This is a genomic window from Enterobacter cloacae complex sp. IR53030 (assembly GCF_049238365.1).
Classification (GTDB): Bacteria; Pseudomonadota; Gammaproteobacteria; order Enterobacterales; family Enterobacteriaceae; genus Enterobacter; species Enterobacter kobei.
The window spans coordinates 114,558-171,999 of sequence record NZ_JBMKHA010000001.1 but is presented as its reverse complement, the minus strand read 5'-3'; the positions used below and the strand labels follow the sequence as shown (position 1 = coordinate 171,999).

The following is a 57,442-nucleotide window of genomic DNA, read 5'->3' as shown; positions in this document are numbered from 1 at the left end:
GGCGTACGCCAACATAGAGAAAACGTTTATCCGGGCTGACGACCATTGGCTGTACTTGCCCCGGAACATCAACAACCTGAACCAGCGTGAGCGAACCTTCTGCATTCAAACGCCAGACGTGGATCTGCTGACTTTCAGGACTGGCGGTATAAACGGTTTGTTTCATGAATACTCCTTTCCTCACTGCGCGTGAAAGTGATTATTTTTAACGGTGAATGCTGAATTTTAGCCAGGAATTTTGCAGCGATTTACTCTCGGTGTAACATCGCCTGAGACCTAAAATTCAACATTAACCCGGAAGAACAAATGACCTCGCGTGTGATTGCCCTGGATTTAGACGGAACATTACTGACCCCTCAGAAAACCCTGCTCCCCTCCTCCCTTGAAGCGCTTAAACGAGCCCAGGAAGCCGGGTATCAACTCCTTATCGTAACGGGTCGACATCACGTTGCCATTCATCCTTTTTATCAGGCACTGGCGTTAGATACACCTGCAATTTGTTGTAATGGCACTTATTTGTATGATTATCAGGCAAAAAAGGTTTTAGCCTCCGACCCGCTACCGGTTCCTCAGGCGCTGCAACTGATTGATCTGCTGGATGAGCATGCCATTCATGGCCTGATGTATGTGGACAACGCGATGCTGTACGAGCGCCCTACCGGCCATGTGGTGCGCACCAGTAACTGGGCACTTTCGCTGCCGGAAGCGCAGCGTCCGGTCTTTACCCAGGTGTCCTCCCTGCGCCAGGCCGCTCAGGATGTTGACGCTATCTGGAAATTCGCCCTGACGGATGAAGACACCACCAAACTGAATACCTTCGCGAAACAGGTTGAACAGACCCTGGGTCTGGAATGTGAATGGTCCTGGCACGATCAGGTAGATATTGCCCGTAAAGGCAACAGCAAGGGCAAGCGCCTGACGCAGTACGTAGAATCTCAGGGAGGGTCGATGCGTGACGTGATTGCCTTTGGCGATAACTATAACGATATCAGTATGCTGGAGGCTGCCGGTACCGGCGTGGCGATGGGCAACGCCGATGACGCGGTGAAAGCGCGCGCTAACGTGGTGATTGGCGATAACACCACCGATAGCATCGCGCAGTACATTTATACCCACCTGCTGTAATCAGGCAGTGATCGAGACGCTCTTGATTTGCGCGTAAAGCCACAGGCCGGGCTTGATACCTAACTCGTCCCGGGCCCACGGGCTGATGCGCGCCCAGAGCGTCCTGCTTCCCACCTCAAGCTTCACTTCCACCTGACCGTTATCATCAAAACACTCCGCCACTTTGGCGCGCAGAATATTACGAATGCTGGTTTGCAGCGGCGGTTGCAGCACCAGCGAGACGTCCGATGCCTGAATGCGAATACGCAGCGCGGACTGTAACGGCTTGTCGACCTTGTTCACCCACAGATGCTGGTCGCCCAGCGCCAGCGCGGTCATCGCATAATGCGGGTGGTGTTCCAGCACGCTCACTTTCAGGATACTGCTCTGCTGCTCCTTTGGAAGCCAGGGATGCATCACGCTGCTTCCCCACACCTCTTCCAGGTTGCCAAAGGCCTTTACGCTGCCCTCTTCCAGTACCAGCACTTTGTCGGCCAGATGGAGGATCTCATCCAGCGAGTGGCTGACGTAGAGCATGGGAATGTTAATCTCGCGGGTCAGGCGCTGCAGGTAGGGCAGCAGTTCACGTTTACGCGGAATATCCAGCGAAGCCAGCGGTTCGTCGAGCAACAGCAGCTCGGGTGCGGTCAGCAAGGCACGGCCAATCGCCACACGCTGTTTTTCTCCACCGGAAAGCGAGGAAGGCAGCCTGTCGAGCAGAGGCTCAATACCTAACAGCGTCACCAGCTTATCAAACTGCCCGGCCATACTTTTCGCCATACCGTAGCGCAGGTTGCCGCGCACGCTGTAGTGCGGGAACAAGCGCGCGTCCTGGAAAACATAGCCGATGCGACGTTTATCCGGCGAGAGGTATATTTTGTTCTCCACGTCATTCAGAACGCGGTCATTCAGAACAATTCGCCCTGACTGCGGGCGTGTCAGGCCGCTAATCGCATTAATCAGAGAGGTTTTTCCCGCACCGGAGACGCCAAAAATGGCGGTGATGCCGCTTGCAGGCAGCGTCTCGTTAAGCGTCAGCGTGTGGTTCCCCAGCGTCTGGGTGAAATTCAGTTCCAGCATCCTTATTTCCCCATCCGTTCGCGACTCAGCCGCGCCAGCCATTCAGACACCAGCAGCGAAGCCAGGGCCAGGACGATTGAAATGATGCACAGTCGCGCCGCCGCGCCTTCTCCGCCGGGTGTTTGAATCAGGGTGTACATGGCTGACGGAATCGTTCGCGTCTCGCCGGGAATGTTCGATACAAACGTGATGGTCGCGCCGAACTCGCCCAGCGAACGGGCAAACGCCAGTACCGTGCCAACTATAATCCCCGGCAGCGTAAGCGGGAGCGTGATGGTGAAAAAGACGCGCCAGCGCCCGGCACCCAGCGTGCGGGCCGCCTGTTCGAGCTTCATGTCCACCCCTTCCAGCGCGAGGCGGATCGCCCTCACCATCAACGGAAATGACATCACCGCCGCGGCCAGTACCGCACCGCGCCAGCTAAAGGCGAACGTCAGCCCAAACCAGTCGTAGAGCTTCTCGCCGATAAAACCGCGTCGCCCCATCGAAATCAGCAACAGATAGCCGACCACCACGGGCGGTAAAACGAGCGGGAGATGAAGAACGCTGTCGAGCAGCGCTTTGCCGGGAAACCGGCAGCGCACCAGTAACCAGGCAAAGAAGATCCCAAAGGGCAAACTCAGCGCAACCGCCAGGGAAGAGACTTTAAGGCTCAGCATAACAGCCTGCCATTCAGGATCGGTCAATATCATCAGTGAGTCGTAAATCCATAACGTTTAAAGATTGCGGACGCTTCTGGCCCCTTCAGGTAATCGCGAAAGGCCGTCACGGTCGCGTTTTTATGTCCATCAACAATCGCGACAGGATATTCCACTTTCTTGTGGGAGTCTTCCGGGAACGTTGCAACCACTTTCACACCCTTGCTGGCAACGGCATCAGAGCCATAAACAATCCCCAGCGGGGCTTCGTTGCGTTCCACCAGCGCCAGCGCACCGCGTACATCTTCCGCCGGCGCCAGTTTCGGCGACAATGTCTCCCACGCGCCCAGTTTTTGCAGCGCTTCTTTGGCGTAGATCCCCGCCGGAACATGCTCCGGATCGCCCACCGCCAGACGGCCACCGTTAAGCAGGCTCATCCAGTTGGTCTCTTTGTTAATGGTAATATCCGCCTGCGCGCTGGCTTTTGGTGCCACGACAACCAGGCTATTCCCCAGCAGCGTTTCGCGGGTTGCCGGATCAATTGATTTCTTCTCCGCCGCGTAATCCATCCATTTCTGATCGGCTGAAATGAACAGATCCGCCGGTGCCCCCGCTTCTATCTGGCGCGCAAGCGTAGATGAAGAGGCGAAAGAGGAGACAACATCGACGTTTTTCTCTTTTTTATACGCCGCCGCAATATCCTGCAGCGCGTTGGTCAGCGACGCCGCCGCAAAAACCGTAATTTTTCCGTCGTCCGCCAGCGCCTGCCCGGCAAGTGAAAGCGTCAGCGTTGCCCCAGCGAAAAGACGTACCCATGAACGTGCCATTTGTAGCTCCTGTATATAGCGTTATATAGACGATAATATAACGATATCTTCATGGAGATCCCAGCGCTATATCGTACCGCTCAAGGGGTAAGCTGGACTGATTCTTAATACTATCGGAGAAAATGAGAAAAGCTTGAGAGCAAAACGCCCGGGCTAGCCGGGCGTTTTGAAGGGAATCAATGCTGCTTTTTAGCCTGGTCTTTGTGACCAATGTTCGAAAAGAGGTTGAACACTTCACCCAGGCCGTAGATGGCACCGAGGATGATGGCCATCACTACTGGCACCATGATCACGGCGAATACCAGACTTTTCAACAACTCTAACATGGTTTTCTCCAGATATTGTGAAGGGCTTATTCTACCCTGAAAAGTAAGAAAAACATCCCCTTTTGTGCGGTAGCCTTTGCGCCCCGCACCATTTGGGTCACAATATCCTTTTTGCCAGGACACTGTTATGCAGGCCGAAATTCTTCTTACTCTCCGACTACAGCAAAAGCTTTTTGCCGACCCCAGACGTATAGCCCTGCTTAAACAAATAGAACAAACGGGCTCGATTAGCCAGGGGGCAAAGAATGCCGGAATCAGCTATAAAAGCGCCTGGGATGCCATCAATGAAATGAACACCCTGAGCGAACACCCGCTGGTCGACAGAGCCACGGGCGGTAAGGGCGGTGGCGGCGCCAGGGTGACTCGCTACGGCCAGCGCCTGATTCAGCTTTACGATCTTCTGGGCCAGATCCAGCAAAAAGCGTTTGATGTTCTGAGTGATGACGATAGCGTTCCACTGGACAGTTTGCTGGCCGCCATTTCCCGCTTCTCGTTACAAACCAGCGCCCGCAACCAGTGGTTTGGTACGGTGACGGCGCGCGATAATCTTCAGATACAACAGCATGTTGAGATCCTGCTTGCCGATGGAACAACGCGTCTGAAAGCCGCAATCACCGCGCAGAGTGCAGAGCGCCTTGGCCTGGATGAAGGTAAAGAGGTGCTGGTGTTACTGAAAGCGCCATGGGTCAATATCACGCGTAACCCCGACACGGCACAGGCAGCGGATAACCAGCTATCGGGCGCAATCAGCCATATTGAACGCGGCAAGGCGCAATGCGAAGTGCTTATGACGCTGGCGGACGGACAATCACTCTGCGCGACGGTACCTTGCAGCGAGGCGGACGGCTTAGAAGAAGGTGCTGTCGTCACCGCATATTTCAACGCAGACCGGGTGATTATCGCCACATTGTGCTGAGCGCATTGACAACCGCGCTGACAGTGAGTATCCCTGACATCTGTTGCTGCAAAAAATGGGATAAATCATGGCATTATTGCATATTTCGCAAGGTACGTTTCGTCTTAGCGATACCCGGACGCTGGCGATTGCTGATTTGACAATACGCGCGGGTGAAAGCTGGGCGTTTGTTGGCACTAACGGCAGCGGTAAATCCGCGCTGGCCCGTGCGCTGGCGGGGGAGCTCACCCTCCTCAAAGGGGAATACCATAGCGACGTTACGCGCCTGACGCGCCTCTCTTTTGAACAACTGCAAAAGCTGGTGAGCGACGAATGGCAGCGCAACAACACCGATTTACTCAGTCCTGGAGAAGAAGATACCGGCCGCACGACGGCGGAAATTATCCAGGATGAGGTGAAAGATCCTGCCCGCTGTCAGCGCCTGGCTGAACAGTTCGGCATTACCGCCCTGCTCAACCGACGCTTCAAATATCTTTCTACCGGCGAAACGCGGAAAACCCTGCTTTGCCAGGCGCTGATGAGCGAGCCTGAGCTGCTGATCCTCGACGAACCGTTCGACGGCCTTGACGTCCAGTCCCGGGCGCAGCTGGCGCATCTGCTGGGCTCGCTTAATCAGCAGGGATATACCCTTGTGCTGGTACTTAACCGCTTTGATGAGATTCCGGATTTTGTCCAGCATGCCGGTGTGCTGGCCGACTGTCATCTGACCGAGACGGGCGAAAAGTCGGCGCTGCTTAAGCAGGCGCTGATCGCCCAGCTCGCGCACAGTGAACAGCTCGACGGCATCACCCTTCCGGAACCCGATGCCCCGTCAGCCCGCCACGCGCTCGATCCTCACCAGCCACGCATCGTGCTGCGTGATGGGGTCATTTCTTATGACGACCGCCCGATCCTGAACCATCTTAGCTGGACGGTGAATCCGGGCGAGCACTGGCAGATTGTCGGCCCGAATGGCGCGGGAAAATCCACGCTGCTGAGCCTCATCACCGGCGACCATCCGCAGGGCTATAGCAACGATCTCACGTTGTTTGGCCGTCGTCGCGGCAGCGGTGAAACCATCTGGGATATTAAAAAACATATCGGCTACGTCAGCAGCAGCCTGCATCTGGATTACCGGGTCAGTACCACGGTACGTAACGTGATCCTCTCCGGGTATTTTGACTCCATCGGAATTTATCAGGCGGTGTCGGACAAGCAGCACAAGCTGGCCCAGCAGTGGCTGGATATTCTGGGGATGGATAGCCGGGTGGCTGACGCGCCGTTTCACAGTTTGTCATGGGGGCAGCAGCGCCTGGCATTGATCGTTCGCGCGCTGGTAAAACACCCGACACTGTTAATTCTGGATGAGCCCCTGCAGGGTCTGGATCCGCTAAACCGCCAGCTGATTCGTCGCTTTGTGGATATTCTCATTGCCGAGGGTGAAACCCAACTGCTGTTTGTTTCACACCATGCCGAGGATGCCCCTTCCTGTATCACCCATCGTCTTGAGTTCATTCCGGACGGCGAGCGCTATCGCTATCTTCTCAGCCACATCGACTAACCGTGGAGGGCCCCGCCCTCCTCTTTTCAGATAACTTGCATCAATACAATACTATCTCTTTGATCTAGAATGGTCTGAGTGATTGAAAAAGCGAGTTTGAAAACGAGTGTAAACGATTCCACTATTTTATCCCATGTCACACTTTTAGCGTCTCTGTTATGCTATGGTTATTACATACCATAAGCCTAATGGAGCGAATCATGCGAGTTCTGGTAACAGGTGGTAGCGGTTACATCGGAAGTCATACCTGTGTGCAACTGCTGCAAAATGGTCACGATGTGATCATCCTCGACAACCTGTGCAATAGTAAGCGCAGCGTGCTGCCGGTGATTGAACGTCTTGGCGGGAAACAACCCACTTTCGTGGAAGGCGACATCCGCAACGAAGCGCTGATGACCGAAATCCTTCACGACCACGCCATTGAAGCGGTGATCCACTTCGCCGGTCTGAAAGCCGTCGGTGAATCCGTTGCGAAGCCGCTTGAGTATTACGACAACAACGTCAACGGTACCCTGCGTCTCATCTCCGCCATGCGTGCGGCGAACGTTAAAAACTTTATCTTCAGCTCCTCCGCCACCGTCTATGGCGATCAGCCAAAAATCCCCTACGTTGAAAGTTTCCCGACAGGCACGCCACAAAGCCCGTACGGCAAAAGCAAGCTGATGGTGGAACAGATCCTGACCGATCTGCAAAAAGCGCAGCCGGAATGGAGCATCGCCTTGCTGCGCTACTTCAACCCGGTCGGCGCCCATCCGTCTGGCGATATGGGTGAAGATCCGCAGGGCATCCCGAACAACCTGATGCCGTATATCGCTCAGGTGGCGGTAGGCCGTCGTGAGTCGCTGGCGATTTTTGGTAACGACTACCCAACCCAGGACGGCACCGGCGTGCGCGATTATATCCACGTGATGGATCTGGCCGACGGTCACGTTGCGGCCATGCAACAGCTGGCAGATAAACCGGGCGTGCATATTTACAACCTCGGCGCCGGGGTGGGCAGCAGCGTGCTGGACGTGGTTAACGCCTTCAGCAAAGCCTGCGGTAAGCCAGTGAACTACCACTTCGCACCGCGTCGTGATGGTGACCTGCCCGCTTACTGGGCGGATGCCACTAAAGCCGACAAAGAGCTTAACTGGCGTGTGACCCGCACGCTTGATGAAATGGCACAGGATACCTGGCACTGGCAGTCACGCCACCCGCAAGGCTATCCGGACTAAGGATCTTTCATGACTTCGTTTAATCCCGTCGATCATCCGCATCGTCGTTTTAACCCGTTAAGCGGACAATGGATTTTGGTGTCTCCGCATCGCGCCAAGCGCCCCTGGCAGGGGGCGCAAGAGACGCCTGCGAAACAAACGCTACCGCAGCATGACCCGGATTGCTTCCTGTGTCCGGGCAACACGCGCGTCACCGGAGATAAAAACCCGGACTACAAAGGCACCTTCGTCTTCACCAACGATTTTGCTGCGCTAATGACCGACACGCCGGACGCGCCCGCGAGCCATGACCCGCTGATGCGCTGTGAAAGCGCGCGGGGTACCAGCCGCGTGATCTGCTTCTCGCCCGATCACAGCAAAACGCTGCCGGAGCTGAGCGTTGAGGCACTGAAAGAGGTGATCGGCACCTGGCAGGCGCAAACCGCTGAGCTGGGGCAGACTTACCCATGGGTGCAGGTATTTGAAAACAAAGGTGCGGCGATGGGCTGCTCCAACCCGCATCCGCACGGCCAGATCTGGGCGAACAGCTTCCTGCCTAACGAAGCCGAACGCGAAGACCGCCTGCAAAAAGCCTATTTCGAGGAAAACGGCTCACCCATGCTGGTTGATTACACCCAGCGTGAGCTGGCCGATGGCAGCCGTACCGTGGTGGAAACCGAACACTGGCTCGCCGTCGTACCTTACTGGGCCGCCTGGCCGTTTGAAACGCTGCTGTTGCCGAAAGCGCACATACAGCGCATGACCGATCTCAGCGACGCACAGCGCGACGACCTTGCGCTGGCGCTGAAGAAACTGACCAGCCGTTACGACAACCTGTTCCAGTGCTCTTTCCCATATTCCATGGGCTGGCACGGCGCACCGTTTAACGGCGAAGAGAACCAACACTGGCAGCTGCATGCCCATTTCTATCCGCCACTGCTTCGCTCTGCGACGGTACGTAAGTTCATGGTGGGCTATGAAATGCTGGCGGAAACCCAGCGTGACCTGACGGCGGAACAGGCAGCCGAACGTCTGCGTGCCGTGAGTGACGTCCACTATCGCGAATCAGGAGTCTAAAAAATGAGTCTGAAAGATAAAACACAATCCCTGTTTGCTGAGAAATTTGGCTACCCTGCCACCCATGTTATTCAGGCGCCTGGCCGCGTCAATCTGATCGGTGAACATACTGACTACAACGACGGTTTTGTGCTGCCGTGTGCCATTGATTACCAGACGGTTATTAGTTGCGCAAAGCGCGACGACCGTAACGTCCGCGTGATAGCGGCGGATTACGGTAACGAAACCGACGAGTTTTCCCTTGATGCCCCCATTGTGACGCACGACAGCCAGCAGTGGTCTAACTATGTGCGCGGCGTAGTGAAGCATCTGCAGAAGCGTAACAAGAACTTTGGCGGTGCGGATTTAGTGATCAGCGGCAACGTGCCACAGGGCGCGGGCTTAAGCTCCTCTGCCTCTCTGGAAGTCGCCGTGGGGACCGTGTTCCAGCAGCTTTATCATCTGCCGCTGGACGGGGCGCAAATCGCCCTTAACGGTCAGGAAGCAGAAAACCAGTTCGTGGGCTGTAACTGCGGCATTATGGACCAGCTGATCTCCGCGCTGGGCAAAAAAGAGCACGCGCTGCTGATCGACTGCCGCTCGCTTGGCACCAAAGCCGTTCCGCTGCCCAAAGGCGCGGCTGTTGTGATTATCAACAGTAATTTTAAGCGCACGCTGGTGGGCAGCGAGTACAACACCCGCCGCGAGCAGTGTGAAACCGGTGCACGCTTCTTCCAGCAGCCCGCCCTGCGCGACGTGACGCTTGATGAATTCAATAAGGTTGCGCATGAGCTGGATCCGGTTGTCGCCAGACGCGTTCGTCACGTGCTGACGGAGAACGCCCGTACCGTTGAAGCCGCGTCCGCGCTGGCGAAAGGCGACCTGAAACGCATGGGAGAACTGATGGCTGAATCGCATGCCTCCATGCGCGATGACTTTGAAATCACCGTCCCGCAAATTGATACCCTGGTTGAGATCGTCAAAGCGACCATCGGCGATAAAGGCGGCGTGCGCATGACCGGCGGCGGCTTCGGGGGCTGCATCGTTGCGCTGGTACCGGAAGAGCTGGTCCCTGCCGTACAGGATGCCGTGACGAAGCAGTACGAAGCAAAGACAGGTATTAAAGAAACCTTCTATGTATGTAAAGCATCACAAGGAGCCGGACAGTGCTAAACGAAACACCTACTCTCGCACCGGATGGTCTGCCGTATCGCCTGTTAACCCTGCGCAACCGCGCAGGGATGGTGGTTACGCTGATGGACTGGGGTGCAACCCTGCTCTCCGCCCGCGTACCGATGCCGGACGGCAGCGTGCGTGAAACGCTGCTCGGCTGTGCATCGCCTGAGCAGTATGTTAACCAATCGGCTTTTCTGGGAGCGTCCGTCGGCCGCTATGCCAACCGCATCGCTAAAAGCCGTTTCGAACTCGACGGCGTGGCGTACCCTCTCCTTCCAAGTCAGGGTGAGAACCAGCTTCACGGCGGACCGGAAGGGTTTGATAAACGCCGCTGGAAAATTGTCCGTCAAAATGACAGCGAAGTGCTGTTCTCGCTGGATTCACCTGATGGCGATCAGGGCTTCCCGGGCAACCTTATCGCCTCCGCACGCTTCACGCTGACCGACGACAACCGAATCGCCATCGAATACCGTGCCACGGTCGACAAGCCGTGTCCGGTTAACCTGACTAACCATGCCTACTTTAATCTGGACGGCAACCAGTGCGACGTGCGCAACCACAAGCTGCAAATCCTTGCGGACGCGTACCTGCCGGTTGACGAAATGGGCATACCTTATCAGGGCCTGAAGCAGGTGAACGACACCAGCTTCGACTTCCGCAATGCGAAAGCTATTGCACAGGATTTCCTGAGTGATGACGATCAGCGCAAGGTGAAAGGCTACGACCACGCTTTCCTGTTGCAGGCCAAAGGCGATCTCAGCCAGCCCGCCGCGCAGGTCTGGTCTGCTGACGAGAAGCTGCAGATGACCGTTTATACCACCGCCCCTGCCCTGCAGTTCTACTCAGGTAACTATCTAGGCGGCACAACGGCACGCGAACACAATGAATACAGCGACTGGCAGGGTCTGGCACTGGAGAGCGAGTTCCTGCCTGACAGCCCGAATCATCCGGAATGGCTGCAGCCAGATTGCGTTCTGCGCCCGGGTGAAGAGTACGTGAGCGTCACCGAGTATCATTTCATTCCGCGCGCTTAACGACAGGCCCTCACATCGAGGGCTTTTTTCTGCTCCCCTTGCTGAAAATAGCGCCGATCGCAGACAAAATCATAACCCTGGATTCACAAGCATCTTACACTCGGAGACTATTTTCGCTATGGTTAGGGTTAAGCGTTGCTGCTGGCCTGGCCACAGCAATATAATGAGAATTGTTATCATTCTAAAAATGCTTGAGGAGTAAGAGATGGCTATTACTAAGCTGGTCCTGGTGCGTCACGGCGAAAGCCAGTGGAACAACGAAAACCGCTTTACCGGTTGGTACGACGTTGATCTGTCTGAGAAAGGCGTAAGCGAAGCAAAAGCAGCAGGTAAACTGCTGAAGGAAGAAGGCTTCAGCTTTGATTTTGCTTACACCTCTGTGCTGAAACGTGCCATCCACACGCTGTGGAACGTGCTCGACGAACTGGATCAGGCCTGGCTGCCGGTTGAGAAATCCTGGAAACTGAACGAGCGCCACTACGGTGCGCTGCAGGGTCTGAACAAAGCCGAAACCGCTGAGAAATACGGTGACGAGCAGGTTAAACAGTGGCGTCGCGGCTTCGCGGTAACCCCACCAGAGCTGACCAAAGATGACGAGCGCTACCCGGGCCACGACCCGCGTTACGCGAAACTGACTGACGCTGAGCTGCCAACCACCGAAAGCCTGGCGCTGACCATCGACCGCGTTGTGCCTTACTGGAACGAAACCATTCTGCCACGCCTGAAAAGCGGTGAGCGCGTGATCATCGCCGCTCACGGTAACTCCCTGCGTGCGCTGGTGAAATACCTGGACAACATGGGTGAAGACGAAATTCTTGAACTGAACATCCCAACTGGCGTACCGCTGGTGTATGAGTTCGACGAAAACTTCAAACCAATCAAACACTACTATCTGGGTAACGCGGATGAAATCGCAGCGAAAGCCGCGGCTGTCGCGAACCAGGGTAAAGCGAAGTAATTTTCGCCAGACATAAAAAAAGCGCGGAGCCTTCCGCGCTTTTTTATTTCTGCCTCAGGACTTAACCGCGTCGTGCTTTGACCGCGTTCGCCAGCTGACGCAGGAGGGTGTCGGTATCGTCCCAGCCGATGCAGGCATCCGTGACGCTCTTGCCGTACACCAGCGGCTCGCTGCCTTCCAGGTTCTGGTTACCTTCGACCAGATGGCTTTCAATCATCACGCCAATCACCGCCTTCTCACCGCCGGCAATCTGCTGACAGACATCAGCCCCGACGTCCATTTGCTTTTTAAACTGCTTGCTGGAGTTGGCATGGCTGAAATCGATCATCACCTGCGGTGGCAGCCCGGCTTTTTCCAGCCCGACTTTCACGTCGGCCACATGTTTTGCACTGTAGTTTGGCTCTTTGCCGCCACGCAGAATGATATGGCAATCCCCGTTACCGCTGGTGTTCACGATGGCGGAATGACCCCATTTGGTCACGGACAGGAAGCAGTGCGGTGCACCCGCTGCGTTAATGGCGTCGATAGCCACCTTAATGGTGCCGTCGGTGCCGTTTTTAAAACCAACCGGACAAGAGAGACCGGATGCCAGTTCGCGGTGAACCTGAGATTCCGTGGTACGGGCACCAATTGCGCCCCAGCTCATCAAATCAGCCAGGTATTGTGGCGTGATCATGTCCAGGAACTCACCGGCAGCAGGCAGGCCACTGTCGTTGATCTCCAGCAGCAGCTTGCGCGCAATACGCAGACCGTCGTTGATCTGGAAGCTGTTATCCATGTGCGGATCGTTAATGAGCCCTTTCCAGCCAACGGTCGTACGCGGTTTTTCAAAATAGACGCGCATGACGATTTCCAGCTCATCCTTCAGCTCTTCGCGCAGCTGAAGCAGCCTTGCCGCATACTCTTTTGCCGCAGCAGGATCGTGGATAGAGCATGGACCAATCACCACCAGAAGACGATCGTCATTACCTTTCAGGATCTTATGGATCGCTTTGCGAGCATGAGAAACCGTGTTTGCGGCATTTTCAGTGGCGGGGAATTTCTCAAGGAGCGCTACAGGAGGTAATAACTCATTGATCTCTTTAATGCGTAAATCGTCGTTCTGATAATTCATTTTCTTTCCAGCTCTGCCATATCTTTAGTAATGAAAGCAATCCTTTCAATCTATCTTGTCGACCAGGAAGTGTAAACACGGTTTTACACTTCACGCAGATAATTCCTGGAATTCGCCTAAAAATCGCCACAAAATAGCGAAAAATGAGATCTAACCTAAGCTTTTTAACTGTAACAACCAATTTTATACGCCTAAACGCGATTCCCTACTGACGTAAGTCCGTAAGGCGGAATCTTTCGCCTCTAAAAAGATGCACTGTTGGAGAAAGTTATCCAGCGTAACGACAAGAACAGGAGCACCATGATGAAAATGACAAAACTGGCAACCCTCTTCCTGACCGCCACTCTCACCCTGGCAAGCGGCAGCGTCCTGGCTGCTGAAACGGGCACCTCAGACAGCAACGGTGATGCCAATGCGGCAGCAGAAGCAGGCCAGGTCGCCCCTGATGCGAAACAAAATATCGCCCCAAATAATGTCGATAACAGCCAGATCAATACCGGCAACACCAATACCGGCGGCACCATGCTGCATCCGAACGGCAGTGATTCCGGCACCATGAATCACGACAATATGAGTTCAAATGAAGTTCATAAGAACTCAATGTGTAAGGACGGCAAATGTCCCGACCCTAACGACAAAGTGGGTAACGATGCCAATACCAAAACCGATGGCACAACCCAGTAAGTCGTCAGTGCTTTAAATGCGAAAGGAGAGCCCAGGCTCTCCTTTCTTTTTGGAGTAACCTGTTAAAAACGCTACACTAAAAAATAACGAAACAGGAAAGCAGACATGGCGCACACCCACTCACACGCATCTTCTCCCGGAAATGACAACGTAAAACGACTCATGCTGGCCTTCGGCGTTACGGCCACGTTTATGGTTATCGAGGTCATTGGCGGTCTGGTCTCCGGCTCGCTGGCGCTGCTGGCTGATGCCGGGCACATGCTGACCGATGCCGCAGCGCTACTCTTCGCTCTGCTGGCAGTGCAATTTGCTCGTCGTCCTCCGAACGCACGCCATACCTTCGGCTGGTTGAGGCTGACTACGCTTGCCGCGTTTGTTAACGCCATCGCGCTGGTGGTCATTACTATTCTTATCGTCTGGGAAGCCATCCAACGCTTCAGGCACCCGCAGCCAATAGCCGGAACGACAATGATGGTGATTGCCGTCGCGGGGCTGCTGGCAAATATTCTGGCATTCTGGATTTTGCATCGCGGCAGCGGGGAAAAGAACCTCAACGTGCGCGCTGCTGCCCTGCATGTGCTGGGGGATTTGCTCGGCTCAGTCGGGGCGATAGTCGCCGCGCTGGTGATCCTCTATACCGGCTGGACGCCAGTCGACCCGATTCTCTCCGTGCTGGTATCGTGTCTGGTTTTACGTAGCGCCTGGAGTCTGCTGAAGGAGAGCGTCAATGAACTGCTTGAAGGGGCACCCGCATCAATGGACATTGACGAGCTGAAGCGTAACCTGCGCCGTTCTGTCCCGGAAGTGCGCAATGTTCATCATGTGCATGTCTGGCAGGTAGGTGAAAAACCGGTGATGACGCTACACGTTCAGGTGATCCCACCTCACGATCACGATGCATTACTGGAACGCATTCATCACTTCCTGGAACATCATTACGAGATTGGCCACGCCACCGTCCAGATGGAGTATCAGGCCTGTAACGGGCCGGACTGCCACCTTAACGAGGAGCAGCCCGACCATTCACATCATCATCACCATTAGCGGGAAAGCGCGTGAGAGCCTCGCTCACGCGCGCTCTTAATCCACATACGGCTGCCATTCAGGGCAATGAAGGTCAGCAGCAGATATTCCAGCGACATCGCATAGACGCCCTGCAGCGCGAAAATGACCACGCTGATAACGTTGATGATGACCCACAGCAGCCAGTTCTCAACGTATTTACGGGTCATCAGGATCATCGCCGCAATTGACAGCACCATCATGCAGGAATCCCAGAACGGGAAAGCATCCGGCTGAAGTTCTGGCATCGTTACGCTCAGGCCGATACCGGACATAGCCGAAACGGCCACGCGGGTCAGGAAGGCAAACACCGGGTTGATATAAACGGTCATGAAACCAATAGCAACCACGCAAGCGACAAACCAGGCAATGGCTTTTGGCAGGGGTAGCCAGCGGATCTGTAGCTCAGCCTCCTGCTGGCTGTTCTGCCGCGACCATGCGTACCAGCCGTAAATATTGGCGGCGAAGAAGAACAACTGCAAAAGCAGGCTGGCGTACAGCTGGATCTGGAAGAAGATAATCGCAAACAGCGTAACGTTAATCAGCCCGAACGCGTAATTGCTGATTTTCTCCAGGCTTGCCAGCCAGATGCAGAGTAAACCCGCCAGCGTGCCGACGGCCTCAATCCATGACAGGTCATAGCCACCTGCACCAATCGGTATATGAACCAGAATGTTCTGCGTGCTAAAAAAATCCATCTTTTCCCCGGAACGTTTTGAATTAAGTACGTAGTGTAGCCGCAAAATCCAGCATGCGGTTAAGCGGAATTAACGCACCTTCGCGCAGCGCAGCATCGACATGAATTTCATGCGCGGCGCCGCCCGTCTCCAGCCCTTCGGCAATCGCTTTCAGACCGTTCATCGCCATCCACGGACAATGCGCGCAGCTGCGACACGTCGCGCCCTCGCCTGCCGTTGGGGCTTCAAGGAGCTCTTTCTCCGGCACGGCCTGCTGCATCTTATAAAAGATACCGCGATCGGTCGCCACGATGAGCTGCTTGTGCGGCAGCGTTCTTGCCGCGTTGATAAGCTGGCTGGTTGAACCCACGGCATCCGCCATGTCGACAATGGACTGGGGGGATTCAGGGTGAACAAGAATGGCGGCGTCAGGATAAAGCGCCTTCATGCGTGCCAGCGCCTGGGTTTTGAATTCGTCGTGCACAATACAGGCCCCCTGCCAGCAGAGGGCGTCAGCGCCTGTCTGCTTCTGAACATAATTGCCGAGATGTCGGTCAGGTCCCCAGATAATTTTCTCACCCAGGCTGTCCAGATGCTCAATCAGCTCAACGGCGATGCTGGAGGTGACGACCCAGTGTGCCCGCGCTTTTACCGCCGCGGAGGTGTTGGCATAAACCACCACGGTACGGTCAGGATGGGCGTCGCAGAAGGCGGTGAACGCGTCAATCGGGCAGCCAAGATCGAGCGAACACTCGGCATTCAGCGTCGGCATCAAAATGGTTTTTTCCGGGCTGAGAATTTTCGCCGTTTCGCCCATAAAACGCACGCCAGCAACAAGCAGCGTGGAAGCAGGATGTTTTGCGCCAAAGCGCGCCATCTCCAGAGAGTCAGAGATGCAGCCCCCGGTCTCTTCCGCCAGTTGCTGGATTTCCGGATCGGTGTAGTAATGCGCCACCATCACCGCGTCTCGCTCTTTCAGAAGACGTTTGATCTTCTCGCGGTAGAACTGTTTTTCGTCCTGGCTTAGCGGAACAGGTTTTGGCGGAAACGGATAGATGGCGGCTTCGGGATCAAACATCACACTCATTATGGCTTCTCGTTTTACGGGCTTAACAATATTGCCTTTCTTTTGCCTGACATAGCAAAACGCATGGCAATTGTGTTTTGTATACTAAACAAGATAGCGAATCTGGAGTGAAAAGTCACCGGGAATAGAGGTGTGGAGCATTTATAGAATTGCAGATAGCAAAAAGGCGCCTTTAGGGCGCCTTTCTACATTGGTGGGTCGTGCAGGATTCGAACCTGCGACCAATTGATTAAAAGTCAACTGCTCTACCAACTGAGCTAACGACCCCTTGCGGGATTTTTTCTTCGAAGTGGTGGGTCGTGCAGGATTCGAACCTGCGACCAATTGATTAAAAGTCAACTGCTCTACCAACTGAGCTAACGACCCCTTGCGGGATTTTTTCTTCGAAGTGGTGGGTCGTGCAGGATTCGAACCTGCGACCAATTGATTAAAAGTCAACTGCTCTACCAACTGAGCTAACGACCCATTCGGGTGCTGACTTCGAAGATTTTTACTCGGTACCACGTTTAAGTGGTGGGTCGTGCAGGATGACTCGGCTTCGCCTCGCCCTTCAGGCCGTTGCTAAAGCAACGTTATCCTTCACGTTTAATATCTGAGTAAGACATTAAAATTGGTGGGTCGTGCAGGATTCGAACCTGCGACCAATTGATTAAAAGTCAACTGCTCTACCAACTGAGCTAACGACCCGAGTGGTGGGTGATGACGGGCTCGAACCGCCGACCCCCTCCGTGTAAAGGAGATGCTCTACCAACTGAGCTAATCACCCACTCTGTACTACCGGAACTGCTTAAGTGGTGGGTCGTGCAGGATTCGAACCTGCGACCAATTGATTAAAAGTCAACTGCTCTACCAACTGAGCTAACGACCCACTTTTACGCTGTTTTCACGTTGTTTGATATCCCGTGGCAACGGCGGCATATATTACTGATTTAAGAATTCTGCGCAACAAAAATTTCGATGAAGATCACTTAACTGCTTACGAATCATGCTGCACGACCAGAAATAACGCGATTTCTGGTCATGCGATAATCATCCCATCGAATTCAGACGTTTTTGCGCCTGTTTGGCACCTTCGGTACCAGGGAATTTGGCGACCACCTGCTGATAAACCGCTTTGGCTTTCGCAGTGTCACCTTTGTCCTGCATGATCACGCCAACCTTATACATCGCATCTGGCGCTTTCGGCGATTTTGGGTAATTTTTCACCACGGAGGCAAAATAAAACGCCGCATCATCCTTTTTACCCTTGTTGTAATTCAACTGACCAAGCCAGTAATTGGCATTTGGCTGGTAGGTTGAATCAGGGTATTTCTTAACAAAGTTCTGAAACGCAGCAATCGCGTCGTCCTGACGAGATTGATCCTGCACGAGGGCAATGGCCGCATTGTAATCCGTATTCGCGTCACCGCTCTGTACAGGCGCGCCTGTGGAAGCGGAAGCATCCGCAGACGGCGCGGGCGCGGATGTCGCCGCTCCGCTCTGATCGCCTGCTGCGGGTTGTGCTGCTGCACCACCACCGCTGCTCAGGCTATCTATCTGCAACAAGATTTGCTTCTGACGTTCCACAACCTGGTTAAGCTGATACTGACTTTCCTGAATCTGACCGCGGAGTGAGTCAATATCGTTTTGGTTATCGGAAAGTTGTTGCTGGAGTTGGGTTAAAAGCTGACTGTGAGCGTTAGAAATACGCTCGAGTTGAGTGACCCGGTCTTCTACCGAGCCTGAGCCGACACTACTGATTGGTGCCTGAGCAAAAGCGGCCCAGGGGGCCGCTATTCCAACCAGTAACGACAGACTCAACAGATGATGTCTGAAGTTACTGCTCATGCCATTCTCTTAGTAAACCAGTACGGCACGACGGTTTTTGGAGTAAGCCGCTTCGTCGTGACCCAGTACTGCAGGTTTTTCTTTACCGTAAGAAACGATGGAGATCTGATCAGCAGAAACGCCTTTACCCTGCAGGTACATTTTAACAGCGTTAGCACGACGTTCACCCAGGGAGATGTTGTACTCTGGGGTACCACGTTCGTCCGCGTGACCTTCTACGGTGACTTTGTAAGATGGGTTGCTACGCAGGAAGTTAGCGTGAGCATCCAGCATCGCAGCGAAGTCAGAACGGATGTCGTATTTATCCAGATCGAAGTAAACGATGTTGTTCTGCTGCAGCTGCTGCATCTGAAGACGCGCCTGCTCTTCAGAAGACATGTTGCCATTGCCGTTCGCGTCCATACCGGTACCGGCACCCATCATGCCTTCGCCGCTCTGGTCATTGCTTGCGTTCTTGTTAGAAGAACACGCTGCGATTGCCATTACAGGCAGAGCGATCATCAGCCCCTTCAGCACTTTGTTCAGTTGCATTTCTATGATTCCTTTAGTAATCAATTAATTATTATTTACAGATACGGCGACCAGGCAGGTGATTTTACCTGTCCATCAGTGGCCGGAATACGCGCTTTGAAACGCCCATCTGTAGAAACCAGATTCAGCACAGATCCCATCCCCTGAGAAGAGCTGTAGATTACCATAGTGCCGTTAGGTGCCAGACTTGGCGTTTCATCCAGGAACGTTGACGACAGAACTTGAACGCCACCCGCTACCAGATCTTGTTTGGCAATGTGCTGCTGCCCACCGTTGGAGCTGACCATTACCATGAATTTACCGTCGCTGCTCACGTCTGCGTTCTGGTTCTGCGAACCTTCCCAGGTAATACGCTGCGGAGCACCGCCGTTGATGTTTACTTTATAGATTTGTGGACGGCCAGCCTGGTCAGAGGTAAACGCCAGGGTTTGACTGTCCGGGAACCATGAAGGTTCGGTGTTGTTGCTGCGACCATCGGTCACCTGGCGGATCTGGCCAGAGCCAATATCCATCACATACAGGTTCAGGCTACCGGTTTTAGACAGCGCAAAGGCCAGTTTAGAGCCGTCCGGAGAGAAGGAAGGCGCACCGTTGTGACGTGGGAACGACGCTACCTGACGCACAGCACCGTTAGCCAGCGTCTGGATAACCAGCGCAGAACGACCGCTCTCGAAAGTCACGTATGCCAGTTTAGAACCGTCCGGAGACCAGGCTGGAGACATCAGCGGCTGGGAAGAACGTTTCACCAGGAACTGGTTGTAGCCGTCGTAGTCAGAGACGCGCAACTCATACGGGAACTGACCGCCGTTGGTCTGCACCACATAAGCAATACGGGTACGGAACGCACCTTTAATGCCGGTCAGTTTTTCGAATACCGCATCGCTGGCCGCGTGAGCCGCGTAGCGCAGGTACTGTTTAGTGACCTTGTAGGAGTTCTGTGCCAGAACGGTACCCGGTGCACCGCCGGTATCTACCAGCTGCCAGGCCACGTTGTAAGAGCCGTCCGGGTTAGGGGTAACCTGACCCACAACGACCGCATCAATACCCAGCGCAGACCATGCAGCAGCCTGTACTTCCTGTGCACTGCCCGGCTGCTGAGGCAGACGAGAACGATCTAACGGGTTGAATTTACCGCTGTTACGCAGGTCAGCCGCCACGATGCCACCGGCATCTTCAGGTGCAGCGCCAGGACCGGCCCACTGGAACGGAACAACACCGATTGGGCGTGCCGAGTCCACCCCCTGGGTGATCTCGATACGTACTTCTGCGTGCAGCACAGCTGCCCACAGCATTAAAAAACTAAATGCTACACGTAATGCCTGCTTCATCATATCTCCCTTATCCGGGTAACCTTACCCACGATAATTTAGCAGAATGTTAACAAACTCAAATAGACAAAACTACACGATCCTGGCTATGACAATAGTCGGTTTTCTATACTTCCCAAAGGAAAGACGATCACAGCTTAAAGTCTAGTTTGGCATCTTTTATCTTATCGTAAACAGCCTCACTCGGCGGTTTAGGAATGTTCGCCGATCTTGCTGCGGCTAACGCTGCCTGGCAAAGCGCAGGATCGCCCCCTTCAGAAGTGACGCTTTTCAACCGTCCATCTGGGGCAAGATTGATATGCAGCACGCACTGTTTGCCCTGATACAGGCCCGCATCAAACAGACGGCTTTGGATCGCCACCTGAATCTGCTTCGCATAAGCGCTGATATCTGCACCCGTTGCCCCGCCGTTGGCGCCGGAGGTCCCGCTGTCTTTAGACGGCTGACCGTTCCCTTTCGCCCCGCCACCCGCTTTTGGTGCGTTCTTACCTGAACTCAGGTCGCCCAGCAAATCGTCGACGCCGGCAGCCGCAGCCGCTTTATCTGCAGCGGCCTTTTTGGCAGCGGCTTTTTCAGCCGCAGCTTTCTTATCGGCAGCCGCTTTTTTATCTGCTGCAGCTTTCTCGGCAGCCGCTTTTTTATCAGCAGCAGCTTTTTCAGCCGCAGCCGCTTTTTCAGCCGCGGCCTTCTCGGCAGCTGCCGCTTTCTTCGCAGCGTCAGCCGCTGCTTTCTTCTCTGCTTCCTGAGCGGCTTTCTTCGCCGCTTCGGCTTCAGCTTTCTTCTGAGCGTCAGCAGCCGCTTTCTTCGCCGCTTCGGCTTCGGCTTTCTTCTGAGCATCAGCAGCGGCTTTCTTCGCGGCTTCGGCTTCAGCTTTTTTCTGGGCATCGGCAGCCGCTTTCTTCGCTGCTTCAGCCGCTAATTTTGCCTGGGCATCAGCCTTCGCTTTGGCATCCGCTGCGGCTTTAGCGGCCGCTTCTTCCGCCTGCTTTTGCTGCTCCTGCGCTTTTTTCGCAGCCTCTTCAGCTTGCTTCTGCTGTTCCGCCTGCTCTTTCGCCGCTTCCTGCGCCTGCAAACGTTCTTTCTCAAGCTGCTTCAGACGTTCCTGCTCCGCGGCCTGCTTTTCACGCAGCTCTTCCGCTTGCTGTTGCGCCTGTTTTTCACGCTGTTCTTCAGCCCGTTTTGCACTCGCCTTCTGCTGCTGTTGGCGATTATAGTTTTGCACTACCGCACCGGGATCCACCATAACGGCATCGATGGAAGACCCTCCACCGCCGCCTGATGCATCAATATGCTCATCGAACGAACTCCAGATCAGCGCTGCAAAAAGAATCACGTGCAGCACTGCGGAGACGATTATCGCTCGCTTAAGCTTGTCGTTCTGTTCGGTTGCCTTTGACACTATCGGTTCCCAAAAACTACGCGGATGATCAAATAGGTTGAGTCATTAAGCCAACTGACTTAACACCCGCACTATGTAGCAAGTTCAGCGCTTTAATAATTTCATCGTAGGGTACGTCTTTCGCGCCACCGATTAAGAAGACCGTTTTCGGATTTGACTCCAGGCGACGCTGCGCCTCAGCTATCACCTGCTCCGGTGGAAGCTGATCCATACGATCTTTTTCTACCACCACGCTGTACTGCCCTACGCCGGAAACTTCAATGATGACCGGAGGATCGTCATTGGTGCTCACCGCCTGTGATTCTGTCGCATCCGGCAGATCCACCTCCACGCTCTGGGTAATGATTGGCGCTGTTGCCATGAAGATCAGCAGCAGTACCAACAGGACATCCAGCAGTGGAACGATATTGATTTCGGACTTGAGCTCGCGACGACCTCGTCCACGCGATCTGGCCATGGTTTACCCCTTGTTGCTCTCGGTGCTGGTAAACGCCTGACGGTGCAGAATCGCAGTGAACTCTTCCATAAAGTTGTCGTAGTTCAGTTCCAGTTTGTTCACGCGCTGGTTCAGGCGGTTGTAAGCCATTACCGCCGGGATTGCCGCAAACAGACCGATAGCGGTCGCAATCAGTGCTTCAGCGATACCCGGTGCAACCATCTGCAACGTCGCCTGCTTCACCGCACCCAGCGCGATAAAGGCGTGCATGATCCCCCATACTGTACCAAACAGGCCGATATACGGGCTGATGGAGCCGACAGTACCGAGGAAAGGAATGTGCGTTTCAAGATTTTCCAGCTCACGGTTCATGGAGATACGCATCGCACGAGAAGCGCCTTCCACAACCGCTTCCGGCGCATGGTTATTTGCGCGATGCAGGCGAGCAAACTCTTTGAAGCCGCTATAGAAAATTTGTTCGGAGCCGGTCAGGTTTTCACGGCGCCCCTGGCTCTCCTGATACAGGCGAGAAAGCTCAATACCCGACCAGAACTTATCTTCAAACGCTTCCGCTTCACGGCCAGCAGCATTGAGGATACGCGTTCTCTGGATGATGATGGCCCAGGATGCGATTGAAAAACCAATCAAAATCAACATGATAAGTTTAACCAGAAGGCTTGCCTTCAGGAACAAATCAAGGATATTCATGTCAGTCACTGCTTAAACTCCGCGACAATAGACTCAGGAAGCGCACGAGGCTTCATTATGGTTGGATCAACACAAACAATCAGTACTTCAGCTGAGTTCAGTACGGTGTTCTCTGCGTTGACTATCCGCTGCGTGAAAACCAGTGAGGTCCCGCGCATTGATGTAATTTCAGTTTGGACTTCGAGCATGTCGTCGAGTCTGGCAGGCGCAAAATACTCAAGCGTCATCTTGCGTACCACGAAGGCAACTCGCTCAGCCAACAGCACCTGTTGACTAAAGTGATGATGGCGCAGCATCTCTGTGCGTGCCCGTTCATAAAAAGCAACGTAGCTGGCGTGGTAAACCACACCACCGGCATCGGTATCTTCGTAATAGACACGAACCGGCCATCGAAACAGCGTTGTATTCACTTTACATCCCAGTAATACAAGAAAAGTTGGAGCTTTCAAACTTCGCTACTATACGCGCGGGAAAGATGGTTTGGAATGGGAGAAAGTAAACGGAGAGTAAATTTTTATGGGCTCGGGTAAGCCCATATCGTTATAGGACATTTCTTATTCAGAAGAAGAAGAAAATCAAACCGGCGAAGAGAACCAGATCGGCAATCAGCGGGCAGAAAATGCCCTGCCAGTGTACCGCTTTCGGACGAAAGCCCACGCCGTGGATCACCCCAGCACACACTGCCCACATAATGAGGAAGCCATGCCAGATTTCCAGTTCGCTGGTTTTTGCCGCGAAACGCGACGGGTCCCAGAAGATGCAGCCTGCCAGCAGTAATGCCATCACTAAAGAAAGCGCCCGTAACGGGCGCTTATCCATTACCGCGTAAAGCGTCGCGATAATATTCATCAGTGTTTTTCTTCACCCGCTTTCGTCGCTTCAACATGCTCAAGCGCCAGGGCGGTGATGACACCAAAAGCACAGGCAAGAAGCGTCCCTAAAATCCATGCGAAATACCACATATTCAGCTCCTTACTTAGTACATAGAGTGGGTGTTGCTTTCGATATGTTCTTTGGTGATACGACCGAACATTTTCCAGTAACACCAGATGGTGTAAGCCAGAACAATCGGAACGAACACGCAAGCAACGTAAGTCATTAAGTTCAGCGTCATATGGCTGGAGGTTGCATCCCACATGGTCAGGCTAGCATTCAGCATGGTGCTGGATGGCATGACGAATGGGAACATGGCAATACCCGCCGTCAGGATGATGCACGCCAGGGTCAGCGAGGAGAACAGGAACGCCAGCGCGCCTTTCTCCAGACGAGACGTCAGCATGGTCAGCAGCGGCAGCAGTACACCCAGAGCCGGGATCGCCCACAGTGCAGGCATGTTATTGAAGTTCACCAGCCATGCGCCAGCCTGACGCGTCACTTCTTTGGTCAGCGGGTTAGACGGTGCCGTATGGTTGATCGCAGACGTCACGACATAACCATCAATACCATACACCACCCATACGCCTGCCAGTGCGAAGCAGACCAGCGTCACCAGTGCAGCAACCTGAGCCGTCGCACGGGAACGCAGGTGCAGTTCACCCACAGTACGCATCTGCAGGTATGTTGCGCCCTGCGTGATGATCATCGCTACGCTCACCACACCCGCCAGCAGACCAAACGGATTCAGCAACTGGAAGAAGTTACCGGTGTAGTAAAGACGCATGTATTCGTCCAGGTGGAACGGTACACCCTGCAACAGGTTACCGAACGCCACGCCGATCACCAGCGGTGGAACGAAGCTACCAATGAAGATGCCCCAGTCCCACATGTTGCGCCAGCGGGTGTCTTCAATCTTGGAACGGTAGTCGAAACCGACCGGACGGAAGAATAAAGAGGCCAGCACCAGAATCATCGCCACATAGAAGCCGGAGAACGCAGCCGCGTAGACCATCGGCCAGGCAGCAAACAGCGCGCCGCCTGCGGTGATCAGCCACACCTGGTTACCGTCCCAGTGCGGGGCGATGGAGTTGATCATGATTCGACGCTCGGTGTCATTACGACCGAGGAAACGAGTGAGCATCCCCACCCCCATGTCGAAACCATCGGTGACAGCGAAACCGATCAGCAGAACGCCAATCAGCAGCCACCAGATAAAACGCAATACTTCATAATCGATCATTTGATGACTCCTGTCTTAGCGTGCCGGCTGAGTAGTCGCAGTGGACTGCTCGTAGTGATAGCGACCGGTTTTCAGGCTGCTTGGGCCAAGGCGCGCGAACTTGAACATCAGGAACAGTTCAGCCACCAGGAACAGGGTGTACAGACCGCAAATCAGCAGCATGGAGAAGATCAGGTCGCCTGCAGTCAGGGAAGAGTTCGCTACCGCCGTTGGCAGTACCTCACCAATGGCCCATGGCTGACGGCCATACTCCGCAACAAACCAGCCGGATTCGATAGCGATCCACGGCAGTGGAATACCGTACAGCGCCGTGCGCAGCAGCCATTTTTTCTCGCCGATGCGGTTACGAATGACGGACCAGAAGGAAGCCGCAATGATCAGCAGCATGATGATGCCGCAGCCCACCATGATACGGAATGCGAAGTACAGTGGCGCAACACGCGGAATCGAGTCTTTGGTCGCCATCTGGATCTGCGCTTCCGTCGCATCAGAAACGTTCGGGGTATAGCGTTTCAGCAGCAGACCGTAACCCAGATCTTTCTTCACGTCGTTGAACTGGTCACGTACCGCCTGATCGGTCGAACCGGCACGCAGCTGTTCCAGCAGCGAGTAGGCTTTCATACCGTTACGGATACGCTCTTCGTGCTGAACCATCAGCTCTTTCAGACCAGTGACCTGCTTATCAACAGAACGGGTGGCGATGATACCCAGCGCGTAAGGGATCTGAATCGCGAAGCGGTTTTCCTGCGCGTCCTGATCGGGAATACCGAACAGCGTAAAGGCAGCAGGCGCGGGTTGAGTTTCCCATTCAGCTTCGATTGCAGCCAGTTTGGTTTTCTGCACGTCACCCATTTCGTAACCGGATTCATCACCCAGAACGATAACAGAGAGGATGGCAGCCATACCGAAGCTTGCAGCGATAGCAAAGGAGCGCTTAGCAAAGGCGAAGTCACGACCGCGCAGCATGTAGTAAGAGCTGATGCCCAGAATGAACATCGCGCCGCACACGTAACCAGAAGCCACGGTGTGAACGAATTTCACCTGTGCAACCGGGTTCAGGACCAGCTCGGCAAAGCTGACCATCTCCATACGCATGGTCTCGAAGTTGAAATCAGACGCGATGGGGTTCTGCATCCAGCCGTTCGCCACCAGGATCCACAGCGCGGACAGGTTCGAACCTAATGCCACCAGCCAGGTGACGGCCATATGCTGGACTTTACCCAGACGGTCCCAGCCGAAGAAGAACAGACCTACAAAGGTGGATTCGAGGAAGAAGGCCATCAGACCTTCAATGGCCAGCGGCGCACCGAAGATGTCCCCTACATAGTGGGAATAATATGACCAGTTAGTCCCGAACTGGAACTCCATGGTCAGACCGGTGGCCACGCCCAGTGCGAAGTTGATACCAAACAACTTGCCCCAGAACTTGGTCATATCTTTATAAATCTGTTTGCCGGAGAGGACGTAAACCGTTTCCATAATGGCCAGCAGGAACGCCATACCGAGCGTCAGCGGCACAAACAGGAAGTGGTACATCGCGGTCAAGGCAAACTGTAAGCGCGACAGTTCGACTACGTCTAACATTATGACTCCTTGCTCATCGCATGAAGACTCCGAGAGTGAACCCCGTCAGAAGAGATCCACACGCATGCCCCAATACAAATTATTCGCATCCTGGTCGTCGTTATTACCCTGAAGAAGGATAAAAACGATGACGTCAGGTTACAAATAGGTTAATAAAAAACTCAAATTGATCCCGCAAATATAATACGCTGCAAAACCCTTACAATAAACAGGTTTTTATTGAATCACATTTACGTTTTTCGACGGCGATCAATTTATAGCAAAATTACCACTTTTCGGCCATTTTGATCGGGAACAATTTAGCGCTTTTCAACGCCTTTTTCCAAGGATTAAACATTGATTTAAATCAAAAACCAGCAGCAATGTTAATCATGTTTAATCGCGGTGAGAATGGTAAAAACCATGTTAACGATATGTACATGCAAGGATGTGATAGGTTATCGAAGAAGGAAAAAATATAAACAGAAGTGATTTTTATTAACGCGAGAGAAATTGTCCTTTTCAAGCGCGACCAACAATAAAGCGTAGTCGAGCCAGATTATTTTTCCATTGCTTTTCTGCAACCCTTAGAAATTACATTTAATTTACCTTTCTCACCCCATAAGTTAACACCACGGTGTGATTATTCAATGAAAAAAGGCCGCTAATGCTGCAGCCTTTTATCACTGTTTTCAGCCGACAAGCACGCTAAAGGTGCGTGACTGTCCAGGCCTGAATACCCCGGCAATGCCCTCGCCTTCATGCTGCGCTAACACCTGTTCATTCATGTCCGTTTCGCAGCACCGTTTCACCGTCGGATTCACAGATAACGTCGCGTCACATGCGCTGGACGCTGACGGGTTAAACAGACGAAGAATAAGCTCATCACGATCTTCCGCCTTTTTGAGAGCACTGAGCACACATCCCGTTGGCGAAAGCGCTAACAAACTGTAACTTTCCGGCGTGGTAAACGGTGCGGGGTTCAGTTTCATGGCATCCCAGGGAATTTTGTTGTAGCACTGTACGGGCGTTAACCACGATTTAGCCTGCTGCGCGACACCCGCATTTTCCGGCGTACCGCTGAAACTGAAGAGACTAAAGCGACAGCTTAACGCGCCCCGAACCTGGGAGTCAGGAACGGGCAGTTTGATCCCTGATGGTCTGCCGGGACGCAACAGCAAATCTTCTTTGCCGAGTAGCCCCACGCCACGCAACAAGGTTACGGCAAAGGCTTTTTTATCCTCGCCCACCACTTCAAATTCGCGCAGTCCCTCGGTGAACAGCGCCAGCCCGTTTCGTTTCTCCTGCAGGACGGCGTAATTGAGTAAGTTCCAGACGGGAACCGGCGCTTCTTTCCAGCCCTCCTCCTGCCAGTTTTGCATGGCGGGATCCTGCGCAGCACGCGTGACCGTACCAAACTGCGTATCCGCTAATACCTCCTGAGTTGTAAACGGCGTTGGGATCAGCACGCGAACGCGGTGGTCGTCAGCCTGATTGTCCAGACGAACCGCCACATCAATGCGTCTGCTGTTGTGGCTAAGCGTGATTTCACACTCAGCGCTGAGAGAACCGTTCCTCTGGCGCGCCGTGCGTTCGGCCAGATTAGCCGGAACAGCGATCCGATGACGGATCACCGCCCTGCTCTGCCAGCCTTCATGCGTCACCTCAACCTTATGCTCGCCCTGTGCTGAAGTGAGCCTCCACTCTTCCCGGGCAGGCGAGTAGTCGTACTCATCGCCATCATCCGAACTCTCTTCGATTTCCAGTACGCGGTCATTAATCAGCCCGGTTTCTTTGTCACGCAGGCGCAGCGTGCCGTCTTCATTGAAATCAACCTGCCAGAACGCATTTTCAAGTAAGGATTCTGTGTTTTTCACCGCTGCGCGCTGCTTCCCGGCCACGTTCGGTTCGATAAACAACGTACGGTACCCCATCGACGGCAGTATCTGGCTGAGCTGAATATCAAACTCCATAAACGGTTCGTAATTGCCGTAATGGACAATCTGTCGGTCGATGAGACCGGGGTCGAGTTCGCGTGCGCTGCGAATGAAATACGGAATCTCATTGCCTTTATCATCCCGCAGACGGAACTGGCTGGCACGCAGTCGGATGGTGGTGTTCATCACCTCTTCACGCGGCCAGGGCATCAGGTTGAACATCACCAGCTTATCGGCATCGCTTTGCGGCATGTTGTCGACAATCTTGCGCATATAGAAACGCACCAGGTTGTCTGCCATGTCTTCAGCCAGTTCGAAGCGGGAGACAATCTCACGATGCACTTTGTCGCTGCAGCAGCAACCGATGCTGTCGTGAGCGTGGTTTTTGAGGATCTCTTTCCACATTTTCTCCAGCAGACCGTGGTGGTAATCGAAGCCCAGCGTCCAGGCAAGGGTCGCCAGCGGCTCGAGGATATTGACAATTTTGTTCTCAATACGCGCATGGGCGATTTTGATGTCCATGCGCGTAGAGCCGATTGTCCGGTGAACGCGCATGTATTTCCCGTCGATAAACTCCCCTTTTACCGTCGCCAGTTCATCGCGGTGCGCATCGATGTGGTCAAATACCTCTTCGAACCGACTCATCACAAACTGACGCTGGGGATAGATTTCTCGCAGCTTGTCCATTACTGCAAAAATATTCTGCTGCAGCGGCATCTGATCGTGACCGTTGGGCAGCAAAATCTCTTTGGTGACGGAGGCGCTTTCCAGCACCTCGAGATAGCTGTCGAGCCGCTTTCGCAGCCCCGCTTCGTCCTCCGGTAAGTACTTACCAATCGCGTAGCCCAGCGGCAGTACCTGTGCCGTCACTTCGCTGCCGTCCTGGCTCTGCCAGAGAAATTCCGTTTTATCGGTTCCGTGTCGTTCCGAGCAGCCGCGCCAGAACATGGTCCGCGTTATGCCAAACCCGTTATAAATATGCGGAAGCTGACCGGACATACCAAATGAATCGGGCAGATAGCCGATTTTCATCGGCTCGCCGAACGCCATACAGTCGCGAATGCCATACATAAGGTTGCGGACGATCGACTCGCCGCTGACGAGGGTGGTATCAGTCTGGGTATACCAGGGGCCGATAATCAGTTTTCCGCGCTCGACCAGGGCCTTCACGCGCGCGCGGTTTTCAGGCACGACGGCAAAATAATCCTCCAGCACCGCCGTCTGCCCATCAAGGACGTAATATTTATACTCGTCATCCTGCTCCAGGCGGGTCAGGATCTCTTCCATATTATTGACCAGAAGAATACGTGACTCTTCGGTGGTGAAATACCACTCACGGTCCCAGTGCATATGCGGTGTGATATGAACGCGAGATACAGCTTTCATCTTCGTTTCCTGTGTGTGAGTTTTTACCGTATGGCGTCTTCAGTGACGTAGTTGCCCTTTTTTACCGCCTGGCGTCGCCAGAGCAGCAGAACAAACGTGGAGATAGCGGCCCCCAGCACCGCCGCGCCAAACCAGCCCGCCGCGGCAACCACACCGGTCAGCCCTGCGTCGTGAAGTAAAAAGAGAGAGAAAATACCCGCCCCCGGGGTAGACAGCCCGATCCCCATCGCCCCAACAATCGCGCCGGTTACCATGGAGCCGAGCACAAAGGAGCCAATGACGCGAAGGGGATCTTCTATCGCCATCGGAATCGCCCCTTCGGTAATGCCCGCGAGTCCGAGCAGCCACGTTGATTTACCGGTTTCAATTTCAAACGGTTTAAACAGTCCCGGAGCCAGCATCGTTGACGCCGTCACGGTAAAGGCCGAGACCATTTTGACGGAGGCAAAGATGGCATAGGGACCGTATACGCCGTTCGCCATCGCGCCCAGGCAAAACGCGTAAGAGGCTTTGTTGACCGGCCCGCCCAAATCAAATGAACACATAAAGCCGAGGATCGCCCCCAGGAGCAGCGCATTCGCACCGGACAGACCATTAAGCCAGACGGTGAGCGTGTTATTAAGCCAGGCCACCGGTTCGCCGATCACAAACAGCATCAGGCTACCCGCCCCCAGCACGCCAATGACCGGATAGAGATAAAAGGTTAAAAAGCCGTTATAGCGGCTACTCAGGCGAATGTGATTTTTCACCCAGCGCATCAGGTAACCCGCGATCAGGCCGCCCACGATAGCCCCCAGAAAACCGGAGCCGATCATATTGGCAGCAAGACCGGCAGCAAATCCCGGTGTCAGCGCGGGTTTATCCGCCAGCGAGTAAGCGGTATACGCGGCCAGAACGGGAACCATCAAAATTCCGAGCATGCCGCCGCCAAGCTTGCGGTACATCCACAGCCACGAGTTTTCCTGGTCGAACAAGTGCTGCAAGCCCAGGATTTGCGCCAGCAGTACCGACACAGCCAGCACCGTACCGCCAGCGACGATCAGCGGCACCGCAAAGGAGATCCCGCTGAGGAGCGCCTGTTTGAGCTCACTTTTTACGCCCGTTTTCGTTTCGGTATCGACGTACTCATGACCCGCATCGGATGAAGGCCGTAGCGCCAGCGCGCGCTCAATTAGCGCTTCAGCATGGCGCAGGGGCTCCGCAACGGGGACGGAAATCGCGGGGATCCCCTGAAAACGCTCACGCTCTTTGATCGCCACGTCTGCGGCAAAAATGCATGCTTTCGCCTCCTTCAACTGCTGCGCAGTGATGCGCCCCTCAATGCCGTTCGCCCCCTGCTTTTCGACCACCACGTTGACGCCCAGCCTGCGTCCCGCTTTTTCCAGGTATTCCACAGCCATATAGGTATGCGCAATTCCAGCCGGACAGGCGCTAACGCAAACGATCGTCGGGGCATTCACCGCAACGGCGGCCTCTTGCGCTTCAGGGGTCGCTTCCAGGGCAGCAAGCACATCTTCCGCCGTGGTGGCTGCCATCACGCGCGCCCGGAGATCGTCATCCGCCAGGCGAGACGTCAGTTCCGTCAGTACCTGAATATGTGTCGACCCCGCTTCGGCAGGAGGAATGGCGAGAAGAAAAATCAGCTCAACCTCTTCCGGTCCGTCCACGCCTTCCCACTCCAGCGGTTCGCGTAGCGTTGCCACGGCGAAGGCCGCTTCTTTCACGACGGCTGATTTACCGTGGGGCACCGCCAGCCCTTCGCCCAGGGCGGTGGGGCCAAGCGATTCCCGATGGAAAACTTCTTTAAGAAAAGCATCGGCATCAGCAATTTTGCCCAGCGCCACCAGACGTGTCGCAAGCTGACGGATTGCCTCATCCCGGCAGGAAAACCGCGCCTGAACGCAAACTGCACGCGGATCGGTCAGGGTCGTCAGGTTCATAGTGATCCTCACATTTAGATCGTTATTGTCTGGGATGGATTCTGGCAGATCTTATAATACATGTATGTGATCACTTTCACTAATAAGCCAATTTGTATTTTATTTGTATTATTTACAAATCATCAGTTGAATGCATAATTCCCTGAAAAGGTATTAAGCAGGCGCAATCAAATGGGTAATAAACCGATGTACCGGCAGATAGCCGATGCGTTTCGCGAGAAAATTAACGCCGGGGAGTTAAAACCCGGTGACGCGCTCCCGACGGAGTCCAGCCTTCAGGAGACGTTCAGCGTTAGCCGTGTCACCGTCCGGCAGGCCCTGAAACTGCTGGCTGATGAGCAGATTATCGAAAGCATTCAGGGCAGCGGCTCTTATGTAAAAGAGGAACGCGTAAATTACGATATCTACCAGCTCACCGGCTTTTACGAAAAGCTGGCGGACCGAAACGTCGATACGCACAGTGATGTTAAAATTTTTGAAGTGGTGAAAGCCGATGAGCGGCTTGCGGCAACGCTGGCCATCAATCCGGAGGATAAAGTCTGGCACGTGAAGCGCGTACGCTTTATCAAGCAGAAGCCGGTTAACCTGGAAGAGACATGGATGCCGCTGGCAATGTTCCCCGACCTCACCTGGGACGTGATGGAAAATTCGAAATACCACTACGTCGAGCAGATCAAAAAGATGGTTATCGATCGCAGCGAGCAGGAGCTTGTGCCGATCATGCCATCAGAGGAGGCGATCGCCGCGCTGGCGCTCGATCCGGCCAAACCGATCCTGGAAAAAGCCTCCCGCGGTTTCCTGAAGGACGGACGGGTATTTGAATACAGTCGCAACTTCTTCAATACCGACGATTACAAGTTCACGCTCGTTGCCAAACGCAGGCAATAAAAAAGGCCGCTTTTCAGCGGCCAACCATGTCGAAACGGACATTTTTTTACTTCAACGCTCCCCTGTCGGGGAGCAGAGAGGACTTACTTAATGATGGATTTCAGTGCTTCGCCGATATCCGCCAGGCTGCGAACGGTTTTCACGCCTGCGGCTTCGAGCGCTGCGAATTTCTCGTCAGCCGTACCTTTACCACCGGCGATGATCGCCCCTGCGTGACCCATACGCTTGCCTTTCGGCGCGGTCACACCCGCGATGTAACCGACAACCGGCTTGGTCACGTGTTCTTTGATGTAAGCAGCCGCTTCTTCTTCCGCGCTACCACCGATCTCACCAATCATCACGATCGCTTCGGTCTGTGGATCTTCCTGGAACAGTTTCAGGATGTCGATGAAGTTAGAGCCCGGGATCGGGTCACCGCCGATGCCCACACAGGTGGACTGGCCGAAGCCGTAATCGGTGGTCTGCTTAACGGCTTCATAGGTCAGGGTACCGGAACGGGACACGATGCCCACTTTGCCCGGCTTGTGGATGTGACCCGGCATGATGCCGATTTTGCATTCGCCTGGCGTGATGACGCCTGGGCAGTTCGGGCCGATCATGCGCACGCCGGCTTCATCCAGCTTCACTTTCACGGTCAGCATATCCAGCGTCGGGATACCTTCAGTGATGGTGATGATCAGTTTGATGCCCGCGTCGATCGCTTCCAGAATGGAGTCTTTGCAGAACGGTGCCGGAACGTAGATAACGGTCGCGGTTGCGCCCGTCGCTTCTACGGCTTCACGCACGGTGTTGAACACCGGCAGGCCCAGGTGCGTGGTGCCACCTTTACCTGGCGTGACGCCGCCAACCATCTGCGTGCCGTAGGCAATCGCCTGTTCGGAGTGGAAAGTCCCCTGGCTACCGGTGAAGCCCTGGCAGATAACCTTGGTATCTTTATTAATTAAAACTGACATTATTTCCCCTCCACTGCGGCAACAACCTGCTGAGCTGCATCCGTCAGACTTTTCGCTGCAATAATATTCAGGCCGCTGTCAGCCAGTTTTTTCGCGCCGAGTTCAGCGTTGTTACCTTCCAGACGTACAACCACCGGAACGTTAACACCCACTTCTTCTACCGCACCAATGATACCATCGGCAATCAGGTCGCAACGAACGATGCCGCCGAAGATGTTAACCAGAACCGCTTTAACATTGTCGTCAGAGAGGATGATTTTGAACGCTTCGGTCACGCGCTCTTTGGTTGCGCCACCGCCCACGTCGAGGAAGTTCGCTGGCTCACCACCGTGCAGCTTAACGATGTCCATGGTGCCCATTGCCAGGCCTGCACCGTTAACCATACAGCCGATGTTGCCGTCCAGCGCCACGTAGTTCAGCTCCCACTGCGCAGCCTGTGCTTCACGCGGGTCTTCCTGAGACTGGTCGCGCATTTCGCGCAGATCCGGCTGGCGGAACAGCGCGTTGCCGTCAGCGCCCAGTTTGCCGTCGAGGCAGATCAGATCGCCCTGGGTGGTGATCACCAGCGGGTTAATCTCGATCAGCGCCAGGTCGCGCTCCAGGAAGATAGTCGCCAGACCCATGAAGATCTTGGTGAACTGCTGAACCAGCTTGCCTTCCAGACCCAGTTTGAACGCCAGCTCGCGACCCTGGTAAGGCATTGGGCCTGCCAGCGGATCGATCGCCACTTTGTGGATCAGATGTGGGGTTTCTTCCGCCACTTTTTCGATTTCCACGCCGCCTTCGGTAGACGCCATGAACACCACGCGACGGGAGCTACGGTCAACAACCGCGCCCAGGTACAGCTCTTTAGCGATATCGGTCGCTGCTTCAACCAGGATCTGGTTAACCGGCTGGCCGTTTGCATCTGTCTGGTAGGTCACCAGACGTTTGCCGAGCCAATGTTCAGCAAACGCACGAATCTCTTCTTTGCTCTTAACAACCTTCACACCGCCCGCTTTACCACGGCCACCAGCGTGAACCTGACATTTAACTACCCACGGGCCGGAACCGATTTTAGATGCGGCTTCTTCTGCTTCACGCGGGGTAGTACAGGCATAACCCACCGGAGCCGGTAAGCCATACCGGGCAAACAGCTGTTTGGCCTGATATTCATGTAAGTTCATGTGTTCTATCCATCCTTCAGGTAATCGTTAGGTAGTGCTTTTAGTGGCCCGGCAGCCATACGCCGCCGGGCAAGACTGCAAAACTAGACGTCCAGCAGCAGACGCGTTGGATCTTCCAGCAGCTCTTTAATGGCAACCAGGAAGCCCACGGACTCGCGGCCGTCGATCAGGCGGTGATCGTAAGAGAGCGCCAGGTACATCATTGGCAGGATCTCAACTTTACCGTCTACCGCCATCGGACGATCTTTAATGGCATGCATACCCAGGATCGCGCTCTGCGGCGGGTTAATGATCGGGGTAGACATCAGCGAGCCGAATACGCCGCCGTTGGTAATGGTGAAGTTACCGCCGGTCAGGTCGTCTACGGTCAGCTTGCCGTCGCGGCCTTTAACAGCCAGCTCTTTGATATTTTTCTCGATGTCAGCCATACCCAGGGTATCCACATCACGCAGAACCGGGGTGACCAGACCACGTGGGGTAGAAACCGCCATGCTGACGTCGAAATAGTTGTGGTAAACCACGTCATCGCCATCGATGGACGCGTTCACTTCCGGGTAGCGTTTCAGCGCTTCAACGACAGCCTTCACGTAGAAGGACATAAAGCCCAGACGGATACCGTGACGTTTTTCAAACGCGTCACCGTACTGCTTACGCAGGTCCATGATTGGCTTCATGTTCACTTCGTTGAAGGTGGTCAGCATCGCGGTGGAGTTTTTCGCTTCCAGCAGACGCTCGGCTACACGCTTACGCAGGCGCGTCATTGGGACGCGTTTTTCGCTACGGGCACCCAGAGCAGGCTGAGCTGCTGCTGGCGCTGCCGCAGGGGCTTTCGCTTCTGCCTGAGCAGGTGCTTTCGCCAGGTGCTTGTCGATGTCTTCACGCGTCAGACGGCCACCCACACCGGTGCCTTTGATGGCAGCCGGGTCAAGGCTATGTTCAGCCAGCAGGCGACGGATCGCCGGGCTGAGGGCGTCGTTAGACTGTTCTTCCAGAGAAGCCTGCTGGCGCTGAGCCGGCGTAGAGGCTTTCTCTTCAGTCCTGGCGCTGGACTCTTTACCCGCGCTGTTGCCTTCACGCAGGCGACCCAGGATCTGACGAGAGGTGACGGTCGTACCTTCATCTTCCAGCACCGCGTCCAGTACGCCATCCGCCGAAGCCGGTACTTCCAGTACCACTTTGTCAGTTTCGATTTCTACCAGCACTTCATCGCGCTTAACGGCATCGCCTGGTTTTTTGTGCCAGGTAGCGACGGTCGCATCTGCTACAGATTCAGGCAAGTCGGGAACAAGAATATCTACGCTACTCATTATGTATCCTTTAATTAATCGACGTTCAGCGCGTCATTGACCAGATCTTGTTGCTGCTTCTGGTGAACGGACATATACCCTACCGCCGGAGAGGCGGAGGCCGGGCGACCTGCGTAACGCAGAGCGGACCCAAATGGAATCACTTCACGGAAATGATGCTGGCTGCAGTACCATGCGCCCTGGTTAAGCGGCTCTTCCTGGCACCAGACAAAATCATGAACGTGAGCGTAAGGTTTCAGCACTTCCTGCATCGCCTGATGCGGGAACGGATAAAGCTGTTCGATACGCACGATGGCGACATCTTTCTGATCGTTCTTACGGCGCTGTTCCAGCAGGTCGTAATAAACCTTACCAGAACACATCACCACACGCTTCACGGCCTGCGGATCCAGCTCGTCAATCTCACCGATGGCTGGCAGGAAGGTGCCGTTTGCCAGCTCATCCAGGCTGGATACCGCCAGCGGATGGCGCAGCAGGGATTTCGGAGACATGACCACCAGCGGACGGCGCATACCGCGCAGTGCCTGACGACGCAGCATGTGGTAGACCTGAGCCGGAGTGGACGGCACGCAAACCTGCATGTTCTGCTCAGCGCAAAGTTGCAGATAGCGTTCCAGACGCGCGGAGGAGTGCTCCGGACCCTGGCCTTCATAACCGTGCGGCAGCAGCATGACCAGACCACACATGCGGCCCCACTTCTGCTCGCCGGAGGAGATGAACTGGTCGATAACGACCTGCGCACCGTTGGCGAAGTCACCGAACTGCGCTTCCCAGATGGTCAGGGTGCGTGGTTCAGCGGTGGCGTAGCCGTATTCGAAGGCCAGTACCGCTTCTTCAGACAGTACGGAGTCCCAGACTTTGAACTGACCCTGACCGTTGTGGACGTGCTGCAGTGGGGTATAGGTTGAACCGTTAGACTGATTGTGAACCACAGCGTGACGGTGGAAGAAGGTACCACGGCCCGCATCTTCGCCGGACAGACGCACGGGAATGCCTTCGTCAACCAGCGTTGCATAAGCCAGCGTTTCCGCGCCACCCCAGTCAAACAGCTTCTCACCTGCAGCCATGGACTGACGGTCAGCATAGATTTTCGCCACGCGAGACTGCATCTCGATAGCGTCTGGTACGGTGCTGATGCGTTTAGCCAGCTCCTGCAGACGCTTCATCTCAACCTTGTTCGGGTAGCTCTCATCCCACTCGTGGTTGAGGTACGGCGACCAGGTAAAGGAGTGCATGTTCATCGGACGCAGCTCTTTCACTACGCATTCACCCGCATCCAGCGCATCGCGGTAGAGGTTGACCAGTTCGGTCGCATCTTCCAGCGTCGCCACTTTTTCGCTTTCCAGCTTGTCAGCATAGATTTTGCGTGGCGTCGGATGTTTTTTGATTTTCTGATACATCAGCGGCTGGGTTGCACTTGGCTCATCCGCTTCGTTGTGGCCGTGACGGCGGTAGCAGAAGAGGTCAATGAACACATCGCGTTTGAAGGTATTACGGAAGTCCAGCGCCAGACGGGTCACGAAAGCGACAGCTTCCGGATCGTCCGCGTTCACGTGGAAGATCGGCGCCTGAACCATTTTACCGATGTCGGTGCAATATGGTGTAGAGCGGGCATCCAGCGGGTTAGAGGTGGTGAAGCCCACCTGGTTGTTGATCACGATGCGAACGGTACCGCCCACTTCATAACCACGCGCTTTCGACATGTTCAGGGTTTCCTGAACCACGCCCTGCCCGGTTACCGCCGCATCACCGTGAATGGTGATTGGCAGCACTTTGTTGCTGCTTGGCTCGTCCAGACGATCCAGACGCGCACGCACGGAACCGATAACCACCGGGCTGACGATCTCCAGGTGTGACGGGTTAAACGCCAGCGCCAGGTGAACCAGACCGCCTTCGGTTTCGATATCAGACGAGAAGCCCATGTGGTACTTCACGTCGCCGGTGCCGAGGTGCTCTTTATGTTTGCCCGCGAATTCGTCGAACAGGTCCTGCGGTTTTTTACCCAGCACGTTGACCAGGACGTTCAGACGACCACGGTGCGCCATGCCCAGTACCACTTCACGGGTACCGCTCTTGCCTGCATGACGAATCAGCTCTTTCAGCATCGGCACCAGCGCGTCGCCGCCTTCCAGCGAGAAGCGTTTTGCGCCCGGGAATTTCGCGCCCAGATAGCGCTCAAGGCCCTCTGCTGCAGTCAGTTCGCCAAGGAAACGTTTTTTCTCTTCTGCTGAGAAATTCGCATGGCCCGCTACGGATTCGATACGCTGCTGGATCCAGCGTTTCTCTTCGGTAGAGGTAATGTGCATGTATTCCGCGCCGATGGAGCCGCAGTAGGTTTGCTTGAGCGCATCAATGAGTTCGCCCAGCTTCATCGTGTCTTTGCCGATGGCAAAAGAACCTACGTTAAAGCTTTCCTGGAAATCGGCCTCGGTCAGATCGTGATACGCCGGATCGAGATCGGCCACACGTTCTTGCTGCCACAGTCCCAGCGGATCGAGATTCGCATGCTGGTGACCACGGAAGCGATAAGCGTTGATAAGCTGCAGGACTTTAACCTGCTTCGCATTGGTGTCAGGGTCGGAAATCGCAGAAGAGTAACGTGAGGCATCCTTCGCCAGACGACGGAAATAATCACGTGTTTTGGAATGGAATTGATCCGGTTTGACCCCTGTGCCAGGCAACTGCTGGAACATGGAACGCCAGTTTGCGTCCACTGAGTCAGGATCGGTTAAGAAGTCTTCATAGAGCTGTTCAATCCAGCTCTGGTTCGCACCAGAAAGGAAAGAAGAGTCCAGCCAGGCTTTCATTGCGCCGTTCTGCATCGTGATCCCTTAAGCATTTTTATGCTTACTTTCGCCGTAGAAACTACCACGCACACCACGTGTACGTGCCGGGGTTCACCTGCGAGCTCTTTTCATTTGGCCCGCGAAGGAACCTTTAGAAACTGTCTAAACTTCAGGGCAGTTTTTAAAGGTTTCTGCAATTCGCCCGGTGGCGCTACGCTTACCGGGCCTACTGTTACGTAGGCCGGATAAGCGCAGCGCCATCCGGCGTTTTTACTTACGCACTGCGCTGCAGCAGCATCGACTTAATATGGCCGATGGCGCGCGTCGGGTTCAGTCCCTTCGGACATACACTGACGCAGTTCATGATGCTATGGCAGCGGAATACGCTGAAAGCGTCACTCAGTCCTTCCAGACGACTCTCGGTTTCGGTGTCGCGGCTATCGATCAGGAAGCGATAGGCAGCCAGCAGACCGGCCGGGCCGATAAACTTGTCCGGGTTCCACCAGAACGACGGACAGGACGTTGAACAACATGCGCAGAGAATACACTCGTACAACCCATCGAGTTTTTCACGCTGCTCAGGAGACTGTAAGTGCTCGCGAGCGGGTGGATTTTGCCCATTATTCAATAAGTAAGGCTTAATCTTCTCATATTGTGCATAGAATTGCCCCATGTCTACCACCAAATCACGCACGACCGGCAGGCCTGGCAGAGGACGGATAACAATTTTCTGACCAGGACGCTGCAACGCGGAAATTGGCGTGATGCAGGCCAGGCCATTTTTACCGTTCATGTTCACGCCATCAGAGCCGCAGACCCCTTCACGGCAGGAGCGACGGAACGACAGTGTCGGATCTTTTTCTTTCAGCTGGATTAACGCATCCAGCAGCATCATGTCGCGACCTTCTTCCGCTTCCAGGGTGTAGTCCTGCATACGCGGAGCATCATCAACATCCGGGTTATAACGATAAACTGAGAATTCGAGTTTCATTATCCTGTCTCCGCATTAGTAAGTACGAATCTTCGGCGGGAACGCCGGACGCAGTTTCGGTTCCATGTTGACGCTACGACGCGTCATGGATTCCGACTCTGGCAGATACAGGGAATGGCACAGCCAGTTTTCGTCATCACGATCCGGGAAGTCGAAGCGGCTATGCGCGCCACGGCTCTCGGTACGGAAGTTTGCCGACATCGCGGTCGCGAACGCAGTTTCCATCAGGTTATCCAGCTCCAGGCATTCAACGCGCTGGGTGTTGAACTCGCTGGAGGTGTCATCCAGACGGGCATTTTTCAGACGCTCGCGGATCGCTTTCAGCTGCTCAAGACCTTTGGCCATTGCGTCACCTTCGCGGAATACCGAGAAGTTATGCTGCATGCATTCCTGCAGTGCTTTACGGATTTCCACCGGATCTTCGCCGTTACGGTTGCCGTTCCAGCGGTTGAGGCGCTCAAGAGAGGCATCAATTTCGTCGTCGGTCGCGTCACGCAGCGCGCCCTGCTCGGCAATGGATTCCTGCAGATGCAGACCGACTGCACGGCCGAATACCACCAGGTCCAGCAGCGAGTTGCCGCCGAGACGGTTTGCGCCGTGAACGGATACGCAGGCAATTTCACCTACGGCGAACAGGCCAGGAATAACCACATCTTCGCCCTGCTCGTTCACGGTCAACGCCTGACCGGTCACTTTGGTCGGAATACCGCCCATCATGTAGTGGCAGGTTGGGATAACAGGAATTGGCTCTTTCACCGGGTCGACGTGTGCGAAGGTACGAGACAGCTCCAGAATGCCCGGCAGACGGGATTCCAGCACCTCTTTACCCAGATGGTCGAGTTTCAGCTTCGCGTGTGGACCCCATGGGCCATCACAGCCGCGGCCTTCACGGATTTCGATCATGATGGAACGCGCCACCACGTCACGACCCGCCAGGTCTTTCGCATTCGGGGCATAACGCTCCATGAAGCGTTCGCCGTGTTTGTTCAGCAGGTAGCCGCCTTCACCACGGCAGCCTTCTGTTACCAGAACGCCGGCACCGGCGATACCGGTTGGGTGGAACTGCCACATTTCCATATCCTGAACCGGCACGCCTGCGCGGATTGCCATGCCGACACCGTCACCGGTGTTGATGTGGGCGTTGGTGGTGGACTGGTAAATACGGCCTGCACCGCCGGTGGCCAGCACGGTTGCGCGGGCTTTGAAGTAAACGACTTCACCGGTTTCGATACATAGCGCGGTACAACCGACCACTGCGCCATCGGCATTTTTCACCAGATCCAGCGCATACCACTCGGAGAAGATGGTGGTGTGGTTTTTCAGGTTCTGCTGATACAGGGTGTGCAGCAGTGCGTGGCCGGTACGGTCAGCCGCCGCTGCGGTACGTGCCGCCTGCTCGCCGCCGAAGTTTTTCGACTGGCCGCCAAACGGACGCTGATAGATGGTGCCGTTTTCCAGACGGGAGAACGGCAGCCCCATGTGGTCCAGCTCCAGAATCGCTTCCGGGCCGGTCTTACACATATATTCGATGGCATCCTGGTCGCCGATGTAGTCGGAACCTTTTACCGTGTCGTACATGTGCCATTCCCAGTTATCTTCATGGGAGTTACCCAGCGCAACGGTAATACCGCCCTGCGCGGATACAGTGTGGGAACGGGTCGGGAACACTTTAGAGAGCAGCGCACAGGTCTGGCCGCTCTGGGAAATTTGCAGTGCGGCACGCATACCTGCGCCACCGGCACCAATCACAACAGCATCAAATTCTCTGACTGGCAGTTTCATTACACACCCCACACCACAACGAATCCATAAATAACGTAAACCACCAGTGCAACGACAATGGCCAGCTGCAGAGGAAGGCGAATCGCCAGCGGTTTAACGTAATCGGTCAACACCTGCCACATACCAATCCACGCATGAATAAGGATGGAGAACAGCGCCAGCAGGGTGAACACTTTGGTGAAGGCGGATCCGAAGAACCCACTCCAGATTTCCCACGTCAGCGTACCGCTGGTCGCGAAGAAACCAATCATATAGATGATGTAAAGGGTGAGAACGATAGCGGTAGCACGGACAAGAATGAAGTCATGTACGCCGTTGCGTCCTAATGCGGAGGCGTTGCTTACCATACGAGAACTCCTGCGAGAAGTGAAAGCACGACAGTAATCACAAATGAAATGTTAGCGGAGCGTTTCCCGGCTTCGAACGTCTCTTCCAGGTAGCCAAAGTCCATCAGCATATGACGAACACCCACGACGACGTGGTACGCCAGCGCGGTCAGAATGCCCCACATGATGAATTTCACGAAGAAGCTGTTCATGATGGCAGAGGCCTGGAGGAATCCTTCAGGGGAGGAGAGGCTGGTACCCAGTAACCACAGCAGAATGCCGACCGCCACAAACGTAATTACACCTGAAACACGGTGCAGAATGGACGCTATTGCTGTTACGGGGAACCGGATCGTTTTCAGATCCAGATTGACAGGTCTTTGTTTTTTCACATTTCTTATCATGAATAACGCCCACATGCTGTTCTTATTGTTTCCTTCCTCCGGACTGCGATGCGGGTCAAGCAGCGTTCCTTTTCTATAACTGCGCGTCATGCAAAACAATGCTTCCAGATGCTTCAACGACACATTACAACGCTGGGTGGCTCGGGATTGCAGGGTGTTCCGGAGACCTGGCGGCAGTATAGGCCGTTCACAAAATCATTACAATTAACCTACATACAGTTTGTCGGGTTTTCTCTGGAACAGTGATCAGGGTCACGATAACAACATCTTTTTAATTTTTAATCATCTGATTTGACAAATGTTAAACAATATTGTTACAAACGTCATCAGAAAAGGCATATAATGCGCAAAAGTTATGAGGTCTCTCTTTCACCTGACAAATAGTTATGTAACAGTGTGATGGTATTGACCGAAGTTATCAGGACAGTTATTAGTGATATACAGGTTTGAATAATTCGGACTGCAAAAACGCTGATTTGCTGTTGTTTCACTGATATTTCATTCGTTTACCTGCAAGGCGCCATAGCTCTGTACCCTGGTTTGTCCTCGTGAGCTGAGCGGTAAGCCAAATAACAATCTGGTAACGGTGATTAACAGCTGAAAGCAAATCCGGTAAAGCGCAGTCTTAAGCATAAGGCGCTAAGGAGACCGTAAATGGCTGATACAAAGGCAAAACTCACCCTCAACGGTGGTGATGCTATTGAACTGGATGTGCTAAAAGGCACGCTCGGTCAGGATGTTATTGATATCCGTACGCTGGGTTCCAAAGGAGTATTTACCTTTGACCCTGGATTTACCTCTACCGCATCTTGCGAATCCAAAATCACCTACATTGACGGTGACGAAGGTATCCTGCTCCATCGCGGCTTCCCCATCGATCAGTTAGCCACCGAATCCAACTATCTGGAAGTGTGCTACATCCTGCTGAACGGCGAAAAGCCAACGCAGGCGCAGTACGATGAATTCAAAACCACCGTCACCCGTCACACCATGATCCATGAGCAGATTACCCGTCTGTTCCATGCGTTCCGTCGTGACTCTCACCCGATGGCGGTGATGTGCGGGATTACCGGTGCGCTGGCGGCGTTCTACCACGACTCCCTTGACGTGAATAACCCGCGTCACCGTGATATCGCGGCGTTCCGTCTGCTGTCCAAAATGCCTACCATGGCGGCGATGTGTTACAAATACTCCATCGGCCAGCCGTTTGTGTATCCACGTAACGACCTCTCCTACGCCGGTAACTTCCTGCGCATGATGTTCTCCACGCCGTGCGAAGAGTACGAAGTGAACCCGGTGCTGGAACGCGCAATGGACCGTATCCTGATCCTGCACGCTGACCACGAACAGAACGCTTCCACCTCTACCGTCCGTACCGCGGGCTCTTCAGGCGCGAACCCGTTCGCCTGTATCGCTGCGGGCATCGCCTCCCTGTGGGGACCGGCGCACGGCGGCGCGAACGAAGCGGCACTGAAGATGCTGGAAGAGATCAGCACCGTTGAGCACATTCCTGAATTCGTGCGTCGTGCGAAAGACAAGAATGATTCCTTCCGCCTGATGGGCTTCGGTCACCGTGTTTACAAAAACTATGACCCACGCGCCACCGTGATGCGTGAAACCTGCCACGAAGTGCTGAAAGAACTGGGTACCAAAGATGATCTGCTGGAAGTGGCGATGGAGCTGGAACACATCGCGCTGAACGACCCGTACTTCATCGAGAAGAAACTCTACCCGAACGTCGACTTCTACTCCGGTATCATTCTGAAAGCGATGGGTATTCCGTCTTCCATGTTCACCGTAATCTTCGCCATGGCCCGTACCGTAGGCTGGATTGCGCACTGGAACGAAATGCACAGCGAAGGCATGAAAATCGCCCGTCCTCGTCAGCTGTATACCGGCTACGAGCAGCGTGATTTTAAGTCTGATATTAAGCGCTAACAGACGTTGGGTGCGGCATGATGCCCTCACCCCAGCCCTCTCCCACAGGGAGAGGGTGAAAACCTTAAAAACGGTAACCCTTGGGTTACCGTTTTACTTTTATTTCTGGCAGTGCGGGCACCAGTAAAAAGGTCTCGAAGAGAGCATAATCCTGTCGATAATCCCGCCACATCGCTCGCACTTTTTCCCCGCCCGATGAAACACCTTAAACCGGAACAGCGCCCCGTGATGCCTGTTCTCATCTACCACGCCGCGCGTCGTGTAGGATAAACGCGGTATGTCCAGCAGCGCATGGGACAGCGCTTCCAGCTGTTCATCGCTGAGCTGCGAGGCTTTATGCTGCGGCGCCAGCCCGGCTTCCCAAAGGATTTCCACCCGCAGGTAGTTGCCGAGCCCGGCCAGAAAGGCCTGGTCGAGAAACAGACCGGAAAACTGCCGATTGCGAAATTTGGGTGACAGCAAACGGGCTTTCACATCGCCCGCCGTCAGGCGCATATCCAGCACATCCGGCCCGACGCGCAGCAAGAACGGATGAACGAGCAACTGCTCAGGCGTTAACATTTCGATATCCGACGCGCTGTAAAGCAGGATGGCTTTATCAGCCGTTTGCAGCCTGACCCGCAGCACACGGGTGGTTTGCGGCTGTTCATCCGCGTTAACCACGCGCCAGACGCCGTAAAGCTGGTTATGGCTATATAACGTCAGGTTATGGGAAAAGTGCGTGAGTAAGGCTTTCCCGCGCGTTTCAATATGGGTCACCGTCTGCCCCAGCAGCTGTGATTCAAACGGTTTGAGTTGCGGAAAGGCAAACCAGACATCCGTCAGCGGTTTGCCCTTTATCGCCGCTTCCAGGCTATCCGCCGCGCGGCGGATCTCCGGACCTTCTGGCATGTTATTGTCCTTAAATGATTATTCTGCGCTGACAAGAATACCCTCATCAGAGAACGCTGCCCGCAGGCGTCGCGCAAACTGGAGCGCATGCTCGCCGTCGCCATGTAAGCATACCGTATCGGCCTGAACGTTTGCCGATGTACCATCCACAGCGGTGACACGCCCGGCGCGCACCATCTCCAGCGTCTGCGCCAGCGCTTTACCTTCGTCGGTAATGAGCGCCCCGGCCTGCGTTCGCGGCACCAGGCTGCCATCAGACTGATATCCCCGGTCGGCAAACACTTCCTGGCGGGTGGTTAACCCCAGGCGCTGCCCGGCGCGGATCAGCTCGCTGCCCGCCAGGCCCACCAGAATCAGCTGAGCGTCACAATCCCGCACCGCGCGGGCAATGGCGTCCGCCAGAGCAGGATCTTTCGCCGCCTGATTGTAAAGCATGCCGTGCGGCTTCACGTGGCGCAGTACGCCCTTCTCAGCGCGCACTATCGCCTCCAGCGCGCCAATCTGGTAAAGCATCTGAGCGTAGACCGTCTCCGGCGGCAGGTCCATCGCCGTACGGCCAAAGTTCTCCCGGTCGGGAAAGCTCGGGTGAGCGCCTATCGCCACGCCGTTTTTAATGGCATTGCGCACGCTCTCCAGCATGGTTTGCGCATCACCCGCGTGAAAGCCGCAGGCGATGTTGACCGAAGATACCAGCGTCATCAGCTCTGCGTCGGCGCGGCTCCCCTCCCCCAGATCGGCATTTAAATCAATCTTTACCATCAAGCCTCCACGCCAGCTGTTCGAGATAACGCTGCTGATCCTGCCGCGCTTTCAGCGCCTCCTCCAGCGAACATTGCACGAAATGGATCGGCTGACCGAGGGGAATTTGCGCCAGATGGTAGCGATCCGCGTCAATAATGCAGGCAATGCGCGGATAGCCGCCCGTCGTCTGCGCATCGTTCATCAGCACAATGGGTTGACCATTGCCCGGAACCTGAATGACGCCAGGCAATAAGCCGTGGGAGAGCAACTCCCGGTCGGTTGTGCGGGTCAGCGGCTGCCCCTGCAGGCGGTAGCCCATGCGGTTACTCTGCGGGCTAATCTTCCACGGCGAACGCCAGAAAGACTCTTTAGAAGCGTCATCGAACTCCTGATATTCCGGCCCCGGTAAGGCGCGGATCACGTTCCCCCACAGCAACTGTTTTACGCCCTGCGTCGTCGAGAAATCGCGTGTTGACGGCTTAATCGCCAGACGATCGCCATCGCGTAGCGAACGTCCCTCATGCCCCCCTATGCCCGCTTTCTGATCGGTACTGGCTGACCCCAGCACCTCCGGCACGTCAATGCCCCCCGCTACCGCAAGGTAACTGCGCACGCCGTGCAAAGGCCGTTTCAGCGTCAGACGTTGCCCGGCTTTCGCCCGCAAACGCCAGCCGGTCCACACCGCTTTGCCGTCCAGCGTGGCGTCACAACCTGCGCCGGTCAACGCAAACCAGGTTTCCTGACCGAACTCAATCACGCACTGACCCAGCGTAATTTCTAACGCCGCCGTGCTGCCTGCGTTACCCACCAGCAGGTTGGCAATCTCCAGCGAAGGACGATCAAGCGCACCGCAGTAGCTCACGCCAGACTGGCGCAGGCCAAAGCGGCCGGCATCCTGTACCGAGGTATAAAGCCCTGCGCGAAGTAACGTTAACATACCCCCTCCTTCTGCGGGATAAAGCGAAGGGTATCGCCAGGACGAAGGAGAATGGGTGCCTCCTGCCCCGGTTCAAATAATGGCATGGCGGTGTGCCCAATAAGCTGCCAGCCGCCCGGCGAGGTGAGCGGATAAATTCCGGTTTGTTCGCCGCCAATCGCCACCGTTCCCGCGGGAACGCTCAGGCGTGGCTCGGCCCGGCGCGGCGTATGCAGCTGAGGGGATAATCCGCCAAGATACGGGAAGCCGGGTTGAAACCCCAGAAACCAGACCACGTAATCCACCGAACTGTGCAGCTCAACAACCTGCTTCTCCGTTAATCCGCAGTGATCCGCCACCACGCCAAGATCCGGCCCACCCGTGCCGCCATAGACGACCGGGATTTCAATCATTCTCGATTCCGGCTCCAGCGCTTCGCTCTCTTCCCACCAGCGCTGAAGACGTTCAATAGCATCCAGCGCCTTTGTCTGCGGGTTGCGCAGCACGACGGTAATGTTATTCATGCCAGGAATGGTTTCTACCACTTCCGGGATGTCAACCAGGCGCTGTGTCAGCCGCCAGATACGCTTTTGCGTGGCAAGCGTGACCGGCGGTTCAAGTTCCAGTACAACTGCGCTTTCACCCAGAAGATAACAACGCGCTCTCTGCACTCGGGCACCTCTCATCAGGCGGGATTAGGGATATCAATAAAGGTCACATCCAGATCGGTATTTTCCGTCAGCCATTCGCTGAGGGCGCGGATACCGCCACGCTCGGTAGCATGGTGGCCTGCCGCGTAAAAATGCAGCCCCTGTTCACGGGCTGAGTGAACCGTCTGCTCAGAGACTTCACCGGTAATAAACGCATCAACACCAAAACGCGCGGCGCTGTCGATAAAGCCCTGACCGCCGCCGGTACACCAGGCAACGCGCTTAACGGTATCCGGCCCCGTATCGCCACACCACAGCGGACGACGCCCGAGACGTGCTTCGATCCACGAGGCCAGCTCCAGACCCGGAACCGGCATCGACAGCTCTCCCCACGGGACCAGTGGCTCGATTTCGCCCATCACAGTGATCCCCAACAGCTGCGCCAGCTGGACGTTATTCCCCAGTTCCGGGTGTGCATCCAGCGGCAGGTGGTAGCCGTACAGGTTGATGTCATTGGCCAACAGCGTTTTCAGGCGGTTGCGCTTCATACCGTGAATAATCGGTGATTCGTTTTTCCAGAAATAACCGTGGTGAACAATGATCGCATCGGCCTCCTGACGCACCGCTTCATCCAGCAATGCCTGGCTTGCCGTCACGCCGGTGATGATTTTTTGCACTGTCTCACGGCCTTCCACCTGCAGCCCATTCGGGCCGTAATCGCTGAAGGCGGCGGTATTGAGTTTTTCGTTAATCAGGCTTTCCAGTTCGCTGTTTTTCATCATCACTCTCTTAAGCTTTACGGGCGGCTTCATAGGCCGCCAGCGTGGCGACGCGCGCCTGTTTATGGTCAACAATCGGGCGGGGATAATCGAGCTTTACGCCCTGTTTATCCGCCCATGCCCACGGGTCGTGGATCGCTTTCGCAGGAACATGCCTGAGCGCGGGCAACCAGCGACGAATAAAGTCGCCGTTAGCATCAAATTTTTGTCCCTGAGTGGTCGGATTGAAAATCCGGAAATAGGGAGCCGCATCGGTACCGGTAGAGGCCGCCCACTGCCATCCGCCATTATTCGCTGCCAGATCGCCATCGATCAGCTGAGAAATAAAATAACGCTCCCCGACACGCCAGTCGATAAGCAGATCTTTCACCAGGAAGCTGGCGGTAATCATTCGCAGACGGTTGTGCATCCACCCGGTTTCATTCAACTGGCGCATCGCGGCATCAACAATCGGATAGCCCGTCTCCCCCTTTTTCCAGGCCAGTAAACGCGCCTCGTCGTGCTGCCATTTTACGTTATCGGTCCAGGGAATGAACGGGCGATGCTTGCAGAGATCGGGATGATAAGTCATCAGATGGCGATAGAACTCACGCCAGATCAGTTCGTTCAGCCACACCGACCCCGTCCCGCCGTCCAGCGCCTGCGGCTGCTCGGCCAGGAGACGATGCAGACACTGGCGAGGAGAGAGCACGCCCAATGCCAGGCAGGCCGATAATCGGCTTGTCCCTTCAACCGCCGGGAAATCCCTGCGCGCGTCGTACTCTCCCGCGCCCTGCTTGCAAAACTGGCGCAGCTTCGCAATCGCTGATTTCTCACTGGCAGGGAACAGAAGATCGTCGAACGACTGTTGGGGATAGTTAAACGTTAATTCAGGCAGATCGGTTATGGCATCACCCCGAACAGCGGGCGCGGCCACGCACTCAGGCAGCGCCTCTTTCAGGCGTTTAACAAACGCATTTTTAAACGGCGTAAACACTTTGTACATTTCGTGACTGCCGGTCATGACGCTGCCCGGCGCCAGCATGACGCTGTCATCAAATACTTCACAAACTACCCCGTCCAGCATGTTTTCCAGCTGGCGATCCCGCCGCTGTTCGTTCAGCTCGTACTGATAGTTATAAAAAAGGTGTGTGACGCCGTTTTGCTGACAGATCGCCTGCAGCATCTGAAGCTGCGCGGCAAAATCACTGACCTCTTTGTAGATCAGCGGAATACCTTTTTCAGCAAGCGCGTGTTGCAGAACGTTCAGATGTGATTTGAGGTAAGCCGCCTGGCGCGGTGCCATATCATGCTGCTGCCACTGTTCGGGCGTAGCGATGAACAGTGCCAGCACGCTGGCATCCTCAGAACGACAGGCTGCCGCGAGAGCGATGTTGTCATGTACGCGCAGATCTGCGCGAAACCAAACCAGATGGGTGGGCATAAAACTCCAGGCAAATATCCATTATGTCCGTAAGGGCACGCCACCAAAGGAAAAAGTGGCGAGCTTTTACTGTACTTTGCCATGAAGTGTAGACGGGATGAAATAAAAAAGACCGCCGGGGGGTGGTAATGCCAGTCAGTTAAGTAACTGACTGGCATTACCCATTGCTATAGGCGGTTTCTATATTGCTATGTGTAGTCTTTCTTTTTTAGTAGAAGTCGCAGGTCGCTTTCTCGGCCTGATCCATCCACACCGGCTTCTCGCTGGTTTTCGCCCAGACGCGGTGCAGATAGCTGTAAAAACGAGCGCGATCTTTCCAGAACAGCATCACCGGCAGGGCCAGCACGCCAGCCACTACGGCGAAAGTACGACGCATGAACACAATATGAGCTGGATACGCTTTATACAGATCCATATTTTCTCCCCTATAGTTGGCCGGAAACGTCATCCGGAAAATTCAAAATCTGTGACCTGGATAAAATAATATCGCTTTGCGTGTAATTTTACTACTCATCCGACCACTTATTTTCATTCATTTAGTGAATATTTACTCTCGCGCCGTAATTTAGTTACAAAAAAGTTAACAATTTACTTACCAATAGTTAAATTGTGGGCTTTGCCATTTTTATACTTTTTTTACACCCTCTCTCCTCATTTTTGCGAAATCTTTGCGCCATAAATCCTACCGTTAACCCAACAACAAAAGTCACCCGGAGGTGGATTGTGAGTGCAGGTCTTATTGCCGGCATCGTGCTGGTGTTCCTGTTATTGGGTTATCTGGTTTATGCCCTGATTAATGCGGAGGCATTCTGATGGCTGCTCAGGCGTTTTTGCTTATTGCCAGCTTCTTACTGGCGTTGTTCGTTCTGGCAAGGCCACTGGGAATGGGGCTGGCAAGGCTTATCAACAACGTCCCCCTGCCTGGTACGGGAAGCGTTGAAAAAGGGATCTGGCGTGTACTGGGAATAGACGATCGCGAGATGAGCTGGCGTGAATATCTGTTTGCCATTCTGCTGCTGAATATTGTTGGGCTGATTGCACTTTTTACCCTGCTGATGCTGCAGGGGAGTCTGCCGCTGAATCCGCAACAATTACCGGGTCTGTCCTGGCATCTTGCGCTGAATACGGCAGTCAGCTTTGTCACCAACACCAACTGGCAGTCCTATGCGGGTGAAACCACGCTCAGCTATTTCAGCCAGATGGTTGGGTTAACCGTTCAGAACTTCCTCTCAGCCGCCAGCGGTATCGCTGTGATCTTCGCGCTGACGCGCGCGTTTGCTCGTCAGAAAATCAGTACCCTGGGTAACGCGTGGGTGGATCTGACGCGCATCACGCTGTGGATATTGCTGCCAATTGCGCTGCTGATCGCGCTGTTCTTTATTCAGCAAGGTAGCCTGCAAAACCTGCTGCCATATACCCCTTATACCTCGCTGGAAGGGGCAAAACAGCTCCTGCCGATGGGGCCCGTGGCGTCGCAGGAAGCCATAAAGATGCTCGGCACCAACGGCGGCGGCTTCTTCAACGCCAACTCATCGCATCCGTTTGAAAACCCGACTGCCCTGACCAATTTTGTGCAGATGCTGGCGATTTTCCTGATCCCCACCGCACTCTGCTTTGCCTTTGGTGATGTCGTCAACGATCGCCGTCAGGGGCGCACCCTGCTCTGGACCATGTCGTTAATCTTCGTGGTCTGCGTTGCGCTGGTGATGTGGGCTGAATGGAACGGCAATAGCCATTTCATGCAGCTTGGGGCTAACAGCAATATCAATATGGAAGGTAAAGAGAGCCGCTTTGGCATTCTCGCCAGCAGCCTCTATGCGGTGGTCACCACGGCGGCCTCGTGCGGGGCGGTGAATGCCATGCATGACTCCTTCACCGCACTGGGCGGAATGATCCCAATGTGGCTGATGCAGATTGGCGAGGTGGTATTTGGCGGCGTGGGTTCAGGTCTTTACGGCATGCTGTTGTTCGTGATACTGGCGGTGTTTATTGCCGGTCTGATGATTGGTCGTACCCCGGAATACCTCGGTAAAAAAATCGACGTTCGCGAGATGAAATTAACCGCGCTGGCGATTCTGGTAACCCCTGCCCTCGTACTGCTCGGCTCCGCACTAGCGCTGATGACCGAGGCCGGACGCAGCGGCATCTTTAACCCGGGTATTCACGGCTTTAGCGAAGTGCTGTATGCCGTCTCCTCTGCCGCCAACAACAACGGCAGTGCCTTTGCAGGCTTAAGTGCCAACTCACCGTTCTGGAACTGTCTGCTGGCGTTCTGCATGTTCGTGGGTCGTTTCGGGATCATTGTGCCGGTCATGGCGATTGCCGGATCGCTGGTGAATAAAAAAATTCAACCGACCACCACCGGAACATTACCGACCCACGGCGCGCTGTTTATCGGCCTGCTCACAGGCACCGTGTTACTGGTTGGTGCCCTGACCTTTATCCCCGCCCTCGCGTTAGGCCCGGTCGCGGAATACCTCTCTTTACGCTGATTTTGCGGAGAATTTGTCATGAGTCGTAAACAACTGGCCCTGTTCGAACCGTCATTAGTTCGTCAGGCGCTCATGGATGCGGTGAAAAAACTGAGCCCGCGCGTGCAGTGGCACAACCCGGTGATGTTTATTGTCTGGGCGGGAAGCGTCCTGACCACCGCACTGGCGATTGCCATGGGAACGGGCCACATGCCGGGAAATGCGATGTTTACCGGCGCCATTAGCCTGTGGCTGTGGTTTACCGTGCTGTTTGCCAACTTTGCGGAAGCGCTGGCGGAAGGCCGGAGTAAAGCCCAGGCCAACAGCCTGAAAGGGGTAAAAAAGACCGCCTTCGCACGCAAGTTACGTGAACCAAAATACGGTGCGCAGATGGACCACGTTCCGGCGGATGAACTGCGTAAAGGCGATGTGGTGCTGGTCGAAGCTGGCGATATTATCCCGTGCGACGGGGAAGTGATTGAAGGTGGCGCGTCGGTGGACGAAAGCGCCATCACCGGGGAATCCGCCCCGGTTATCCGTGAATCCGGCGGCGATTTCGCCTCCGTAACGGGGGGGACGCGCATACTCTCCGACTGGCTGGTGATCCAGTGTAGCGTTAACCCAGGTGAAACCTTCCTTGACCGGATGATCGCCATGGTGGAAGGCGCCCAGCGTCGTAAAACCCCCAACGAGATTGCCCTGACCATCCTGCTGGTCGCGTTGACCCTCGTCTTCCTGCTGGCAACCGCGACCCTGTGGCCGTTCTCCGCCTATGGCGGTACGGCGGTCACCATCACGGTGCTGGTGGCGCTGCTGGTCTGTCTGATCCCCACCACTATCGGCGGCCTGCTGTCGGCCATCGGCGTCGCCGGTATGAGCCGTATGCTCGGTGCCAACGTCATCGCCACCAGCGGACGTGCCGTTGAAGCGGCGGGCGATGTAGACGTTCTGCTGCTTGATAAAACCGGGACCATCACCCTCGGTAACCGTCAGGCATCAGACTTCTTACCCGCACCTGGCGTGGATGAAAAAACGCTGGCAGATGCCGCACAGCTCTCATCGCTTGCCGACGAAACTCCGGAAGGTCGCAGCATTATGATTCTTGCCAAACAGCGCTTTAACCTGCGCCAGCGCGACGTTCAGAGCCTGCATGCCACTTTCGTGCCCTTCACGGCACAGACCCGGATGAGCGGCATTAATATTCAGGACCGGATGATCCGTAAAGGCTCGGTTGACGCCATCCGTCGCCACATTGAGGCTAATAACGGTCACTTCCCATCCGAAGTGGATAGCCTGGTGGAAAGCGTGGCCCGTCAGGGGGCAACGCCGCTGGTGGTGGCTGAAGGCGCAAATGTGCTGGGGGTGATTGCCCTGAAGGATATCGTCAAAGGCGGCATCAAAGAACGCTTTGCCCAGCTGCGTAAAATGGGGATCAAAACGGTGATGATCACCGGGGATAACCGTCTGACCGCCGCGGCGATTGCTGCCGAAGCGGGCGTGGATGATTTTCTTTCCGAAGCCACACCGGAAGCCAAACTGGCCTTGATTCGTCAGTATCAGGCGGAAGGGCGTCTGGTCGCGATGACCGGTGACGGGACCAACGATGCCCCTGCCCTGGCGCAGGCCGACGTGGCGGTGGCAATGAACTCCGGTACCCAGGCGGCAAAAGAGGCGGGCAACATGGTCGATCTCGACTCTAACCCGACCAAGCTGATTGAAGTCGTGCACATTGGTAAGCAGATGCTGATGACGCGCGGCTCGCTGACCACGTTCAGCATCGCTAACGATGTGGCGAAATATTTCGCCATCATTCCGGCCGCGTTTGCTGCGACCTATCCGCAATTAAACGCCCTGAACGTAATGCACCTGCACTCCCCGGCATCGGCCATTCTGAGCGCGGTAATCTTTAACGCCCTGATTATTGTCTTCCTGATCCCGCTGGCGCTGAAAGGCGTGAGCTACAAGCCGCTCACGGCGGCCGCCATGCTGCGCCGCAACCTGTGGATTTACGGCCTGGGTGGGCTGGTGGTGCCCTTCATCGGTATCAAGGCTATCGATCTGCTGTTGACCCTGTTCGGGCTGGTTTAAAAGGTGAATCAAATGACGATGTTACGCCCCGCTATACTTCTGTTTATTCTGCTGTCGCTGATTACCGGCGGGCTCTACCCGCTGGTCACCACCGCCCTGGGCCAGTGGTGGTTTAAGGATCAGGCTAACGGCTCGCTGATTATGCAAAACGGTGAAAACCGCGGTTCGCGCCTGATTGGCCAGAGCTTTACGGACGCTCGCTACTTCCAGGGACGCCCTTCCGCCACTGCCGAAAGCCCGTATAATCCGATGGCATCCGGCGGCAGTAACCTGGCGGGCAGCAACCCGGCGCTGGACAAAGCCGTCGCCGAGCGCGTGGCCGCCCTGCGCGCCGCCAATCCACAGGCCAGCCGCGAGGTTCCCGTGGAGCTGGTCACCGCCTCAGCCAGCGGGCTGGACTATAGCCTGACGCCGGCAGCGGTGGCGTGGCAGATCCCGCGCGTTGCCGCCGCCCGTCAATTGAGTATTGAACAGGTGAGCAAGCTGGTGGCAGAACACACACAAAAGCCGCTGGTCAGCTATATCGGCATGCCGGTAGTGAATATTGTTGAGCTGAATCTGGCGCTGGACGCGCTAAGGAAAAACTAAATGACCGACGAGCCCATGCGCCCGGATCCGGACAGGCTGCTTGAACAGACGGCTGAAGCCCATCGCGGCAAACTGAAAATTTTCTTTGGCGCCTGCGCGGGTGTCGGGAAAACCTTCGCCATGCTGACGGAAGCCCAGCGGCTTCGGGCGCAGGGGCTCGATATACTCATCGGCGTGATTGAAACCCACGGACGTAAAGAGACGGCATCGCTGCTGAAGGGGCTTGCCACCCAGCCGCCCCGCCGCATCAGCCATCGGGGTCGTTTAGTCACTGAGTTTGATATTGATGCCGCCCTCGCCCGCCGTCCGGCGCTTATCCTGATGGACGAACTGGCGCACAGCAATGCGCCAGGCTCGCGTCACCCCAAGCGCTGGCAGGATGTGGAAGAATTACTTGAAGCTGGCATTGATGTTTTCACGACGGTTAACGTGCAGCATCTGGAAAGCCTGAACGATGTGGTCAGCGGCGTGACCGGCATTCAGGTGCGCGAGACGGTGCCCGACCCTTTCTTCGATTCCGCTGACGAAGTGGTGCTGGTCGACCTGCCGCCGGATGATTTGCGCCAGCGCCTGCACGAAGGCAAAGTCTATATTGCCGGACAGGCCGAGCGTGCCATCGAACATTTCTTCCGCAAAGGCAACCTGATTGCCCTGCGCGAACTGGCTCTGCGCCGTACTGCCGATCGCGTTGACGATCAGATGCGTGCCTGGCGCGATTTGCAGGGCCAGGAACGCGTCTGGCATACGCGGGATGCCATCCTGCTGTGCGTGGGGCACGGCAGCGGTAACGAAAAACTTGTCCGCACCGCCGCGCGTCTGGCCGCCAAATTTGGCAGCGTCTGGCATGCGGTGTATGTCGAAACGCCGCAGCTTCATGCCCTGCCCGAAAACCAGCGCCGCGCGATTCTGAGTTCGCTGCGCCTGGCGCAGGAGCTGGGTGCCGAAACCGCCACCCTTTCCGATCCTCAGGAAGATAAAGCCATTCTGCGCTACGCCCGGGAGCATAACCTGGGGAAAATCGTCATTGGCCGTCGCCAGCATCGTCGCTGGTTTAGCCGTGAATCCTTTGCCGACAAACTGGCCCGCCGCGCGCCGGATCTGGACCTGGTGATCGTGGCGCTGGATGATAAACCCACGCCCCTTCCCAGCCGCGCCCCGGACAGCCGTACTTTCAGTGATAAATGGCGCATTCAGCTTCGCGGCTGCCTGGTGGCCGTCGTGCTCTGCGCCCTGATCACGATCATTGCCAGCAAATGGCTGATTGCCTTCGACGCGGCCAACCTGGTGATGATCTACCTCCTTGGCGTGGTAGTGGTGGCGCTCTTTTACGGACGCTGGCCGTCGGTGCTGGCAACGGTGATTAACGTCATCAGCTTTGATCTGTTCTTTATTGCCCCTCGCGGGACGCTCGCCGTATCGGACGTACAGTACATCCTGACCTTTGCCGTGATGCTCACCGTCGGGCTGGTGATCGGCAATCTGACGGCGGGCGTGCGCTACCAGGCGCGCATCGCCCGCTACCGCGAACAGCGCACGCGGCATCTGTATGAAATGTCGAAATCGCTGGCGGTGGGTCGGACCCCGCTGGATATTGTGCAGACCAGCGAGCAGTTTATTCGCTCGACGTTTCATGCCAGCAACCTGATTTTACTCCCGGACGAACACGGTAAGCTGCGCCCGCTAACCTCGGCCTCCGGCATGACGCCCTGGGACGAAGCCATCGCGCGCTGGAGCTTTGATAAAGGGTTACCTGCGGGCGCAGGGACCGACACCCTGCCCGGCGTGCCCTATCAAATTCTGCCGCTACGCAGCGCCGATAAAAATCAGGGGCTGGTGATTGTTGAGCCCTCAAACCTGCGTCAGCTGATGATCCCCGAGCAGCAGCGGCTGCTGGAGACTTTTACGCTGCTGGTTGCCAGCGCGCTGGAACGGCTGGCGCTTACCGCCAGTGAAGAACAGGCCCGACTGGCCAGCGAGCGTGAAAGCATTCGTAACTCGCTGCTGGCGGCGCTGTCGCACGACCTGCGGACACCGCTGACCGTTCTGTTTGGTCAGTCAGAAATCCTGACACTGGACCTGGCCGCGGAAGGGTCTAAACACGCCCTTCAGGCCAGCGAAATCCGCCAGCACGTGCTGAATACCACCCGTCTGGTGAATAACCTGCTCGATATGGCGCGCATTCAGTCGGGCGGATTTAACCTCAAAAAAGAGTGGCTCACGCTGGAAGAAGTGGTAGGCAGCGCGCTGAAAATGCTGGAGCCCGGCCTCGGTGGGCGGCATATCGCGCTGAACATGCCTGAACCCCTAACCTTAATTCACGTCGATGGCCCCTTGTTTGAACGGGTGCTGATCAATCTGCTGGAAAATGCCGGTAAATATGCCGGCTCAAGTGCCCGGATTGGCGTGGATGCGATGGTAGAGGATGGCACGCTTCACCTTGACGTCTGGGATACCGGACCGGGCATTCCTGCCGGGCAGGAGCTGGCTATTTTCGAAAAATTCGCGCGCGGGAACAAAGAGTCGGCCATTCCGGGCGTTGGGCTCGGGCTGGCGATTTGTCAGGCGATCGTTGACGTCCATGGCGGAACCATTTCCGCAGAGAATCGTCCGGAAGGCGGCGCGCGTTTTTGTGTTACACTTCCTCTGGAAACCCCGCCAGAACTGAATGAATTACCCGAGGATTTGTGATTAACGTTCTGATTGTCGAA

The 57,442-nt window shown here is 55.2% G+C and carries 54 protein-coding genes and 6 tRNA genes (2 of these 60 only partly in view); 18 read left to right on the top strand and 42 right to left on the bottom strand.

The genetic code is table 11. From position 1 onward, the window contains the following. Nucleotides 1–166, bottom strand: partial view of a 6-phosphogluconolactonase gene (pgl, locus tag ACOTXR_RS00880; protein ID WP_058689826.1) — the 5' portion only. 830 nt of this gene lie to the left of the window's left edge; 166 of the gene's 996 nt are visible here — the first part of the coding sequence; its start codon is at nt 164–166; its stop codon lies off the left edge, out of view. A gap of 140 nt (nt 167–306) precedes the next feature. Here pgl and ACOTXR_RS00875 point away from each other — a divergent pair, with 140 nt between their 5' ends. Next, nucleotides 307–1,125, top strand: a complete 819-nt coding sequence (locus ACOTXR_RS00875) for a pyridoxal phosphatase (RefSeq protein WP_032637158.1) — start codon at nt 307–309, stop codon at nt 1,123–1,125. Here the strand turns inward: ACOTXR_RS00875 and modC are convergent, their stop codons facing one another. The 4 genes from modC to ACOTXR_RS00855 form a co-directional block, all read right to left on the bottom strand. Further along, nucleotides 1,126–2,184, bottom strand: a complete 1,059-nt coding sequence (modC, locus tag ACOTXR_RS00870; protein ID WP_032637159.1) for a molybdenum ABC transporter ATP-binding protein ModC — start codon at nt 2,182–2,184, stop codon at nt 1,126–1,128. It lies immediately after the preceding gene. A gap of 2 nt (nt 2,185–2,186) precedes the next feature. After that, the gene (gene modB / locus ACOTXR_RS00865; protein ID WP_014883061.1) at nt 2,187–2,876 is read right to left on the bottom strand and encodes a molybdate ABC transporter permease subunit; all 690 of its coding nucleotides are present in this window, start codon (nt 2,874–2,876) and stop codon (nt 2,187–2,189) included. Next, nucleotides 2,876–3,649, bottom strand: a complete 774-nt coding sequence (gene modA, locus ACOTXR_RS00860) for a molybdate ABC transporter substrate-binding protein (protein WP_014883060.1) — start codon at nt 3,647–3,649, stop codon at nt 2,876–2,878. The genes modB and modA overlap by 1 nt, the downstream gene beginning before the upstream one ends. A gap of 176 nt (nt 3,650–3,825) precedes the next feature. Then, nucleotides 3,826–3,975, bottom strand: a complete 150-nt coding sequence (locus ACOTXR_RS00855; protein WP_014883059.1) for an AcrZ family multidrug efflux pump-associated protein — start codon at nt 3,973–3,975, stop codon at nt 3,826–3,828. A gap of 127 nt (nt 3,976–4,102) precedes the next feature. Here ACOTXR_RS00855 and modE point away from each other — a divergent pair, with 127 nt between their 5' ends. The 7 genes from modE to gpmA all read left to right on the top strand — a co-directional run bounded on the left by modE (nt 4,103) and on the right by gpmA (nt 11,851). After that, nucleotides 4,103–4,891, top strand: coding sequence for a molybdenum-dependent transcriptional regulator (gene modE / locus ACOTXR_RS00850; protein WP_023332436.1), 789 nt, complete (start codon nt 4,103–4,105; stop codon nt 4,889–4,891). Between the two features lie 67 nt (nt 4,892–4,958). Further along, nucleotides 4,959–6,431 carry a molybdate ABC transporter ATP-binding protein ModF gene (modF, locus tag ACOTXR_RS00845; RefSeq protein WP_058689825.1) on the top strand — a complete coding sequence of 491 codons (1,473 nt, stop codon included), beginning with the start codon at nt 4,959–4,961 and terminating at the stop codon, nt 6,429–6,431. 200 nt (nt 6,432–6,631) lie between these two features. Further along, entirely contained in the window at nt 6,632–7,648 is a 1,017-nt protein-coding gene (galE, locus tag ACOTXR_RS00840; RefSeq protein WP_023332434.1) for a UDP-glucose 4-epimerase GalE, read from the top strand. 9 nt (nt 7,649–7,657) lie between these two features. Continuing rightward, nucleotides 7,658–8,704, top strand: coding sequence for a galactose-1-phosphate uridylyltransferase (galT, locus tag ACOTXR_RS00835; RefSeq protein ID WP_023332433.1), 1,047 nt, complete (start codon nt 7,658–7,660; stop codon nt 8,702–8,704). A 3-nt stretch (nt 8,705–8,707) separates the two neighbouring features. Further along, the gene (gene galK / locus ACOTXR_RS00830) at nt 8,708–9,856 is read left to right on the top strand and encodes a galactokinase (protein ID WP_014883054.1); all 1,149 of its coding nucleotides are present in this window, start codon (nt 8,708–8,710) and stop codon (nt 9,854–9,856) included. Next, a complete protein-coding gene (gene galM, locus ACOTXR_RS00825) occupies nt 9,850–10,893 on the top strand; it encodes a galactose-1-epimerase (RefSeq protein WP_058689824.1) in 1,044 nt (347 codons plus the stop codon). The genes galK and galM overlap by 7 nt, the downstream gene beginning before the upstream one ends. Before the next feature lie 205 nt (nt 10,894–11,098). Further along, complete coding sequence (gene gpmA, locus ACOTXR_RS00820) at nt 11,099–11,851, top strand: 2,3-diphosphoglycerate-dependent phosphoglycerate mutase (protein WP_008501111.1); 753 nt, start codon at nt 11,099–11,101, stop codon at nt 11,849–11,851. A 61-nt stretch (nt 11,852–11,912) separates the two neighbouring features. Here gpmA and aroG read toward each other — a convergent pair whose 3' ends face one another. Next, nucleotides 11,913–12,965 (bottom strand): 3-deoxy-7-phosphoheptulonate synthase AroG, encoded by a 1,053-nt coding sequence (gene aroG / locus ACOTXR_RS00815; RefSeq protein ID WP_014883052.1) that lies wholly within the window; start codon nt 12,963–12,965, stop codon nt 11,913–11,915. Between the two features lie 303 nt (nt 12,966–13,268). Here aroG and ACOTXR_RS00810 point away from each other — a divergent pair, with 303 nt between their 5' ends. Continuing rightward, nucleotides 13,269–13,649 (top strand): protein YbgS, encoded by a 381-nt coding sequence (locus ACOTXR_RS00810; protein ID WP_058689823.1) that lies wholly within the window; start codon nt 13,269–13,271, stop codon nt 13,647–13,649. A 105-nt stretch (nt 13,650–13,754) separates the two neighbouring features. Then, complete coding sequence (gene zitB / locus ACOTXR_RS00805) at nt 13,755–14,693, top strand: CDF family zinc transporter ZitB (protein ID WP_058689822.1); 939 nt, start codon at nt 13,755–13,757, stop codon at nt 14,691–14,693. Here the strand turns inward: zitB and pnuC are convergent. The 21 genes from pnuC to mngA all read right to left on the bottom strand — a co-directional run bounded on the left by pnuC (nt 14,690) and on the right by mngA (nt 31,646). After that, the gene (pnuC, locus tag ACOTXR_RS00800; RefSeq protein ID WP_014883049.1) at nt 14,690–15,409 is read right to left on the bottom strand and encodes a nicotinamide riboside transporter PnuC; all 720 of its coding nucleotides are present in this window, start codon (nt 15,407–15,409) and stop codon (nt 14,690–14,692) included. The genes zitB and pnuC overlap by 4 nt on opposite strands. Nucleotides 15,410–15,431: 22 nt before the next feature. Beyond that, on the bottom strand, nt 15,432–16,475 hold the full coding sequence (gene nadA / locus ACOTXR_RS00795) for a quinolinate synthase NadA (RefSeq protein WP_200923845.1): 1,044 nt from the start codon (nt 16,473–16,475) through the stop codon (nt 15,432–15,434). A 191-nt stretch (nt 16,476–16,666) separates the two neighbouring features. Beyond that, nucleotides 16,667–16,742 (bottom strand) — tRNA-Lys (locus ACOTXR_RS00790). Between the two features lie 23 nt (nt 16,743–16,765). After that, a tRNA-Lys gene (locus ACOTXR_RS00785) sits at nt 16,766–16,841 on the bottom strand. Between the two features lie 23 nt (nt 16,842–16,864). Continuing rightward, nucleotides 16,865–16,940, bottom strand: a tRNA-Lys gene (locus ACOTXR_RS00780). 146 nt (nt 16,941–17,086) lie between these two features. After that, a tRNA-Lys gene (locus tag ACOTXR_RS00775) sits at nt 17,087–17,162 on the bottom strand. A 3-nt stretch (nt 17,163–17,165) separates the two neighbouring features. Next, nucleotides 17,166–17,241, bottom strand: a tRNA-Val gene (locus ACOTXR_RS00770). Between the two features lie 26 nt (nt 17,242–17,267). Further along, nucleotides 17,268–17,343: transfer RNA gene (locus ACOTXR_RS00765), tRNA-Lys, on the bottom strand. A 161-nt stretch (nt 17,344–17,504) separates the two neighbouring features. Then, complete coding sequence (cpoB, locus tag ACOTXR_RS00760; protein WP_023332428.1) at nt 17,505–18,302, bottom strand: cell division protein CpoB; 798 nt, start codon at nt 18,300–18,302, stop codon at nt 17,505–17,507. 9 nt (nt 18,303–18,311) lie between these two features. Continuing rightward, the gene (gene pal / locus ACOTXR_RS00755; protein ID WP_003858578.1) at nt 18,312–18,833 is read right to left on the bottom strand and encodes a peptidoglycan-associated lipoprotein Pal; all 522 of its coding nucleotides are present in this window, start codon (nt 18,831–18,833) and stop codon (nt 18,312–18,314) included. Between the two features lie 35 nt (nt 18,834–18,868). After that, nucleotides 18,869–20,161, bottom strand: a complete 1,293-nt coding sequence (gene tolB / locus ACOTXR_RS00750) for a Tol-Pal system beta propeller repeat protein TolB (protein WP_058689820.1) — start codon at nt 20,159–20,161, stop codon at nt 18,869–18,871. Nucleotides 20,162–20,291: 130 nt separating this feature from the next. Next, on the bottom strand, nt 20,292–21,560 hold the full coding sequence (tolA, locus tag ACOTXR_RS00745; protein WP_014883046.1) for a cell envelope integrity protein TolA: 1,269 nt from the start codon (nt 21,558–21,560) through the stop codon (nt 20,292–20,294). A gap of 28 nt (nt 21,561–21,588) precedes the next feature. After that, on the bottom strand, nt 21,589–22,017 hold the full coding sequence (gene tolR / locus ACOTXR_RS00740; protein ID WP_003858589.1) for a colicin uptake protein TolR: 429 nt from the start codon (nt 22,015–22,017) through the stop codon (nt 21,589–21,591). Between the two features lie 3 nt (nt 22,018–22,020). After that, entirely contained in the window at nt 22,021–22,713 is a 693-nt protein-coding gene (gene tolQ, locus ACOTXR_RS00735) for a Tol-Pal system protein TolQ (protein ID WP_008501101.1), read from the bottom strand. Continuing rightward, complete coding sequence (gene ybgC, locus ACOTXR_RS00730; protein ID WP_222834804.1) at nt 22,710–23,114, bottom strand: tol-pal system-associated acyl-CoA thioesterase; 405 nt, start codon at nt 23,112–23,114, stop codon at nt 22,710–22,712. The genes tolQ and ybgC overlap by 4 nt, the downstream gene beginning before the upstream one ends. Before the next feature lie 148 nt (nt 23,115–23,262). Next, the gene (ybgE, locus tag ACOTXR_RS00725; protein WP_058689819.1) at nt 23,263–23,553 is read right to left on the bottom strand and encodes a cyd operon protein YbgE; all 291 of its coding nucleotides are present in this window, start codon (nt 23,551–23,553) and stop codon (nt 23,263–23,265) included. Then, entirely contained in the window at nt 23,553–23,666 is a 114-nt protein-coding gene (cydX, locus tag ACOTXR_RS00720) for a cytochrome bd-I oxidase subunit CydX (protein ID WP_003858598.1), read from the bottom strand. Before cydX ends, ybgE begins: the two co-directional genes overlap by 1 nt. A gap of 14 nt (nt 23,667–23,680) precedes the next feature. After that, complete coding sequence (gene cydB / locus ACOTXR_RS00715; protein ID WP_023332425.1) at nt 23,681–24,820, bottom strand: cytochrome d ubiquinol oxidase subunit II; 1,140 nt, start codon at nt 24,818–24,820, stop codon at nt 23,681–23,683. A gap of 15 nt (nt 24,821–24,835) precedes the next feature. After that, entirely contained in the window at nt 24,836–26,404 is a 1,569-nt protein-coding gene (gene cydA, locus ACOTXR_RS00710) for a cytochrome ubiquinol oxidase subunit I (RefSeq protein ID WP_014883043.1), read from the bottom strand. A gap of 671 nt (nt 26,405–27,075) precedes the next feature. After that, the gene (mngB, locus tag ACOTXR_RS00705) at nt 27,076–29,706 is read right to left on the bottom strand and encodes a mannosylglycerate hydrolase (RefSeq protein ID WP_058689818.1); all 2,631 of its coding nucleotides are present in this window, start codon (nt 29,704–29,706) and stop codon (nt 27,076–27,078) included. 23 nt (nt 29,707–29,729) lie between these two features. Next, the gene (gene mngA, locus ACOTXR_RS00700; protein WP_058689817.1) at nt 29,730–31,646 is read right to left on the bottom strand and encodes a PTS 2-O-a-mannosyl-D-glycerate transporter subunit IIABC; all 1,917 of its coding nucleotides are present in this window, start codon (nt 31,644–31,646) and stop codon (nt 29,730–29,732) included. 171 nt (nt 31,647–31,817) lie between these two features. Between mngA and ACOTXR_RS00695 the strand changes: the two genes are divergently transcribed. Continuing rightward, nucleotides 31,818–32,534: a GntR family transcriptional regulator gene (locus ACOTXR_RS00695; protein ID WP_023336930.1), complete on the top strand. Its 717-nt coding sequence runs from the start codon at nt 31,818–31,820 to the stop codon at nt 32,532–32,534. A gap of 83 nt (nt 32,535–32,617) precedes the next feature. Here ACOTXR_RS00695 and sucD read toward each other — a convergent pair whose 3' ends face one another. The 8 genes from sucD to sdhC form a co-directional block, all read right to left on the bottom strand. Beyond that, nucleotides 32,618–33,487 (bottom strand): succinate--CoA ligase subunit alpha, encoded by an 870-nt coding sequence (gene sucD, locus ACOTXR_RS00690; RefSeq protein ID WP_008501094.1) that lies wholly within the window; start codon nt 33,485–33,487, stop codon nt 32,618–32,620. Further along, a complete protein-coding gene (gene sucC, locus ACOTXR_RS00685) occupies nt 33,487–34,653 on the bottom strand; it encodes an ADP-forming succinate--CoA ligase subunit beta (RefSeq protein WP_006809579.1) in 1,167 nt (388 codons plus the stop codon). The genes sucD and sucC overlap by 1 nt, the downstream gene beginning before the upstream one ends. 83 nt (nt 34,654–34,736) lie before the next feature. Beyond that, nucleotides 34,737–35,960, bottom strand: coding sequence for a 2-oxoglutarate dehydrogenase complex dihydrolipoyllysine-residue succinyltransferase (odhB, locus tag ACOTXR_RS00680; RefSeq protein WP_058689816.1), 1,224 nt, complete (start codon nt 35,958–35,960; stop codon nt 34,737–34,739). A gap of 14 nt (nt 35,961–35,974) precedes the next feature. Beyond that, nucleotides 35,975–38,782 carry a 2-oxoglutarate dehydrogenase E1 component gene (gene sucA / locus ACOTXR_RS00675; protein ID WP_023332418.1) on the bottom strand — a complete coding sequence of 936 codons (2,808 nt, stop codon included), beginning with the start codon at nt 38,780–38,782 and terminating at the stop codon, nt 35,975–35,977. A gap of 238 nt (nt 38,783–39,020) precedes the next feature. Continuing rightward, nucleotides 39,021–39,737: a succinate dehydrogenase iron-sulfur subunit SdhB gene (gene sdhB / locus ACOTXR_RS00670; protein WP_014883037.1), complete on the bottom strand. Its 717-nt coding sequence runs from the start codon at nt 39,735–39,737 to the stop codon at nt 39,021–39,023. Between the two features lie 15 nt (nt 39,738–39,752). Further along, nucleotides 39,753–41,519, bottom strand: coding sequence for a succinate dehydrogenase flavoprotein subunit (gene sdhA / locus ACOTXR_RS00665; protein WP_014883036.1), 1,767 nt, complete (start codon nt 41,517–41,519; stop codon nt 39,753–39,755). Beyond that, the gene (gene sdhD / locus ACOTXR_RS00660) at nt 41,519–41,866 is read right to left on the bottom strand and encodes a succinate dehydrogenase membrane anchor subunit (RefSeq protein ID WP_008501088.1); all 348 of its coding nucleotides are present in this window, start codon (nt 41,864–41,866) and stop codon (nt 41,519–41,521) included. Before sdhD ends, sdhA begins: the two co-directional genes overlap by 1 nt. Beyond that, nucleotides 41,860–42,264: a succinate dehydrogenase cytochrome b556 subunit gene (gene sdhC, locus ACOTXR_RS00655; RefSeq protein ID WP_020684965.1), complete on the bottom strand. Its 405-nt coding sequence runs from the start codon at nt 42,262–42,264 to the stop codon at nt 41,860–41,862. The genes sdhD and sdhC overlap by 7 nt, the downstream gene beginning before the upstream one ends. A 639-nt stretch (nt 42,265–42,903) precedes the next feature. On the opposite strand from sdhC, the gene ACOTXR_RS00650 reads away from it, so the two are divergent. After that, a complete protein-coding gene (locus ACOTXR_RS00650; protein ID WP_014883035.1) occupies nt 42,904–44,187 on the top strand; it encodes a citrate synthase in 1,284 nt (427 codons plus the stop codon). 99 nt (nt 44,188–44,286) lie between these two features. On the opposite strand, the gene nei is transcribed toward ACOTXR_RS00650, so the two are convergent. From nei to ACOTXR_RS00615, 7 genes are all read right to left on the bottom strand, one after another. Continuing rightward, complete coding sequence (gene nei, locus ACOTXR_RS00645; RefSeq protein ID WP_014883034.1) at nt 44,287–45,078, bottom strand: endonuclease VIII; 792 nt, start codon at nt 45,076–45,078, stop codon at nt 44,287–44,289. Between the two features lie 18 nt (nt 45,079–45,096). Next, nucleotides 45,097–45,837 (bottom strand): 5-oxoprolinase subunit PxpA, encoded by a 741-nt coding sequence (gene pxpA / locus ACOTXR_RS00640; protein WP_058689815.1) that lies wholly within the window; start codon nt 45,835–45,837, stop codon nt 45,097–45,099. After that, nucleotides 45,824–46,756 carry a 5-oxoprolinase subunit PxpC gene (gene pxpC / locus ACOTXR_RS00635; RefSeq protein WP_023336927.1) on the bottom strand — a complete coding sequence of 311 codons (933 nt, stop codon included), beginning with the start codon at nt 46,754–46,756 and terminating at the stop codon, nt 45,824–45,826. The genes pxpA and pxpC overlap by 14 nt, the downstream gene beginning before the upstream one ends. Next, nucleotides 46,750–47,406 carry a 5-oxoprolinase subunit PxpB gene (gene pxpB, locus ACOTXR_RS00630; protein ID WP_023336926.1) on the bottom strand — a complete coding sequence of 219 codons (657 nt, stop codon included), beginning with the start codon at nt 47,404–47,406 and terminating at the stop codon, nt 46,750–46,752. Before pxpB ends, pxpC begins: the two co-directional genes overlap by 7 nt. 14 nt (nt 47,407–47,420) lie before the next feature. Further along, the gene (locus ACOTXR_RS00625; protein ID WP_058689814.1) at nt 47,421–48,164 is read right to left on the bottom strand and encodes a type 2 GTP cyclohydrolase I; all 744 of its coding nucleotides are present in this window, start codon (nt 48,162–48,164) and stop codon (nt 47,421–47,423) included. A gap of 10 nt (nt 48,165–48,174) precedes the next feature. After that, on the bottom strand, nt 48,175–49,587 hold the full coding sequence (phrB, locus tag ACOTXR_RS00620; RefSeq protein WP_058689813.1) for a deoxyribodipyrimidine photo-lyase: 1,413 nt from the start codon (nt 49,585–49,587) through the stop codon (nt 48,175–48,177). A 208-nt stretch (nt 49,588–49,795) separates the two neighbouring features. Further along, the gene (locus ACOTXR_RS00615; RefSeq protein WP_014883027.1) at nt 49,796–50,002 is read right to left on the bottom strand and encodes a YbfA family protein; all 207 of its coding nucleotides are present in this window, start codon (nt 50,000–50,002) and stop codon (nt 49,796–49,798) included. A gap of 308 nt (nt 50,003–50,310) precedes the next feature. On the opposite strand from ACOTXR_RS00615, the gene kdpF reads away from it, so the two are divergent. The 6 genes in view from kdpF to kdpE are tightly spaced (at most 18 nt apart) and all read left to right on the top strand, a layout consistent with a single transcriptional unit that may run on beyond the window. Next, nucleotides 50,311–50,400 carry a K(+)-transporting ATPase subunit F gene (kdpF, locus tag ACOTXR_RS00610; RefSeq protein ID WP_014069365.1) on the top strand — a complete coding sequence of 30 codons (90 nt, stop codon included), beginning with the start codon at nt 50,311–50,313 and terminating at the stop codon, nt 50,398–50,400. Then, a complete protein-coding gene (gene kdpA / locus ACOTXR_RS00605; RefSeq protein WP_222834802.1) occupies nt 50,400–52,079 on the top strand; it encodes a potassium-transporting ATPase subunit KdpA in 1,680 nt (559 codons plus the stop codon). Before kdpF ends, kdpA begins: the two co-directional genes overlap by 1 nt. 18 nt (nt 52,080–52,097) lie before the next feature. Then, a complete protein-coding gene (kdpB, locus tag ACOTXR_RS00600) occupies nt 52,098–54,146 on the top strand; it encodes a potassium-transporting ATPase subunit KdpB (protein ID WP_058689812.1) in 2,049 nt (682 codons plus the stop codon). A gap of 12 nt (nt 54,147–54,158) precedes the next feature. Next, nucleotides 54,159–54,734, top strand: coding sequence for a potassium-transporting ATPase subunit KdpC (gene kdpC / locus ACOTXR_RS00595; RefSeq protein ID WP_045281604.1), 576 nt, complete (start codon nt 54,159–54,161; stop codon nt 54,732–54,734). After that, nucleotides 54,735–57,422 carry a two-component system sensor histidine kinase KdpD gene (gene kdpD, locus ACOTXR_RS00590; RefSeq protein WP_058689811.1) on the top strand — a complete coding sequence of 896 codons (2,688 nt, stop codon included), beginning with the start codon at nt 54,735–54,737 and terminating at the stop codon, nt 57,420–57,422. Next, a protein-coding gene (gene kdpE, locus ACOTXR_RS00585) for a two-component system response regulator KdpE (protein WP_008501074.1) crosses the window boundary here: on the top strand, nt 57,419–57,442 show its 5' end (the start). It continues 654 nt past the right edge of the window; only the first 24 of its 678 coding nucleotides appear in the window; it begins with the start codon at nt 57,419–57,421; its stop codon lies beyond the right edge, outside the window. The genes kdpD and kdpE overlap by 4 nt, the downstream gene beginning before the upstream one ends.

Excerpts from the sequence above, each read along its gene's own strand:
- ACOTXR_RS00875 (WP_032637158.1), top strand. The coding sequence starts at position 307 with ATGACCTCGCGTGTGATTGCCCTGGATTTAGACGGAACATTACTGACC.
- modC (WP_032637159.1), bottom strand. The coding sequence starts at position 2,184 with ATGCTGGAACTGAATTTCACCCAGACGCTGGGGAACCACACGCTGACG.
- modB (WP_014883061.1), bottom strand. The coding sequence starts at position 2,876 with ATGATATTGACCGATCCTGAATGGCAGGCTGTTATGCTGAGCCTTAAA.
- modA (WP_014883060.1), bottom strand. The coding sequence starts at position 3,649 with ATGGCACGTTCATGGGTACGTCTTTTCGCTGGGGCAACGCTGACGCTT.
- ACOTXR_RS00855 (WP_014883059.1), bottom strand. The coding sequence starts at position 3,975 with ATGTTAGAGTTGTTGAAAAGTCTGGTATTCGCCGTGATCATGGTGCCA.
- modE (WP_023332436.1), top strand. The coding sequence starts at position 4,103 with ATGCAGGCCGAAATTCTTCTTACTCTCCGACTACAGCAAAAGCTTTTT.
- modF (WP_058689825.1), top strand. The coding sequence starts at position 4,959 with ATGGCATTATTGCATATTTCGCAAGGTACGTTTCGTCTTAGCGATACC.
- galE (WP_023332434.1), top strand. The coding sequence starts at position 6,632 with ATGCGAGTTCTGGTAACAGGTGGTAGCGGTTACATCGGAAGTCATACC.
- galT (WP_023332433.1), top strand. The coding sequence starts at position 7,658 with ATGACTTCGTTTAATCCCGTCGATCATCCGCATCGTCGTTTTAACCCG.
- galK (WP_014883054.1), top strand. The coding sequence starts at position 8,708 with ATGAGTCTGAAAGATAAAACACAATCCCTGTTTGCTGAGAAATTTGGC.
- gpmA (WP_008501111.1), top strand. The coding sequence starts at position 11,099 with ATGGCTATTACTAAGCTGGTCCTGGTGCGTCACGGCGAAAGCCAGTGG.
- aroG (WP_014883052.1), bottom strand. The coding sequence starts at position 12,965 with ATGAATTATCAGAACGACGATTTACGCATTAAAGAGATCAATGAGTTA.
- ACOTXR_RS00810 (WP_058689823.1), top strand. The coding sequence starts at position 13,269 with ATGAAAATGACAAAACTGGCAACCCTCTTCCTGACCGCCACTCTCACC.
- zitB (WP_058689822.1), top strand. The coding sequence starts at position 13,755 with ATGGCGCACACCCACTCACACGCATCTTCTCCCGGAAATGACAACGTA.
- pnuC (WP_014883049.1), bottom strand. The coding sequence starts at position 15,409 with ATGGATTTTTTTAGCACGCAGAACATTCTGGTTCATATACCGATTGGT.
- nadA (WP_200923845.1), bottom strand. The coding sequence starts at position 16,475 with ATGAGTGTGATGTTTGATCCCGAAGCCGCCATCTATCCGTTTCCGCCA.
- cpoB (WP_023332428.1), bottom strand. The coding sequence starts at position 18,302 with ATGAGCAGTAACTTCAGACATCATCTGTTGAGTCTGTCGTTACTGGTT.
- pal (WP_003858578.1), bottom strand. The coding sequence starts at position 18,833 with ATGCAACTGAACAAAGTGCTGAAGGGGCTGATGATCGCTCTGCCTGTA.
- tolB (WP_058689820.1), bottom strand. The coding sequence starts at position 20,161 with ATGAAGCAGGCATTACGTGTAGCATTTAGTTTTTTAATGCTGTGGGCA.
- tolR (WP_003858589.1), bottom strand. The coding sequence starts at position 22,017 with ATGGCCAGATCGCGTGGACGAGGTCGTCGCGAGCTCAAGTCCGAAATC.
- ybgE (WP_058689819.1), bottom strand. The coding sequence starts at position 23,553 with ATGAATATTATCGCGACGCTTTACGCGGTAATGGATAAGCGCCCGTTA.
- cydX (WP_003858598.1), bottom strand. The coding sequence starts at position 23,666 with ATGTGGTATTTCGCATGGATTTTAGGGACGCTTCTTGCCTGTGCTTTT.
- cydB (WP_023332425.1), bottom strand. The coding sequence starts at position 24,820 with ATGATCGATTATGAAGTATTGCGTTTTATCTGGTGGCTGCTGATTGGC.
- cydA (WP_014883043.1), bottom strand. The coding sequence starts at position 26,404 with ATGTTAGACGTAGTCGAACTGTCGCGCTTACAGTTTGCCTTGACCGCG.
- mngB (WP_058689818.1), bottom strand. The coding sequence starts at position 29,706 with ATGAAAGCTGTATCTCGCGTTCATATCACACCGCATATGCACTGGGAC.
- mngA (WP_058689817.1), bottom strand. The coding sequence starts at position 31,646 with ATGAACCTGACGACCCTGACCGATCCGCGTGCAGTTTGCGTTCAGGCG.
- ACOTXR_RS00695 (WP_023336930.1), top strand. The coding sequence starts at position 31,818 with ATGGGTAATAAACCGATGTACCGGCAGATAGCCGATGCGTTTCGCGAG.
- sucD (WP_008501094.1), bottom strand. The coding sequence starts at position 33,487 with ATGTCAGTTTTAATTAATAAAGATACCAAGGTTATCTGCCAGGGCTTC.
- sucC (WP_006809579.1), bottom strand. The coding sequence starts at position 34,653 with ATGAACTTACATGAATATCAGGCCAAACAGCTGTTTGCCCGGTATGGC.
- odhB (WP_058689816.1), bottom strand. The coding sequence starts at position 35,960 with ATGAGTAGCGTAGATATTCTTGTTCCCGACTTGCCTGAATCTGTAGCA.
- sucA (WP_023332418.1), bottom strand. The coding sequence starts at position 38,782 with ATGCAGAACGGCGCAATGAAAGCCTGGCTGGACTCTTCTTTCCTTTCT.
- sdhB (WP_014883037.1), bottom strand. The coding sequence starts at position 39,737 with ATGAAACTCGAATTCTCAGTTTATCGTTATAACCCGGATGTTGATGAT.
- sdhA (WP_014883036.1), bottom strand. The coding sequence starts at position 41,519 with ATGAAACTGCCAGTCAGAGAATTTGATGCTGTTGTGATTGGTGCCGGT.
- sdhD (WP_008501088.1), bottom strand. The coding sequence starts at position 41,866 with ATGGTAAGCAACGCCTCCGCATTAGGACGCAACGGCGTACATGACTTC.
- sdhC (WP_020684965.1), bottom strand. The coding sequence starts at position 42,264 with ATGTGGGCGTTATTCATGATAAGAAATGTGAAAAAACAAAGACCTGTC.
- ACOTXR_RS00650 (WP_014883035.1), top strand. The coding sequence starts at position 42,904 with ATGGCTGATACAAAGGCAAAACTCACCCTCAACGGTGGTGATGCTATT.
- nei (WP_014883034.1), bottom strand. The coding sequence starts at position 45,078 with ATGCCAGAAGGTCCGGAGATCCGCCGCGCGGCGGATAGCCTGGAAGCG.
- pxpA (WP_058689815.1), bottom strand. The coding sequence starts at position 45,837 with ATGGTAAAGATTGATTTAAATGCCGATCTGGGGGAGGGGAGCCGCGCC.
- pxpC (WP_023336927.1), bottom strand. The coding sequence starts at position 46,756 with ATGTTAACGTTACTTCGCGCAGGGCTTTATACCTCGGTACAGGATGCC.
- ACOTXR_RS00625 (WP_058689814.1), bottom strand. The coding sequence starts at position 48,164 with ATGAAAAACAGCGAACTGGAAAGCCTGATTAACGAAAAACTCAATACC.
- phrB (WP_058689813.1), bottom strand. The coding sequence starts at position 49,587 with ATGCCCACCCATCTGGTTTGGTTTCGCGCAGATCTGCGCGTACATGAC.
- ACOTXR_RS00615 (WP_014883027.1), bottom strand. The coding sequence starts at position 50,002 with ATGGATCTGTATAAAGCGTATCCAGCTCATATTGTGTTCATGCGTCGT.
- kdpA (WP_222834802.1), top strand. The coding sequence starts at position 50,400 with ATGGCTGCTCAGGCGTTTTTGCTTATTGCCAGCTTCTTACTGGCGTTG.
- kdpB (WP_058689812.1), top strand. The coding sequence starts at position 52,098 with ATGAGTCGTAAACAACTGGCCCTGTTCGAACCGTCATTAGTTCGTCAG.
- kdpC (WP_045281604.1), top strand. The coding sequence starts at position 54,159 with ATGACGATGTTACGCCCCGCTATACTTCTGTTTATTCTGCTGTCGCTG.
- kdpD (WP_058689811.1), top strand. The coding sequence starts at position 54,735 with ATGACCGACGAGCCCATGCGCCCGGATCCGGACAGGCTGCTTGAACAG.